General features: G+C 67.0%; 53 protein-coding genes and 1 tRNA gene (1 of these 54 running past the window's edge). 18 read left to right on the top strand and 36 right to left on the bottom strand.

Features of this window, described 5'->3' with window-relative positions; genetic code table 11:
- Positions 1 to 716 carry the 3' portion of an MFS family transporter gene (locus tag RT97_RS09005; protein WP_042578443.1) on the top strand. The gene continues 619 nt to the left of window position 1, outside the view, so 716 of the gene's 1,335 nt are visible here — the last part of the coding sequence; its start codon lies off the left edge, out of view; it ends in the stop codon at positions 714 to 716.
- An 11-nt stretch (positions 717 to 727) separates the two neighbouring features.
- On the opposite strand, the gene RT97_RS09000 is transcribed toward RT97_RS09005, so the two are convergent.
- Positions 728 to 1,354: a TetR family transcriptional regulator gene (locus RT97_RS09000; RefSeq protein WP_042578467.1), complete on the bottom strand. Its 627-nt coding sequence runs from the start codon at positions 1,352 to 1,354 to the stop codon at positions 728 to 730.
- Between the two features lie 81 nt (positions 1,355 to 1,435).
- Here RT97_RS09000 and RT97_RS08995 point away from each other — a divergent pair, with 81 nt between their 5' ends.
- A complete protein-coding gene (locus tag RT97_RS08995) occupies positions 1,436 to 2,095 on the top strand; it encodes an O-methyltransferase (RefSeq protein WP_080898236.1) in 660 nt (219 codons plus the stop codon).
- A gap of 36 nt (positions 2,096 to 2,131) precedes the next feature.
- Positions 2,132 to 3,046 (top strand): SDR family oxidoreductase, encoded by a 915-nt coding sequence (locus RT97_RS08990; RefSeq protein ID WP_042578441.1) that lies wholly within the window; start codon positions 2,132 to 2,134, stop codon positions 3,044 to 3,046.
- A gap of 50 nt (positions 3,047 to 3,096) precedes the next feature.
- Here RT97_RS08990 and RT97_RS08985 read toward each other — a convergent pair whose 3' ends face one another.
- The 3 genes from RT97_RS08985 to RT97_RS08975 are packed head-to-tail and all read right to left on the bottom strand — an operon-like array spanning position 3,097 to position 8,229.
- A complete protein-coding gene (locus RT97_RS08985; protein ID WP_042578440.1) occupies positions 3,097 to 4,080 on the bottom strand; it encodes a tripartite tricarboxylate transporter substrate-binding protein in 984 nt (327 codons plus the stop codon).
- Between the two features lie 31 nt (positions 4,081 to 4,111).
- Positions 4,112 to 5,482, bottom strand: coding sequence for a hypothetical protein (locus RT97_RS08980; protein WP_042578439.1), 1,371 nt, complete (start codon positions 5,480 to 5,482; stop codon positions 4,112 to 4,114).
- On the bottom strand, positions 5,479 to 8,229 hold the full coding sequence (locus RT97_RS08975) for a tannase/feruloyl esterase family alpha/beta hydrolase (protein ID WP_253278192.1): 2,751 nt from the start codon (positions 8,227 to 8,229) through the stop codon (positions 5,479 to 5,481). The genes RT97_RS08980 and RT97_RS08975 overlap by 4 nt, the downstream gene beginning before the upstream one ends.
- Positions 8,230 to 8,393: 164 nt before the next feature.
- Here RT97_RS08975 and RT97_RS08970 point away from each other — a divergent pair, with 164 nt between their 5' ends.
- Together RT97_RS08970 and RT97_RS08965 are read left to right on the top strand one after the other, a co-directional pair.
- The gene (locus tag RT97_RS08970) at positions 8,394 to 9,314 is read left to right on the top strand and encodes a LysR substrate-binding domain-containing protein (RefSeq protein ID WP_042578437.1); all 921 of its coding nucleotides are present in this window, start codon (positions 8,394 to 8,396) and stop codon (positions 9,312 to 9,314) included.
- On the top strand, positions 9,311 to 10,315 hold the full coding sequence (locus RT97_RS08965; RefSeq protein WP_042578436.1) for a Bug family tripartite tricarboxylate transporter substrate binding protein: 1,005 nt from the start codon (positions 9,311 to 9,313) through the stop codon (positions 10,313 to 10,315). Before RT97_RS08970 ends, RT97_RS08965 begins: the two co-directional genes overlap by 4 nt.
- Positions 10,316 to 10,553: 238 nt before the next feature.
- Here RT97_RS08965 and RT97_RS33800 read toward each other — a convergent pair whose 3' ends face one another.
- From RT97_RS33800 to RT97_RS08945, 7 genes are all read right to left on the bottom strand, one after another.
- On the bottom strand, positions 10,554 to 10,703 hold the full coding sequence (locus tag RT97_RS33800) for a hypothetical protein (RefSeq protein ID WP_253278191.1): 150 nt from the start codon (positions 10,701 to 10,703) through the stop codon (positions 10,554 to 10,556).
- Positions 10,687 to 10,938 carry a hypothetical protein gene (locus tag RT97_RS08960; protein ID WP_253278190.1) on the bottom strand — a complete coding sequence of 84 codons (252 nt, stop codon included), beginning with the start codon at positions 10,936 to 10,938 and terminating at the stop codon, positions 10,687 to 10,689. Before RT97_RS08960 ends, RT97_RS33800 begins: the two co-directional genes overlap by 17 nt.
- Before the next feature lie 266 nt (positions 10,939 to 11,204).
- On the bottom strand, positions 11,205 to 11,594 hold the full coding sequence (locus RT97_RS33100; protein WP_155403770.1) for a hypothetical protein: 390 nt from the start codon (positions 11,592 to 11,594) through the stop codon (positions 11,205 to 11,207).
- On the bottom strand, positions 11,591 to 11,746 hold the full coding sequence (locus RT97_RS33095) for a hypothetical protein (RefSeq protein WP_155403769.1): 156 nt from the start codon (positions 11,744 to 11,746) through the stop codon (positions 11,591 to 11,593). Before RT97_RS33095 ends, RT97_RS33100 begins: the two co-directional genes overlap by 4 nt.
- A gap of 35 nt (positions 11,747 to 11,781) precedes the next feature.
- A complete protein-coding gene (locus RT97_RS08955) occupies positions 11,782 to 12,768 on the bottom strand; it encodes a hypothetical protein (RefSeq protein WP_042578435.1) in 987 nt (328 codons plus the stop codon).
- Between the two features lie 73 nt (positions 12,769 to 12,841).
- A complete protein-coding gene (locus RT97_RS08950) occupies positions 12,842 to 15,898 on the bottom strand; it encodes a type VI secretion system Vgr family protein (RefSeq protein WP_253278189.1) in 3,057 nt (1,018 codons plus the stop codon).
- 174 nt (positions 15,899 to 16,072) lie between these two features.
- Positions 16,073 to 16,636, bottom strand: a complete 564-nt coding sequence (locus RT97_RS08945) for a putative glycolipid-binding domain-containing protein (protein ID WP_042578466.1) — start codon at positions 16,634 to 16,636, stop codon at positions 16,073 to 16,075.
- A gap of 61 nt (positions 16,637 to 16,697) precedes the next feature.
- Here RT97_RS08945 and RT97_RS08940 point away from each other — a divergent pair, with 61 nt between their 5' ends.
- Genes RT97_RS08940 through RT97_RS08930 form a run of 3 tightly spaced genes read left to right on the top strand, consistent with a single transcriptional unit; the run spans position 16,698 to position 19,294 of the window.
- Positions 16,698 to 17,315, top strand: a complete 618-nt coding sequence (locus RT97_RS08940) for a YiiX family permuted papain-like enzyme (RefSeq protein ID WP_042578465.1) — start codon at positions 16,698 to 16,700, stop codon at positions 17,313 to 17,315.
- Positions 17,316 to 17,367: 52 nt separating this feature from the next.
- Entirely contained in the window at positions 17,368 to 18,609 is a 1,242-nt protein-coding gene (locus RT97_RS08935) for a Y-family DNA polymerase (RefSeq protein WP_042578433.1), read from the top strand.
- 4 nt (positions 18,610 to 18,613) lie between these two features.
- Complete coding sequence (locus RT97_RS08930; protein WP_042578432.1) at positions 18,614 to 19,294, top strand: TIGR02117 family protein; 681 nt, start codon at positions 18,614 to 18,616, stop codon at positions 19,292 to 19,294.
- A 6-nt stretch (positions 19,295 to 19,300) separates the two neighbouring features.
- On the opposite strand, the gene RT97_RS08925 is transcribed toward RT97_RS08930, so the two are convergent.
- The gene (locus RT97_RS08925; RefSeq protein WP_042578431.1) at positions 19,301 to 20,353 is read right to left on the bottom strand and encodes a purine-nucleoside phosphorylase; all 1,053 of its coding nucleotides are present in this window, start codon (positions 20,351 to 20,353) and stop codon (positions 19,301 to 19,303) included.
- Between the two features lie 111 nt (positions 20,354 to 20,464).
- Between RT97_RS08925 and RT97_RS08920 the strand changes: the two genes are divergently transcribed.
- A complete protein-coding gene (locus RT97_RS08920) occupies positions 20,465 to 21,703 on the top strand; it encodes a DNA topoisomerase IB (protein WP_042578430.1) in 1,239 nt (412 codons plus the stop codon).
- Here RT97_RS08920 and RT97_RS08915 read toward each other — a convergent pair.
- From RT97_RS08915 to RT97_RS08895, 5 genes are all read right to left on the bottom strand, one after another.
- Positions 21,649 to 22,326 (bottom strand): hypothetical protein, encoded by a 678-nt coding sequence (locus RT97_RS08915; RefSeq protein WP_042578429.1) that lies wholly within the window; start codon positions 22,324 to 22,326, stop codon positions 21,649 to 21,651. The genes RT97_RS08920 and RT97_RS08915 overlap by 55 nt on opposite strands.
- A 172-nt stretch (positions 22,327 to 22,498) precedes the next feature.
- Positions 22,499 to 22,678 carry a DUF3606 domain-containing protein gene (locus tag RT97_RS08910; protein WP_042578428.1) on the bottom strand — a complete coding sequence of 60 codons (180 nt, stop codon included), beginning with the start codon at positions 22,676 to 22,678 and terminating at the stop codon, positions 22,499 to 22,501.
- Between the two features lie 131 nt (positions 22,679 to 22,809).
- Positions 22,810 to 24,309, bottom strand: a complete 1,500-nt coding sequence (locus RT97_RS08905; protein WP_042578427.1) for a class I adenylate-forming enzyme family protein — start codon at positions 24,307 to 24,309, stop codon at positions 22,810 to 22,812.
- A gap of 3 nt (positions 24,310 to 24,312) precedes the next feature.
- Positions 24,313 to 25,314 (bottom strand): Bug family tripartite tricarboxylate transporter substrate binding protein, encoded by a 1,002-nt coding sequence (locus RT97_RS08900; protein ID WP_042578426.1) that lies wholly within the window; start codon positions 25,312 to 25,314, stop codon positions 24,313 to 24,315.
- Positions 25,315 to 25,357: 43 nt separating this feature from the next.
- Positions 25,358 to 27,676 carry an acyl-CoA dehydrogenase gene (locus RT97_RS08895; RefSeq protein WP_042578464.1) on the bottom strand — a complete coding sequence of 773 codons (2,319 nt, stop codon included), beginning with the start codon at positions 27,674 to 27,676 and terminating at the stop codon, positions 25,358 to 25,360.
- Between the two features lie 106 nt (positions 27,677 to 27,782).
- Between RT97_RS08895 and RT97_RS08890 the strand changes: the two genes are divergently transcribed.
- The 3 genes from RT97_RS08890 (at position 27,783) to RT97_RS08880 (ending at position 31,220) form a co-directional block, all read left to right on the top strand.
- Positions 27,783 to 28,565 carry a citryl-CoA lyase gene (locus RT97_RS08890; RefSeq protein WP_042578425.1) on the top strand — a complete coding sequence of 261 codons (783 nt, stop codon included), beginning with the start codon at positions 27,783 to 27,785 and terminating at the stop codon, positions 28,563 to 28,565.
- Between the two features lie 14 nt (positions 28,566 to 28,579).
- Positions 28,580 to 29,743, top strand: a complete 1,164-nt coding sequence (locus tag RT97_RS08885; protein WP_042578424.1) for an acyl-CoA dehydrogenase family protein — start codon at positions 28,580 to 28,582, stop codon at positions 29,741 to 29,743.
- Between the two features lie 109 nt (positions 29,744 to 29,852).
- Entirely contained in the window at positions 29,853 to 31,220 is a 1,368-nt protein-coding gene (locus RT97_RS08880) for an MmgE/PrpD family protein (protein ID WP_042578423.1), read from the top strand.
- 6 nt (positions 31,221 to 31,226) lie between these two features.
- Here the strand turns inward: RT97_RS08880 and RT97_RS08875 are convergent, their stop codons facing one another.
- From RT97_RS08875 to yaaA, 10 genes are all read right to left on the bottom strand, one after another.
- Positions 31,227 to 31,928, bottom strand: a complete 702-nt coding sequence (locus tag RT97_RS08875; RefSeq protein WP_042578422.1) for an arylmalonate decarboxylase — start codon at positions 31,926 to 31,928, stop codon at positions 31,227 to 31,229.
- A gap of 1 nt (position 31,929) precedes the next feature.
- Complete coding sequence (locus tag RT97_RS08870) at positions 31,930 to 32,934, bottom strand: Bug family tripartite tricarboxylate transporter substrate binding protein (protein ID WP_042578421.1); 1,005 nt, start codon at positions 32,932 to 32,934, stop codon at positions 31,930 to 31,932.
- Positions 32,935 to 32,969: 35 nt separating this feature from the next.
- Positions 32,970 to 34,124, bottom strand: a complete 1,155-nt coding sequence (locus tag RT97_RS08865) for a mandelate racemase/muconate lactonizing enzyme family protein (protein ID WP_042578420.1) — start codon at positions 34,122 to 34,124, stop codon at positions 32,970 to 32,972.
- A gap of 110 nt (positions 34,125 to 34,234) precedes the next feature.
- Entirely contained in the window at positions 34,235 to 35,122 is an 888-nt protein-coding gene (locus tag RT97_RS08860; protein ID WP_042578419.1) for a LysR family transcriptional regulator, read from the bottom strand.
- 172 nt (positions 35,123 to 35,294) lie between these two features.
- A complete protein-coding gene (locus RT97_RS08855) occupies positions 35,295 to 36,188 on the bottom strand; it encodes a LysR family transcriptional regulator (protein WP_042578463.1) in 894 nt (297 codons plus the stop codon).
- A gap of 194 nt (positions 36,189 to 36,382) precedes the next feature.
- On the bottom strand, positions 36,383 to 37,288 hold the full coding sequence (locus RT97_RS08850; protein WP_042578418.1) for an SDR family NAD(P)-dependent oxidoreductase: 906 nt from the start codon (positions 37,286 to 37,288) through the stop codon (positions 36,383 to 36,385).
- Positions 37,289 to 37,407: 119 nt separating this feature from the next.
- Entirely contained in the window at positions 37,408 to 38,283 is an 876-nt protein-coding gene (queF, locus tag RT97_RS08845) for an NADPH-dependent 7-cyano-7-deazaguanine reductase QueF (RefSeq protein WP_042578417.1), read from the bottom strand.
- Positions 38,280 to 39,182 carry an alpha/beta fold hydrolase gene (locus RT97_RS08840; protein ID WP_042578416.1) on the bottom strand — a complete coding sequence of 301 codons (903 nt, stop codon included), beginning with the start codon at positions 39,180 to 39,182 and terminating at the stop codon, positions 38,280 to 38,282. Before RT97_RS08840 ends, queF begins: the two co-directional genes overlap by 4 nt.
- Before the next feature lie 10 nt (positions 39,183 to 39,192).
- Complete coding sequence (locus tag RT97_RS08835) at positions 39,193 to 40,035, bottom strand: 2OG-Fe(II) oxygenase (RefSeq protein ID WP_042578415.1); 843 nt, start codon at positions 40,033 to 40,035, stop codon at positions 39,193 to 39,195.
- A 155-nt stretch (positions 40,036 to 40,190) separates the two neighbouring features.
- Positions 40,191 to 40,976 (bottom strand): peroxide stress protein YaaA, encoded by a 786-nt coding sequence (gene yaaA, locus RT97_RS08830; protein ID WP_042578414.1) that lies wholly within the window; start codon positions 40,974 to 40,976, stop codon positions 40,191 to 40,193.
- Positions 40,977 to 41,083: 107 nt separating this feature from the next.
- Here yaaA and RT97_RS08825 point away from each other — a divergent pair, with 107 nt between their 5' ends.
- Positions 41,084 to 43,963 carry a valine--tRNA ligase gene (locus RT97_RS08825; RefSeq protein ID WP_042578413.1) on the top strand — a complete coding sequence of 960 codons (2,880 nt, stop codon included), beginning with the start codon at positions 41,084 to 41,086 and terminating at the stop codon, positions 43,961 to 43,963.
- A 100-nt stretch (positions 43,964 to 44,063) separates the two neighbouring features.
- Complete coding sequence (gene galU / locus RT97_RS08820) at positions 44,064 to 44,954, top strand: UTP--glucose-1-phosphate uridylyltransferase GalU (protein ID WP_042578412.1); 891 nt, start codon at positions 44,064 to 44,066, stop codon at positions 44,952 to 44,954.
- A 66-nt stretch (positions 44,955 to 45,020) separates the two neighbouring features.
- Here the strand turns inward: galU and RT97_RS08815 are convergent, their stop codons facing one another.
- From RT97_RS08815 to cysM, 3 genes are all read right to left on the bottom strand, one after another.
- A complete protein-coding gene (locus tag RT97_RS08815; RefSeq protein ID WP_013539858.1) occupies positions 45,021 to 45,248 on the bottom strand; it encodes a sulfurtransferase TusA family protein in 228 nt (75 codons plus the stop codon).
- The gene (locus RT97_RS08810) at positions 45,238 to 45,816 is read right to left on the bottom strand and encodes an NUDIX domain-containing protein (RefSeq protein ID WP_042578411.1); all 579 of its coding nucleotides are present in this window, start codon (positions 45,814 to 45,816) and stop codon (positions 45,238 to 45,240) included. The genes RT97_RS08815 and RT97_RS08810 overlap by 11 nt, the downstream gene beginning before the upstream one ends.
- Positions 45,817 to 45,956: 140 nt before the next feature.
- Entirely contained in the window at positions 45,957 to 46,859 is a 903-nt protein-coding gene (gene cysM / locus RT97_RS08805) for a cysteine synthase CysM (protein ID WP_042578410.1), read from the bottom strand.
- Positions 46,860 to 46,901: 42 nt separating this feature from the next.
- Between cysM and RT97_RS08800 the strand changes: the two genes are divergently transcribed.
- Together RT97_RS08800 and RT97_RS08795 are read left to right on the top strand one after the other, a co-directional pair.
- A tRNA-Leu gene (locus RT97_RS08800) sits at positions 46,902 to 46,986 on the top strand.
- 66 nt (positions 46,987 to 47,052) lie between these two features.
- Positions 47,053 to 47,700, top strand: a complete 648-nt coding sequence (locus RT97_RS08795) for an SGNH/GDSL hydrolase family protein (RefSeq protein WP_042578409.1) — start codon at positions 47,053 to 47,055, stop codon at positions 47,698 to 47,700.
- A 126-nt stretch (positions 47,701 to 47,826) separates the two neighbouring features.
- Here RT97_RS08795 and RT97_RS08790 read toward each other — a convergent pair whose 3' ends face one another.
- Positions 47,827 to 48,759 (bottom strand): SDR family oxidoreductase, encoded by a 933-nt coding sequence (locus RT97_RS08790; RefSeq protein ID WP_042578408.1) that lies wholly within the window; start codon positions 48,757 to 48,759, stop codon positions 47,827 to 47,829.
- 56 nt (positions 48,760 to 48,815) lie between these two features.
- Here RT97_RS08790 and RT97_RS08785 point away from each other — a divergent pair, with 56 nt between their 5' ends.
- Together RT97_RS08785 and RT97_RS08780 are read left to right on the top strand one after the other, a co-directional pair.
- Positions 48,816 to 49,880, top strand: coding sequence for a CDP-6-deoxy-delta-3,4-glucoseen reductase (locus RT97_RS08785; protein ID WP_042578407.1), 1,065 nt, complete (start codon positions 48,816 to 48,818; stop codon positions 49,878 to 49,880).
- Between the two features lie 36 nt (positions 49,881 to 49,916).
- Positions 49,917 to 50,891 (top strand): Bug family tripartite tricarboxylate transporter substrate binding protein, encoded by a 975-nt coding sequence (locus RT97_RS08780; RefSeq protein ID WP_042578406.1) that lies wholly within the window; start codon positions 49,917 to 49,919, stop codon positions 50,889 to 50,891.
- Between the two features lie 100 nt (positions 50,892 to 50,991).
- Here the strand turns inward: RT97_RS08780 and RT97_RS08775 are convergent, their stop codons facing one another.
- The 5 genes from RT97_RS08775 to RT97_RS08755 all read right to left on the bottom strand — a co-directional run.
- The gene (locus RT97_RS08775; protein WP_042578405.1) at positions 50,992 to 51,756 is read right to left on the bottom strand and encodes an ABC transporter ATP-binding protein; all 765 of its coding nucleotides are present in this window, start codon (positions 51,754 to 51,756) and stop codon (positions 50,992 to 50,994) included.
- 16 nt (positions 51,757 to 51,772) lie between these two features.
- Positions 51,773 to 52,552 carry an ABC transporter ATP-binding protein gene (locus RT97_RS08770; RefSeq protein WP_042578404.1) on the bottom strand — a complete coding sequence of 260 codons (780 nt, stop codon included), beginning with the start codon at positions 52,550 to 52,552 and terminating at the stop codon, positions 51,773 to 51,775.
- A gap of 17 nt (positions 52,553 to 52,569) precedes the next feature.
- Complete coding sequence (locus tag RT97_RS08765) at positions 52,570 to 53,778, bottom strand: branched-chain amino acid ABC transporter permease (RefSeq protein WP_042578403.1); 1,209 nt, start codon at positions 53,776 to 53,778, stop codon at positions 52,570 to 52,572.
- A gap of 10 nt (positions 53,779 to 53,788) precedes the next feature.
- On the bottom strand, positions 53,789 to 54,718 hold the full coding sequence (locus RT97_RS08760; protein WP_042578402.1) for a branched-chain amino acid ABC transporter permease: 930 nt from the start codon (positions 54,716 to 54,718) through the stop codon (positions 53,789 to 53,791).
- Between the two features lie 242 nt (positions 54,719 to 54,960).
- Positions 54,961 to 55,850: replication-associated recombination protein A (locus RT97_RS08755; RefSeq protein WP_042578401.1), on the bottom strand; the 890-nt coding region annotated here is incomplete at its 5' end.

Below are 55,850 nucleotides of genomic sequence, written 5' to 3'. Positions count from 1 at the left end.
GCATTCCGTTCGTGATCGGCGCCATCGCCGCGGTCGTCGCGCTGCTGCTGCGCCGCACGCTGCATGAAACGCAGAGCGCCGAAGCCAAGGCCAACAAGGAGGCCGGCAGCATGGCGGGTCTCTTCAAACACCACACGTCGGCGTTCCTCACGGTGCTGGGCTACACGGCCGGCGGCTCGCTGATCTTCTACACCTTCACCACCTACATGCAGAAGTACCTGGTGAACACGGTGCACCTGCCGATCAAGACGGCGAGCTACGTGATGACCGGCGCGCTCTTCGTCTACATGTGCATGCAGCCGGTGTTCGGCGCGCTGTCGGACCGCATCGGGCGGCGCACCAACATGCTGCTGTTCGGCGGCCTCGGTGCGCTGGCCACCGTGCCCATCCTGACGGCGCTGCAGTACACGACGAGCCCCGTGCTGGCCTTCGTGCTGATCATCGTGGCGCTGGCGATCGTGAGCTTCTATACCTCGATCAGCGGCATCGTGAAGGCCGAGATGTTTCCGCCGGAAGTGCGGGCGCTCGGTGTCGGCCTGGCCTACGCCGTGGCCAATGCGATCTTCGGCGGATCGGCCGAATACGTGGCACTGGGACTCAAGTCACTGGGCCACGAATCGGCGTTCTTCTGGTACGTGAGCGGGATGATGGTGATCGCGTTCCTCGTGAGCCTGCGGTTGCCGAAGCAGGCGAGCTACCTGCACCACGATCACTGACGGGCCGTGCGTCACTGCAGGCTCTGCATGTAGACGCAGAACATGTCGGCCATCGAATCCGCCCAGGCCGCGATCTGGGCGTCGGTTCGAGGGCTCTCCGAAAATTCCTTGCCCACCGCGCCGAGCGTTGCAATGATCAGGTCGCCCGCCATGGCGCGCGTGGCGTCTGAAGCCGCCGGCAGTGCCTCTGCCATGAACGCGCGGACGATCTCCTCGCCGGCAGCGCGCACCTCGTGCGCTTCGGGGGCATCCCGATAGAACGGTGCGGCGTCACCGAGCGCCGTTCGCACTTCGGCTTCTTCGCACTCCGAACGGACGAAGGCATGCGTGAGCGTGCGCAGCCGCTCCAGCGCGGGCCGCTGCGCGTCCCCGAGGATGCTGCGCATCATCTCCGTGGTCTGCCGCCATTCGTCGCTCTGCAGGCGAAACAGGATCGACGCCTTGTTCGGAAAGTACTGGTAGACGGATCCGACGCTCACGCCGGCCCGCTCGGCAACGCGCGTCGTCGTGAAGCGGTGCACGCCCTCCTTCGCCAAAACCTGAATAGCTGCCTGAAGAATGGCCCCAAGAAGGTCGGCCGAGCGCGCCTGCTTGGGCTGTCTGCGAGAGGAGATCAGGGTGCCTCGACGGTCGGTCATGGGAGCGGCGCGGAACGCGAATGGAAAACATGAAGGGTTCTTCATATTATTTCGCATCTGCTTTTCAAACGAAAGAACCCTGTGACGACGACCTTGACCACTGCACCCATGGCGCCCCTGCTGGACCGCCTGTTTCAAGAGGCCGGCGCGGCCACCAGCCCCGCCATCGCCGGCATCAGCCCGGCGGAACGCCAACGGCTGATGCACAGCAAGACCGAATATCTCGACTTCTACAGCCGCCTGAAGGACCTGTGGCTGCCGGTGTCGCGCGAGACCGGCGTGCTGCTGTACCAGCTGGCGCGCAGCACGAACGCGCGCCACATCGTGGAGTTCGGCACCTCCTTCGGTCTCTCGACCCTGTATCTGGCCGCGGCGCTGCGCGACAACGGCGGCGGCCGACTGATCACGAGCGAGTTCGAGCCGTCAAAGGTCGCGAAGGCCCGCGAGCACCTGGCTGAAGGGGACGTGAACGACCTGGTCGAGATTCGCGAAGGCGATGCACTCGAGACGCTCGCGCGCGACCTCCCCGAATCCATCGACCTCTTGCTGCTCGACGGCGCGAAGGCGCTCTACAACGACGTGCTGGCGCTGGTCGAGTCCCGCTTGCGGCCGGGCGCGCTCATCGTTGCGGACAACGCCGACTACAGCCCGGACTACCTCGCGCGCGTGCGCTCCGCCGACAGCGGCTACCTGTCCGTGCCATTCGCCGACGACGTGGAGTTGTCGATGCGGTTGGGCTGAGGCCTTTCTCCAAACCTTGATCGAAGAGAGATTGCAATGAATGTTTTTGTCACAGGCGCCACCGGTTGGGTCGGCACTGCCGTGGTCCAGGAATTGATCGACGCGGGCCATGCGGTCACCGGGCTCGCGCGCTCCGAGGACAAGGCTGCGGCGCTCGCTGCAACGGGCGCCAAGGTATTGCGCGCCACCCTGGACGATCTCCAGGCCCTGCGCGACGCAGCCGCTGCAGCGGACGCCGTCATCCACACCGCGTTCAATCACGACTTCTCCCGCTTCATGGAGAACTGCGAAGAAGACCGCCGCGTGATCGACGCGCTCGCAGGCGCCCTGCAAGGCTCAGACCGCCCGCTTCTCGTGACCTCGGGACTGCTCGGCCTGCCGCGTGGCGCAACGGAATCGGACCTGCCCAGTCCGGCATCTCCGCGCAAGTCCGAACCCACGGCGCGCGCGTGGGCCGAGCGCGGCGTGCGTGCGGCGACGGTGCGGTTGGCACCGTCAGTTCACGGTCTGGGCGACCACGGCTTCGCGCCGATCCTGATCCGCGTGGCGAGGGAGAAAGGCGTATCCGCGTTTCTCGGCGATGGCGAGAACTGCTGGGCCGGCGTGTGGCGGCAGGATGCGGCACGGGTCTATCGCCTGGCACTCGAGCAGGGAGTGACGGAGTCGGTCTATCACGCGGTTGCCGATGAGCGCGTGCCGTTCAAGGCGATTGCCGAGGTCATCGGTGGCCGCCTCGGAGTGCCGGCTGAATCGCGTGAACGCGAGCACTTCGGGTGGTTCGCGAACATGGCGGGTGCGGACATGTCGGTGTCGAGTGCGCGCACGCGTGAAGTGCTTGGCTGGAAACCGCAGGGGCCGAGTCTGCTGGTCGATCTCGATCAGGCTGGTTACTACGATCAGATCCATGGCAACCCACTTCTCCCCTCTGGCATCCAAGGCGCAAGCGCCTGAAGCTCGATGCTGCAGGCGGCGCGCGATCCGTCGCTGCCCGCGAACGCCGCTCAGTCTGCGTAGACGCCGGCCGCCTTGATCACAGGCGTCCACTTCGCGATCTCGCCGATCACGAACTTCTTGTGGCCCGCGGGCTCGATGCGGCCGTCGGTCGCGACCACGGCGCCCAGCAGTTCCTCGCGCTTGATGAAGTCCGGGTCTTTCAGCGCCACCTTCAGCGCATCGTTGAGCTTCTTGAGCACCGGTGCCGGCGTGCCCTTGGGCGCATACAGGCCGTGCCAGATCGTGACCTCGAAGTTCTTCAGGCCCGCTTCGTCGAGCGTGGGCAGGTCCTTGAGCAACGGCGTGGTCAGGCGCTTGGGCGTGGTCACCGCATAAGCCTTGACCTTCTTGGCCTCGATCTGCGGCGAGGTGTTGGTGCTCTGGTCGCACAAGAGGTCGATCTGGCCGCCGATCAGGTCGGTGATGGCGGGCGCCGTGCCCTTGTAGGGCACGGGCGTCATCTCGGTCTTGGTGGCGCTCTGGAAGAGCAGCCCGCACAGGTGCGATGCCGAGCCTACCCCCGCGTTGCCGATGTTGATCTTGCCCTTGTTGGCGGCGATCCAGGCCGTCAGTTCCTTGTAGTTGTTGGCAGGCAGGCTGGGCTTGGAGATCAGCGTCATCGGGACGTCGTTGACGATGCCCAGGTACTCGAAATCGCTCTCGACCTTGAACGGTACGTTGCGCACCAGCGTCGGCACGGTCGCCATCGCGATGTGGTTGAGCAGCAGCGTGTAGCCATCGGGCGTGGCGCGCGCCACCTTGGCCGCGCCGATGGAACTGCCCGCGCCGGGCACGTTGTCGATGATCACGCTCGCGCCGCCCAGGGGCTTGCGCAACGCCTCGGCCAGGTCGCGTGCCACGCGGTCGGTCGGGCCGCCCGCGGCGAAGGGCACGACGATGGTCACGGGCTTGCCCGCGGGAAATTCTTGCGCGTGCACACCGACAGCCAGGGTGGCCAGGGCAACCGCCGCGAGGGCGAACATTTTTTTCATGGAAGTCTCCGTCAAGGTCAAAAAAAGAAGATCAGGGTGCGCGCGAAGGCACGCGGCTCTCGAGCGTGGGCGGTTGCCACTCGGGCTTGATGTGGCAGCCGTTCTTGCCGTCGGTGTCGTAGCGCGGCGCGAGCGATGCGCAGCGCTGCGCGAGGCTCTGCGGCGTGGGCTTCTCGCCCTTGTCGATCCAGTCCGTCAGCGCGCCGAAGAGCGCCGGGTATTCCGAATCGCTCAGGTAGCTGTGCTCGCGCTCGGCGCTGAAACTCTGCACCAGGTTGCCGCCGGTGCCGGCCGCGTCGCGGATGCGGCGGTAGGAGTTCTCGAGCTCGACGAATGCGGTCGGATCGTCGATGGCATGCAGCGCCACCGTGGGCAGCGAGGTGCGGCCGGTCGGCTGGCTGTCGGCCGCGAGTGCGCCCTTGGCCTGCGGGTCGGCCGCATAGCGCAGCACGCCGGCGTTGAGCGCCGCGTCGTCGGCCGAGCCGCTGTAGACCACGCCGATGTTGCCGAACGGGTTGCGGCCATTCAGTCGCTTCTGCACCAGGTCCTGGAAGAGCCAGGTCGCCCAGGTCAGGTGGCCGACGAGCGACCGCTCCTGGATCTTCACGACCGAAAGAATCGTCTTCAGCCGCGCCGCCTGCTCGGGCGTGCGCTGCGCGGCGGCCATGCCGACGCCGGTGCATTCCTTCACGCGCTCGGCAAGTTCGGCGCGGGTGAGTTTCGATTCGAGCGGCAGGCCCATCCACAGCGGGTACTGCGGCTCGTCGGGGCGCGGATGGTTGCGGCAGACGTACTGATACACCACGCGCAGGTCGAGCCGGAAGTCGTAGGCGCTGTTGCCGCCGCCGAGCACGCCGCTCGTGAGCAGCAGGCCGTCGTAGGGGCTCTTCGCGTCGCCCACCGGCGCATAGAGCTCGGCCGCCTTCGCCGCCACGCCCGCGCCATAGCTTTGGCCATGCAGCAGCGTGCGCTTGGGCTGGCCGAAATGGCGCACGAAGATCTTGCGCAGGCGCTCTGTGTCTTCGGCCGCCATCGTCACGCCGTAGCCGCCGCGCCGGTAGGTGGAGCCGGCCCAGGCATAGCCGGCCTTCACGGTGATGGCCCAGCGCTTCAAGTCTTCCTCGCTGCGTTCGAGCTTCGGCGGGCCGGTCTCGGGGCCGCCGTGGGCGTGCATCACGAGCACGCGGTTCGCGTCCTTCGTCCAGTCCTTCGGAATGGCGATCCAGTAGAGCGCGCCCGTGCCGTCTTCACCGGTGTAGCAGAGTGCGGCCTCGGGCACGGGGGCCGGGCAGGTCGCGGGCTTGGGTGCCGTTGCAGGTGCCGCGTGCGCGGACAGCAGCGGGGCCGTGCCGAGCAATGCGAAGGCGGCAAGGTGCGTGAAGTGGGTGAGGTGCTTTTTCAATGGCGTACTCCGAGTTCCAGCGCTGCGTTCGTTCCGTCGGTCGTGACGAAGCCGAGGATGCCGCTGTTGAAGATGAAATTGCCCGGCCGGCCCGCGTCGGCCTGCACCACGCCGGGCGCCGGCATGTCGTAGCTCAATGATGCAGCGGCGCCGCCGAGGTTGAAATTGCTGCCCGCGACCGTCGCCTCGCGGCTCTCGCCCTTCGCGTTGGCCATGGCGTAGCTGCCGTCGGCCGAGCCCGCCATCAGGCTCTGCTGCAGGCCGAACATGCGCAGGCCCGCGGTGGCGGCCGTGTCGCGCACCAGGTGCAGCGGCACCGCGGTGCCGTTGACGAGACCGATCACCATCGAGCCGGTGAGCGTGCCGCCGGTGGTGACGGCGCCGCCGGTCGGTGCGGTGGTACGCACGTCGAAGGCGCCGTGCGTGGTGTTGTAGGTGATGTAGCCCTTTTCGGTCTCGGTGCAGTTGGCGTCGTAGATCATGAAGCTGCCGGCGCTGCCCGCTGCACTGCGGCAGTACTGGAAGGTGCCCGCGTTGCGCAGGCGCACCGCGCCGGCGTAGGCGGCCGCGGTGCCGGTGCCTTGCTGCACGCCCACCGTGTTGAAGATGTTCGCCACCGGATTGAAGACCGCGGGCGCCGCCGTGTTCTCGAAGGTGTTCTGGAACGCCACCAGCGCAGAGAAGCCGCTGCCGCTCGGCGGGTTCACGCCACCCAGCAGCACGCCGCCCGGCGCGAAGCTGAAGACCGCACCGCTCTCGCCGCTCGCGTAGCTGCAACTGCCCTGAGCCACCAGCGAGCCGCTGCGCACCGTGCCGGGGGCGCGCTGCAGGCTGGCATCGATGGTCACGGTGTAGGCCATGGTGGCAGGGTCGATCTGCACGCGCAGTTCCTCGCCGAAGCTGTTGCCGCCCTTGTAGGTCGTGGCGGATGCGGGCAGGTTGGGGCAAGCCAGCGGGTCGCCGACCTCGGTCACGCAGCTGTAGTTGACGGCCGCATCCAGGCTGCCGGCGCCGCGGTACTTGGGCCACGAGGGGAACAGGCACAGCGGCCGCGTGCGGCCGTAGCTGCCGGCCACCGCATCGACCGCCACGCCGGTGGCGGGCGCAAGGCCGCCTTCGACCCACCCTTCGAGCGCCGCGAGCGAGTCCCAATTGGGAATGAAGCTGCCGGTGCCGTGGCCCATGCCGGGCACGGTGTAGAAGCGCACGTTCTGGTCGACCGTCGCCTGGCCGACCGTGGCGATGAGTTGCTTGTAGTAGTCGATGGTCGAGTTCGGGCTGATCACCTCGTCGGCCAGGCCGTGCAGCATGATGAGCCGCCCGCCATGCGCGAAGAACGGCGCCAGGTTCGGATTAGTCGCATCGGTGAGATTGGAGACCTCGGTCACCCGCGCGGCATAGCTGCCCGGGTCCAGCGGATCGAAGGTAAGCGAGTCGAAGCCCGCGATGCGCGTGACGAAGAACTTCACCCACTGGTCGCCGGTGACGTACATGTTGGCGTCGGCCGAGGTAGCCGGGTTGGCCGGCACCGGGCGCGTGCCCAGGTCGCGCGTGGTGTACGGGCCGGCGACGAGCGCGCCCTCGAGGATGTTGTAGCCGCCCGCGCGCCTGACGCCGTTGGCCAGCGCGTAGGTCGTGAAGTCGAGCGGCGACTCGATGGTGCGCACGGTGGCCAGCTGCGCGTCCGACAGGCAGGTGTTGCCCGTGTCCGCGCCGCCGGAGCAACGCAGCGAAGCGAGGATCTGCGTGTTCAGCAGCCGGCAGCTTTCCACGTTGCTCACGATGTTGTCGGCCGCGCCGTCCAGCTTGTCGCAGGCCTGCATCGCGGCCTTCTGCACCAGCAGCGTCTTGGCCACGTTCATCCAGCCCGCGCCGTTGTTGTTGTACAGCGCACGCCCCACCGCCACGTTCGACAGCCGCGTGCCCGTGTAGTTGAGCGCAGGCTCGTTGGCGATCACGCCGTCGTAGTCCTCGGGCCAGCGCTGGATGTAGCTGAGCGCGTCGCGCCCGCCGGTCGAGGTGCCGAGGAAGTAGGCGTGCTTGGGTTTCACGGCATAGCGCGCGAACACCAGCGCCTGCGCCACGTCGCGCGTCTTCTTGAGCGACTGGCCGCCGTAGTTGGCCAGTTGCTCGTCGTTGGCCGCGAACTTGCCGTCGGTGATGCTGCTCGATTGGTGGCCCGAGTCGTCACCGTACGTGGCATAGCCGAGCGCGAGCGGCGCGGGCTTGCCGGCGGGGCCGAAGCGGATGACCTCGGTGCCGTCGATCAGCACGCCGTCGAAGCCGCCACCGCCGAAGTGGATCGTCTTCTGGTTCCACTTCTCGGGCAGGTTGACCGCGAAGTTGATGAGTTGCGAGGCCGGGTCCACCGGCTGGATGGTGCCGCGCACGCGGCAGTAGTCGCCCAGCTGGTTGCCCGCGTCGGTCGCGGCCACAGGCGTGGCGCTGGTGACGGTGGCGCCCTGCGTGGGCAGGCTGATCAGCGAGGCGGGCAGGCTCTTGCCGGCGAGGTCGGCGCAGGCCACCACCGGCACTACGGGCGGCGGGTTCCCGGTCGGGTTGCCGGGCGGGTCGGTGTCGGGCTGTCCGCCGCTCGACGGCGGGTTGTTCGGCGCGATCGGGAAGAAGCCGGCACCGCCGCCTCCCCCGCCACCGCCGCCGCCGCATGCGGCCAGGACCAGGGAAACCAGCGAAATGCCGATCGCGGGACCGAACGAACGGCGGGCGCGACGGGCGGCGTCAATCATCGAAAAAGTCGGGCGGGGGCGCTGTGGGCGCATGGTCTTGTCTCCGGCATACGGCCTCGGTGGGTCGCTTTTTTGAATGGACGGCCGGACGATAGGTGTACGAGTGACTTCGGGTCAAATAAAATAAAAGTACACATCCGATACGAAAAAAATATGGAGACCACATGGAGATGAGACCGCTGCGGTACTTCGCGGCCGTTGCCGAGACCGGCCACATGACGCGCGCCGCCGAGCAGTTGGGCATCCAGCAACCGCCGCTGAGCCAGACCATCAAGGCGCTCGAACGCGAGCTGGGCGTGCTGCTGTTCCGCCGGCATCCGCGCGGCGTGGCGCTCACCGATGCGGGGCGCCTTTTCCAGGTCGAGGCGCTGCGCATGCTGCAGGACATGGAGGCCATGAAGCAGCGCATGGCGCGCGTGGCCAATGGCGAAGTCGGCACGCTGGCGGTCGGCTTCACCAGTTCGGCCGCGGCGCACCGCTTCGTGCCCGAGGCGCTGCGCGCCTTTCGCCGCGAACACCCGGGCGTGGAACTTCAATTGCGCGAGAACAACGCGGCCGAACTGACCGAGGCACTGGCCGCCGGCCGCCTGCACTGCGGCTTGCTGCGCGTGCCGGTGGCGCGGCCCGAGGGGCTGCTGTTCGAGACGCTGCTGCGCGAGCCGGTGCTGGTGGCGATGCCCAGCGACCACCGCTTTGCCCTCGCGCGCAGCAAGGCCTCGCGCCCGCTGCCGCTCGCGCGGCTGTGCGAGGAAGGCATCATCCTCGTGCGCCGTCCGGGCGCGCCGGGCCTCTATGCCGAACTGCTGGCGCTGTGCCACGCCAAGGGCCTGCGCCCGCGCGTGGTGGCCGAGGTGGACCGCATGATGACCAACCTGAATCTCGTGGCCGCGGGCGTCGGCCTGTCGGTGGTGCCGGCCTCGATGACCGGCGTGCACGCGCATGCCATCGCCTACGCGCGACTGGCAGACGGTGGCCAGCTCGACGCGCCGCTCACGCTGGTGTCGCGCGTGGAAGAAGACAACCTGCCAGCGCAGCACTTCGCCGCGCTGCTGCGCAGGCATGCGAGTGAGAACCCGGGGTCATGAGCGTCCTGCTGCACCGTCGCCATTTCGTGCGCGGCACCGGCATCGCGCTGGCTGCTGCGTGCGGCATGCCGCGCCTGCTGCACGCCGCGCCGTCTACATCGTCCTGGCCGAACCGTCCGGTGCGCCTGATCGTGGTCTATCCGCCCGGCGGCGTGAGCGACGGTATGGCCCGCGTACTGGCCGACCCGCTCTCGCAGGCGCTGGGCGTGCCGGTGCTCATCGAGAACCGCGCAGGCGCGGGCGGCAGCATCGGCATGGATGCGCTCTCGCGCGCCGCGCCAGACGGCTCCACCCTCGCCTTCTCCGCCATCAGCCCGCTCACGCTGCACCCGCTGGTCGCGCGCGTGCCCTACGACCCGCTGCGCGCCTTCGCGCCCGTAGCGAGCGTGATGCGCACGCCGGTGCTGGTGGTCGGCACGCCGGCCTTCGCGGGCCACGGCTTCGGCGATTTGATCGCGCTCGCGCGCAGCCAGCCCGGCGCGGTGCGCTGGGCCACTTCAGGCGTGGCCACCATCGGGCACCTGGTGCTTGCGCAGGTGCGCATGCAAAGCCGCACCGACATCACGCACATCCCATATGCAGGCGGCGGCCCGCAGCTCAACGATGCGCTCAGCGGGCAGTTCGAAGTGCTGTCGACCAACGTTGCGGCGCAGCAGCTGCAATACATCGAGGGCGGACGGTTCCAGGCGTTGGCGGTGGGGGCGCCCGCGCGCATCGAGGCCCTGCCGGCGGTGCCGACGCTCGCGGAGCTGGGGTACGAGCGAGCGAATCGCGATTCGCTCTTCGGAATCTTCGCGCCGGCGCGCACGCCTGCGGGGGTGGTGCAGCGGTTGAATGCGGAGATCAATCGCGTGCTGCGCAGCGACACGGTGCGGGCGAGGCTGCGCGCTGCGTACAACTTACCGGCCGGCGGCAGCGTCGAGGACTTTGCGCATGAAATTGCCGTGGATCGGCGGCGCAATCGGGCGTTGGTGGCGGGGGATCGGGCGCAGTTTGATTGAATACTTGTGCGGCAGTCTGGCGCTATCCGACGGTTGTCGGATGAGTAGCTGCTTAATTCGGGCGGCTCGAGGTTTTGACTCCACCATTTATTCATTTCGGCGCCAGAGAAAGATTCAACACTACACCGATGATCTTGCAAATCGGCTACACCTCAAGATCTTCTATTTTTCTTGAACGTCGCGCCGAATTAGCATCATCAATCCAAGGCCGCCCGATTTAAGGATCTCGGGAGAAAAGTTAAAAGCGAACATCAATGTTGTGCAAATCGCTAATCAACTGCGCATCAGCGCCGTACTCGTTTTGAGGCGGCTCGTATTCTGCAAGCTTCTGGTAGAGCGTACGCAGGTATTCAGGCTTGTCTTCGACTTCATCAAGTTGGAGGGGCATGCGGCGCCACGGCGCGCCAGCACCACTCCACATCGCTAGACGACAAGATAAAGTCTATAGCTTTCAGAACGCGCTCATTGCTCAGTGGCCCATACATTTCAAATTCGACCTTCATCGCGTCAAAAAGCTTCGCACGGCAACTCTCGTCATTGATATGAACATCATCGAGATCCTCGTCATACATGGAAAATAGGTGGTAGTACATTTTAGAGATGTAACCAAGATAGATTCGCATGGGCCGCTAGGCTTTTAGGGTGGGCGAAATTTTTCGTACGTCTGACCTATTTTTCAGGCAGGCCGTCGAATTGTCAATTTCCGAGGTGCCCTCAAGTAGCCTGCGCACATCGACTCCGCGCCCAATATTTTCGAGGCCTGCTTCTGTTTAAAGTTAGAAAAATTCAGGGGCAAGGCCACGTGTACATCGAAATGTGCCAACTTAACACGCCCTTCGAAAAAATTCGCTGTTGACTGCCGCATTGTCGCGTCAATACGCGGCACGGATCATTTTGAAAAATCCAATCCATGAGACCCGACTTCATCGATAAGATAAAAATCTCGCTCATCGAAAAACATTGGAGCGTTATTTGTTATTGCAAAAATCAATCTTTCTAAGTAGGCCCGCCTATCCGTTACCTCAATAAGAGGAAGGTCATGCGGAACAGCACTTCTCCATAAATTTTCATCAAAAGCACTGCGGAAAATCAAATTTAATCCAATAATAACATTTCTTTTTGAGTTCGGACCAAATCCTTCGAAACTACGAGCCATCTCCTCGAAAAGGATCTTCTGATTCTCATGGAGATTAAGATCAAAATCCTCCAATTCCTCATCATTCTTTTCGAATAAAAAATTGTAAAGTCCACGAATATAATTGAGGTTTACCGAGTTCATAGTTGAGGATAAGCGGTGTAAATACCGTTCGTTTTGTTCATTCGAATGGTGACGCGCGAAGTGATCGCAGGGCATCCACCACCACTGCGATAGCCTTCTCCGATCGGCCTTCCCATGTCGAATGTCACCCAATTCACGCCTGCAGTCTGCATGGCCTCCCTCCCTCGTTGAATAGCATCGAGCTGATCTATGCTATTGAAAAACCTTGTTGAGTCGGGGCCGCATCCTTGAGCCTCAAGAGCAGCCAGGCGATGGACATGTCGACACCCGCATCGCCCAGCCTTTCGATCTTCGTTCTTGCGTCCACGGCCAGGCTGTCGAGCGAATCGGCGTAGGCGTTCATCAGCTGTGCGGCCACCTCGCCAGCCGCGGTGTTCCTCATCACCAGTCCTGCCCCGGCATTGACAGCGATCCCGGCACCGTATGCGGCCTGCTTGCCGACATGGATGGCGCTCTTCCTGACCCCTTCCTCGATGTCGTCGGCAATTCCCTTGATGGCGCCCCAGACACCGCTTTGGTAGGTGGTTGCGGGATCGCGCTTCGGAGGTTCCGCGGGCGCCGAGGCGCTGGTATCGAAGGGAGTCCCCGATGCGAGCTTGCGCAAGACCTTGCTCAATCCGGAGAGAAGGTCGTGCGCCATCGTGGCAGCCTTCTTCAACAGCCCCGCCAGTTGGTCGCTGGCTTCCTGGACGAACTTGTCGAGTTCGCCGGCCAGCGTCGCGTTGAGATGATCGACAAGCATCACGACAAGTGCGTCGCTCAGCCCGTGGCCCGCCGTACCGAGCTTGCTTCGCACCAGATGCAGTGCGGGCCGCAGGCTGGTTCGCGCTGCGGCCATGGTCGGGGGGAGCGGAAGGATCCCGATCAGGTTGATGCCGAAGCTGGCCCAGTCGAGGGCTTTCGCCCCCATGTTGGCCGCCTTGTTCTCGACGAGGACGATGATGTCGCACACCGCATCGATGGCCGCCAGGATGTTGCCGAGGATCGGCACGGCGCTGGCGAATGTCACGGCCCTGTCCAGCGTGACATAGCCGCCGCTGATCTTGATCAACCAGTCGTCGACAGCCTTCCTGGCGACCGGCAGTTCGGCCGGATCGATCTGATCGAGCGGCTTGACGACCGCCTCCCGCTCGTTCGCCTTCTGTTCTCTCTCTGCTTGCGATATCTCGGCCATGCCGGAACTCCCTGAGCCACTGGGGCTTTCGTTGATTTTTTTGTACGGATAACGCGCAACGCGCGTTGAGGCTTCAGGCCGCGGTATGAGGCAGCGACACGCCCGGCGGGAACCGCACCACAGCCTTGCCTGCAATCTCGCCTGCCGCACTGCTTGCGAATTCGGTCGCGCCACCCAGGACGGCCGTCGCTCGACGCATCGCGGCGCTTGCCGGGCTTTCGGCCTCGCCGCCTTCGGGCAGGCGGGCACCGAGGACTCCGACAGTGACGCCGAATCCGTCGCGCACCTGCTTCATGAGGCCGGCAAGCATGTCGTTTGCAGGCGCAGTGAGCGGGTCCGCCGTGCCGTCGGTTTTCTTGGGCGGCCACGTCGGTTTGCCGAAATAGCTGGTGTGATCCCACGGATTGCGCGGGTCTTCTCCCAACTCGACGCGCGCCCCACCCGGCGCCAGCCCCGACACAGCCGCGAAGCCCTTGTCATCGAGCTTGCCGGTCCTGACCTGCCCGGCCGAGTCGGTGACCTTGTAGTCGGCGCCCTTCAAGCCGTGGCCATTGGCATAAAGGTGCGTCAGCTCGAGCTGCCCCTTGCCAGGCTTGCGTCCGTCCGGCAGACCTGGACGACTCCCGCTGCCCGGGCCGACCATGCTGTGCACGCTGGCATGCTGCACTTGCGGGCCGGTGGTGCCGCTCTCGATGCTGCTGCCCTTGTAGCGCGCGTAGCTGCCACCGCCGCTGATCAGCAACTCCGTCCTGGCCTCGATCCTGATCCTGTCGGCCCGGATCGTGATCTCGTCTTTGGCCAGCAGGTTGATGCAGGTCTTCAGCGCCTGGATGTCGATGTCGGCCTGGGCTGCAACGACCTTGATGCCTTTTTGTGCCGCGAAGAGCTTGATGGCTTGCAGCGCGACGCCCAGAAGGCTGTCGCCGCTGGTGATGCTGGTGTGCTTGCCGCTGGTGATGGCCGTGTGCTCGACGCTGGCGATGTGCGTGCTGAACTGGCTGGTGGTCTCGATGCCCGCCGGGCTGGCCAGCACCAGGTGCGGTTGCGCCAGCTCGGGGAAGCGCCCGGCTTCGGCATCGGTTGCGCCCTCGCCCTGGACCGCGTCGTTCTGCGCCTTCAGGGACTTGGCGACCTCGGCCTGGTCGTTGCCTTCCTGCGCCTTGTTCTTCTGCGCCTCCTGCGCCCCTGCGTCATGCAGATCGCGCGCCTCTACCAGGCGCTGGCGGGTCTCGCCGCTGTCGAGCAGATGCGCGCGGGCATTCGGGCGCGCCTCGGTCGTGATGAGCAGGCCTTGTGTTGCCCGGATGGCGCCGTGCGCATCGGTACGCAATTCAAAACCTTCGCCACGTGCATCCTGGCGACCGGCGTTGCCGTCGATGCGCGTGACGTGGCCGAGACTCAATGAGCTGCTCTGGTGATCGCTCTTGAGCTGCGCCTGGATCTTCTGGTCGGTGTCGTCCAGGACCAGATGGTTGGAACGACCGCCCGCGCTGTTGCCGCCTTCCTTGACGAGTTCCCGGCTCCTGAAGCCTGACAGCGCCGCTTGGCCGGGCAACTCCCAGGGCGGCAGATTCATCTGGTTGTGCACCCGGCCGGTGCAGATGGGCAGGTCAGGATCGCCGGCGATGAAGTCGACGATCACCTCTTGGCCGATACGCGGCACATGGACGCCACCCAGCTGGTTGCCGGCCCAAGGCGAACTCACGCGCAGCCAGCAGGTGGAATGCTGGTTCTTCTGGCCCAGGCGGTCCCAGGGGAACTGGACCTTGATGCGGCCCAGCTCGTCGGTCCACAGGTTCTCGCCCTCGGGGCCGACGACCAATGCGACTTGGGGGCCTCGGGTATGCGGCTTGTGCTGCGACAGTTCCGGACGCAGCGGCTCGGTGATGGGATGAGCCGTGAAGTCGACCTCGACGCGCCACTGCTGCTTTCGGTGCGCTGCAGCCTCAGCGCCCTGGCTTTGCTGCGCGACGTTCTCGATGAGGAACTGGCTATCGAGAACGAGGTACTGGATATTGGCCGCTGCGCGAGGATGCTTCTGCAACTCGAAGGTGAGGCCGGGGACCATGCCGCGCAGATTCCCGCTGGCCTTGGCGCGCGTTCCGTGGGTGCGCAGTACCTGCATGCGCAGCAGCGCAAAGCGATCGCCTTCTGCAAGAGGTTCGTTGCTGCCTGCACCCCTGGCGCCGGCACGGGGCTGCACGTAGTGACTGCCGGCCTGGCTGTCGTGCCACCGGTAGACCTCCTGGTCGGCCTGACCGGTGGCGCGCGGGTCGGCGCGCTTGACGCTCAGATCGGCCTTGGGACGGGTGTAGTCGTAGTCGCGGCTGACGTAGCGCCCACTCGTGAGCTGGTGGTGTGGAACGAAGCTGCTGATGTATTCGGCATCGAGCTTCCAGCCGGGTGCGTGGTACTCGACCTGTCGGTACGCAGCGCTGCCCATGGGCGCATGCGCACCCATGTGGTCGGTGAGCACGAGCCGGTGCTTGCCTTGGCTGTGCGCAAAGTAGAAATTCAGACCCCACTCCTGGCACAGGCGCTCGAAGAACGCGAAATCGGTCTCGTTGAATTGCGTCTGAAAATCCCGAAGCGGATAGGTCTCGCTCAAGTGCTTGTCGACGGGGAACGCATAGTCCGCCAGCAGTTCATCCAGGATCTGGACGACCGTCTTGTTCTGGTAGATCTTGCAGTCGCTCGTCAGCGTGCCCAGATGCAGCCAGGGACGAAGGGTGAGCTTGTACTGAACGTGCCGGCCTTCTTCACCCCACAGCTGCGCGTCGGTGATGAGCGCGTTGATCTGCCGCTCGCCCGCGCCGTCGAGTTCGATCAGGCAACTCACCTCCCGGCCGATGAAGCTGTCGAGATCGATGTCCGCCGCAGCCCCAAAGCTGAAATTGAGCGCGTCGGGCGTCTTGAGCACCAGCTCGTACGCGAACAGACTGTTGACACCCTCGCGGCCCGAGAGCCGCACAGGTTCCAGCGAATCGGGAATGGCGGGGCTGGCAACGGCAAGGGTTCGGGACATCTGCGGGACCTCGGAGGAACGACGGTCCGGCAGTCTCTGGCAGCTGGATTTGCACCGTTGCAAACAATGGTCACCCAGCGCCCAAACGCGCGACTGGCACAGCAAGACGTGAAAAATTTACGGCGCTGGGCTACCCCATGCCTTGCTCACGCCTGTCTCTTGTCCGGCTCGAGCGCAATGCGTGTCACGCTGCTGCGTACCCGTCGACACGACGGACGCAGGGCACTTGGCCGGAGGATGGGTGCGCCACAGCGGCTCGAGCCGCTTGCGCCTTGATTCCTAGCTCTCGGCGAGCCAGAGCCGCGGATAGTCGTTCACGAAACTGTCCGCCGTGACCTTCAACACCGCCTCATAGTCGAAGCGCTTGGCCTCATACGCGTACTCGCTTTCGCTGCGCCGCTCGTAGCGCTGCATCAGCTCGCTCAGCACGCCGCCACCATCGAGATCGACCCACGCGGCCGGCGCATCGGCCGCCTCTCCCACCGAGAGATTGAGCCGCCGCAACTGCAGCAGGTTGGTGGCTGGCGTGAAGCCCAGGTCCAGGTCCACGCAGTGCGACAGGTCGGGCACCGCCTCGTCGTTGAGCTTCCAGTGGCCGTGCGCATCGCGCGCAATCGACAATTCGATGGCCGAGTCGCCTAGCCAGCCGCGCACCATGCCCCATTGCGTATGCCAGTGCAGGTCGCAGCGCACGCGGTAGTGCAGCTGGGCGATGCGGCCATCCTCCTGGCGAAACACCGCGGCGCCGTCCAGTTGCCAGGCCGAGGCATTGCGCTCGAGCCGGCACGCGTCGTGGCCGGGTGCATCGAGCCTGCGCCAGAGGATGGAAGCGACGGTCTGCATGGCGCGGATGATGGCACCGGCACGCGGCGGTGCGCAAGCTTCGTCGCGCAAAATGCCCCGCATGATGAAAGCCCTTTCCATAGCGGTGTTGGTCCTTGCGGATCTCCTGGCGGGTGGCGCCGCGCACGCGGCCACCGCGCTCAGGGACGGCGACATCGTCTTCCACACCTCCCGCTCAGCCCAGAGCGTGGCCGTGCAGCGCGCCACGGGCTCGCGCTACAGCCACATGGGCATCGTGCTGATGCGAGACGGCAAGCCGCACGTGTTCGAGGCGGTCTCGACCGTGCGCTACACGCCGCTCGCGCAATGGACGGCGCGCGGCAACGGCGGGCATTACGTGGCCAAGCGCCTGCGCGATGCCGACACGCTGTTGACACCCGGCGCCGTGGCGCGCCTGCATGCCCGCACCTCGGACTTCGCGGGCCGGCCCTACGACCTGACCTTCGAATGGTCGGACGGGCGCATCTATTGCTCCGAACTGGTGTGGAAGCTCTACCAGCGCGCGCTGGGCTTGCGCATCGGCGAGCTGCAAAAGATCCGCGAGTTCAACCTCGGCGATCCGGCCGTGCGCGCCAAGATGCGCGAGCGCTATGGCGACAAGGTGCCGATGGACGAACCCGTGATCTCGCCCGTGGCGATGTTCGATTCGCCGTTGCTCGTGACCGTCGAATCACGCTGAACCGGTGCCCCTCGGCGGGCGAAAGCCGCCCGGCCGCGAGACAATCGTTTCCGTGAGTTCCCCGCCCCCCTCGACAGGCCCCATCCGCCGCATCGCCCACCTCGACATGGACGCCTTCTACGCGTCGGTCGAGCTGTTGCGCTATCCGCAGCTCAAGGGCCTGCCGATGGTGATCGGCGGCGGGCGCCGCACAGTCGACGAGGCAATCCGCAACCTGCCCGAGGGCGGCACCTTGGCCGACATTCCGGTCGAGGCCTTTCCGCGGCTGAAGGACTACGCAGGCCGCGGCGTGATCACCACCGCCACCTACCCCGCGCGGCAGTTCGGCATCGGCTCCGCCATGGGGCTCATGAAGGCCGCCAAGCTGTGCCCGCAGGCGCTGATCCTGCCGGTCGATTTCGACGAATACCGGCGCTTCTCGCGCGCCTTCAAGCAGGTGATCCTGGACATCGCGCCGCTCATGGAAGACCGCGGCGTGGACGAGGTGTACATCGACTTCACCAATGTGCCGGGCGGCCAGCGCGACGGCGGGCGCTCGCTCGCGCGGCTGATCCAGAAATCCATCCTCGACGCCACCGGCCTCACCTGCTCGATCGGCGTGGCGCCCAATAAGCTCATCGCCAAGATGGCGAGCGAGTTCGACAAGCCCAACGGCATTTCCGTCGTCTACGAAGGCGACCTGGAGAGCCGCATCTGGCCCCTGCCCTGCCGCAAGGTGAACGGCATCGGCCCCAAGGCCGACGAGAAGCTGAAGCGCTTCGGCATCGAGACCGTCGGCCAGCTCGCCGCGCGCGACCGCGAATGGCTGATCCAGAACTTCGGCAAGGCCACCGGCGCATGGATGCACGAGGTGTCCTGGGGCCGCGACGACCGGCCGGTGGTGACCGAGAGCGAGCCCGTCTCGATGAGCCGCGAGACCACCTTCGACCGCGACCTGCACGCGGTGCGCGACCGCGCCGAGCTGGGCGCGATCTTCACGCACCTGTGCGAGAAGGTCGCCGAAGACCTGCAGCGCAAGGGCTACGTGGGCAAGACCATCGGCATCAAGCTGCGCTACGACGATTTCAGGATCGCCACGCGCGACCAGACCATCGACCGCTTCACCGCCGACGGCAAGACGATCCGGCAGATCGGCGGGCAGTGCTTGAAGCGCGTGCCGCTGGAGCGGCCGCTGCGCCTGCTGGGCGTGCGCGTGGGCGCGCTGGCGAAGGCCGGCAGCCCGGAGGCGACGGCACCCACAGGCGCAGTCCGCTCGACGACAGAGCCGGCCTCGACCACTGCGTCGCTCTTCTGAAACCATGGTCAAACGCTGGCTCCGGCGCATCGCATTCACGCTGCTGGGGTTCGTGCTTGCGGTAGCGCTGTATGTCGCGGTGGCCTGTGCGCTCGTGCTGTGGCCTGCCAACACGAAGCCGACGGCAGAAGCACCGGCCCTGGAAGCCTGGGTACTGAGCAATGGCGTCCACACCGACCTCGTGTTCCCGGTCCGCTCGGCCGCCATGGATTGGCAGGTGCTCTTTCCGCTCGCCGACTTCAAGGCCGTGCCGCCCGACGCCGAATTCATCGCCATCGGCTGGGGCGACCGCGAGTTCTACCTGCACACGCCCACCTGGGCCGACCTCACGGCCGCGCGAGCTTTCGGCGCGCTCTCGGGCGGCAACCGCGCGCTGATGCATGTGACGTACCTGCAGCGGGCCCAGATGCGGCGCGGCGCCTACAGGTTGCCGCTTTCGCAGGCGCAGTACGCGCAGCTCGTGGCCTACGTGCGTGCCTCGCTGCCGTCAGGCCGCGCAACGCCGATTGCCGGCGCGCACTACGACGACCAGGACGCCTTCTACGAAGCCGAAGGCGGCTACAACCTCTTCGAGACCTGCAACACCTGGACCGGCCGGGGCCTCCGGGGCGCGGGCGTCAGGGTGAGCCGCTGGACGCCGTTCGACTTCAACGTGACCTGGCACCTGCAGCCCGCACAGCCCTGAACCCGCTCAGGGCTTCGGCACGCCGGCCTGCCATTGCGGCCAGTTCTTCACGATGTGGTCGACCACGCGCGTGCCGACCAGCGCGATGTTCTCCACCGTCTCGGCAAAGCCGCCCGCCGTCTCACCCGGCGCCGGGTCCAGGTGCTGCAGCGTGCTTTCCTTCGGGTTGCCCTGGTCGAAGTTGACCGCGCCGCGCAGGCTCATCACGCGGTCGGTGCCGTGGGTGCGCTTGATCACCAGGGTGATGGCCGCCGCCTCCATCTCGGTGATGACGTAGTCGTCGGCGCCGTAGAGCCTGGCGATGTACTGCGCCTGCTTCGACATGCCGGGGCCGTGGAAGAAGGTGTCGCCGGTCATGTGCGTGCCGGTGCCGACGAAGGGCGCGCGGCGCGCCGCGGCGTCGGGGTAGCGCAGGCGGTACTTGCGGGCGGACTCCGAATCCTTCAGCGGCGTGTCGGCCGAGAGCTTCATGGCCCAGCCGACGAGGTCGGGGTTGAGCTTGAAGCGGCGGTAGTCCTCGTAGCCCTTGCGCGGCATGAAGGTCGGCTCGCCGGCCTTGTTCTCCTCGGGTGCCCAGCGGTGGCCGAGGTCGTAGTCCACGAGCCAGGTGGCCCAGCTCACTTCGCCGATGGTGCCGCGCGAGGGCGGCGTGCCGGCCACGCCGGAAATGACGTAGTAGGCCTGCGAGAAATCGAATTGCGGGTTCAGCAGGATGGCCTGCATCGACGACGACGAGTTGACCTTGCCCATGCCGAGCACCGCGCCGCACACGCCATCGGCGTTGCAGTACACGGGTTGCAGCGCGCCGGGCACGGCCATGGGCCTGGCGCCCTTCCAGTAGCGCTCGTACCAGTACTGGAACTCGCCGGCGCGGTCGCCGGTGTTCTGGCCGATCTCGAACATGGCGGCGACGAAGACCTTGATCTTGACGGGTGCAGCCGACGCACCCGGTGCAGCAGGCGCAGGCGCGGGCGAGGTGGAGGCACAGGCCGTGGCGAGCAGAGCCGCGGCGCACAGCGCCGACCATCGGGCGCAAAGAGAAGACCAGCGAGGAAGCATGATTTTTCGGGCGGAGATAAGTAGAAGAGAGGCACCAACAGCTTGCGGCGTCCTACACCGGGCGATTGTCGGTGCTGGCACAAGCGGTTGCATCCTCCAGACGCAAACCCCATGCCGGCCTCCACCTCGCCCATTGCCAGACCGCCCGCCAAGGCGCCCTCTAAGCCCACGCCCATCGCCAACGGCCTGGTCTACGTGAACCCCGACATGCCGGGCATTCAGCGCCTGAAGCACGGCGAGCGCTTCCGCTACCGCGACGCCAAGGGCCGGTGGCTGCGCGACGTGGACGAGATCTCCCGCATCCGCATGCTGGCCATTCCGCCGGCCTACACGCAGGTGTGGATCTGCCCGCTGCCCAACGGCCACCTGCAGGCCACCGGCATCGATGCGCGCGGCCGCAAGCAGTACCGCTACCACGCCGACTGGCGCGTGATGAAGGACGAGACCAAGTTCGACCGGCTCGAGGCCTTCGCGCTCGTGCTGCCGCGCATCCGCGCCCGCGTTGCGCGCGACCTGCAACCGGTGAAGGGTCAGAAGGTGCCCGGGCGCAGCCAGGTGCTGGCCGCGCTGGTGCGCCTGCTCGACACCACGCTGCTGCGCGTGGGCAACGAGGAGTACGCGAGCAGCAACGGCTCCTTCGGCCTCACGACGCTGCGCAACCGGCACGCGGCCGTGCAGGGCACGGCGCTGCGTCTCCATTTCAAGGGCAAGAGCGGCGTGATGCACGAGGCGAAGCTCGAAGACCCGCGCGTGGCGAAGGTGGTGCGGCAATGCCAGCAGTTGCCGGGGCAGGCGCTCTTCCAGTACGCGGACGAAGACGGCGAGTTGCGCGGCGTCTCGTCCACCGACGTCAACGACTACATCGCGCAAGCCGCGGAAGGCGCCGACGGCGAACGCTTCACCGCCAAGGACTTCCGCACCTGGCACGGCACGGTGCAGGCGCTGGAACTCACGCGCCTGGCCTGCGATCCGGGCCGTGTCGCCGCGGACGGAAGCCGCTACAGCGCCAAGGACATCCTCGCGGCGGTTGCCAAGCAGTTAGGCAATACGCCGGCCGTCTGCAAGAAGGCCTATGTCCACCCGGCCGTGCTGGCGCTGGGCAGCGCGCTTGCGAACAACGACGAGGATGCGGCCACAGCGCTGTTCGAGAAGATCGCCGGCCGAGACACGGCCAGTCCATCGCGCGGGCTGTATGCGGCGGAGCGGCGGCTGGTGGCGTTCCTGCGGACGCACCGCCAACAGCAAGCACGCGAGCGGCGCGCCGGCCAGCAGCGCACCGCCGTGCGGCGCACGCCTCAGCCGGTCGCGAGAGAGAAACGCACGCTGTCGCCGTCCACCGCGATGGCGTAACCCATGTCCTCGGCGAGGTTCTGCAGGGCGATCGCGTCGATGGCCAGGGCGCGCGGCGCGCGGTGCGCATCGAGCACGGGGTTCACGGCACCCGGTTCGCGGGGCAATGCGACGAAGCGCAGCGCGTCGGGGCCGTCCGCCTCGACCCGGATCGCGCCGGCCTCCGCTGCGCCGTCGTGCAGATAGCCAAGCGCACCCAGGAAAAGGTAGCGCAAGGCGGCCGCCGCTGGTCGGCGCGGCTCGCCTTCCTGCGCATCGAGCGAGGGGTCGGCATCGAGCATCACGCCGTGCAGGTCGAAAGCCGAACGCATCAGGTTCACGCACTGCGCCACCAGCGCACTGCGGGTGATGCCGTCGTCGGTGGTGGCCAGCTCCCAGTCGCGCAGCGACCGGATGGCTTGCACCAGCTCCGATACCTGGTTGTCGATGAGCGCCACGCGCTCTTCGCATGCGGCAGGATCGATAGGGGTGGCAGCCACCTGGCGCTTGAGCATCAGCAGTGCCATGCGCACGACCGAGACAGGCGCCGCCATGTCGTGGCGGAGGGCCGGCAAGGCGCGTGTGAGCAGTTCGTGGCGAACGCCGGCAGCGATCCAGCTGCGCGCTCCTGGCGACGATTTCATTGCGCTGCTGCCCAGATGGGGGCGCAGCCCGTGCGGTTGGGGCAGGCGGGGAACACGGTCACGGGAAACTTCCTGAATCGGGGGGAGAAGGCAACAAGTATCGTGCCCGCCTCCCCGGCCAGGTGTAGGAGCGTGCCTACGCCCTCGGCGCCCGCGTTCCAGCAACCGGGCCTCAGGGTTTTCCGAGGTAGGTGCGGATGTCCTTCACCTCGACGCCGGCGGCGGCGACGGCCGAGCGCAACTGCGCCTCGGTCACACCCAGCGTCTGCGTCCAGTAGCGGACCTCGTGCGATTCATTGACGTTGATGCGGGCTGCATCCTGCGGTCCGCGCTTGCTCAGGTCATCGGCCATGGTGGGTTTCCTTGTTGAAGACCACCACGATGCAGCGCCTGCATGTGCCCGGCTGGCGGACGGCAGCGCACCTCTATGCAGGATAAGTCCGAGTGGACTCCATGGGAGGTGGGTCGTCCGCTTGCCGCAGATCACCACGCCCGGGCCCGCGCCTGCAGTTCCCGCTTGAGCAGCTTGCCGTTGGCGGTGGTCGGCATCGCGTCGATCACCTCGATGCGGGCCGGCCGCTTGTAGGGCGACAGGTGCTGGGCCAGGTATGCGCGCAGCGCGGCCTCGTCGAGCGAGGCGCCGGGCTTGAGCTCGGCGAAGGCGACGATCTGCTCGTTACCATCGGCCTCCGGCACGCCGACCACCGCGCACAGGTGCACGCCCTCGAAGCGGCCGATCACCGCCTCGATTTCCGCCGGGTACACGTTGAAGCCCGAGCGGATGATCATTTCCTTCAGCCGCCCCACCACGAACAGCGCGCCGTCGTCGCCGAAGCGCCCGAGGTCGCCGGTGGCGTACCAGCCGCCTGGGCGCATCACCTGCGCGGTGGCGGCCGCATCGCGGAAATAGCCGAGCATCAGGCCGGGGCCTCGCAGCCAGATTTCGCCGGTCCCGCCCTCTGCCGCGTCCTTGCCGTCGATGCCCACGATGCGCGCCTCGCCGCCTTCGACCGCATGGCCGGCCGCCGTGTCCGCGCGCGGCGCCTCGGTGCGCGTGAGGAACACCGAGCCCGCGTACTCCGAGAGGCCGTAGCCGTAGTGCAGCGGCTGGCCGAAGAGGCGCTCGACGCGCTGCTTGAGTGCGAGGTCGAGCGGCGCCGAGCCGGTGTACACGTAGCGCAGGCGAGGAAAGCGCGGCGCCGCCCTCTCGGCCTCGATGTGCGCCAGCAGCCGCGCATACATCGTCGGCGGTCCGAGCAGGTTCGACACCTCCTCGTGCGCCAACGCATGCAGCATCTCGGCCGGCGAGAAGCTGCCGCGCAGCACCAGCGACGCGCCGCCAGTGAGCGCGGCCATCAGCACCGTGCCGATGCCGAAGATGTGCGTCATCGGAAGGAACGCGTAGACGCGGTCGCGCGCATCGAGCGCGCGCACGCTGGCCGACACGCGACCGAAATGCAGCAGCCCACCGTGCGACACCATCACGCCCTTGGGCGTGCCCGAAGTGCCGGAGGTGAAGATGATCGCGGCCGTGTCGGCCAGCGCCGCATCGGGCTCGGTCCGCGCCTGGGCGCGCACGGCGGAATACATGACGCCCGGCAGCCTGGCCGTTGTCGCTGCTGCTCGCTCCGCATGCAGCCGCGCGGCCACCGACGCGCCCGTCGTGAAGCAGCACAGGCGCGCATCCGCACGCTCGGCGATGGCTGCGATCTCACCCGGCGACATGCGCGCATTCACGCCGCACGACCACGCCCCGACACGGCTGCATGCCATCAGCAGCGCGATGTGCGCGGCGCAGTTCTCGGCCACCAGCACCACGCGATCGGTCGGTCGTACGCCGGCGTCCAGCAGGTCCTGCGTGGCGGTGTCGGCCATCGCCTGCAGCGCCGCGTAGGTGGTGGTGCCGTCGGGCTCGAAAAGGAAGACGGTGTCCGGCGTACGGAGCGCTCGCCCCTGCAGCAGGTCGTGGATGCGGTGATGCATCGGCTATTCCGCCTCGATGCCCTTGGACGCGGTCGCCCAGAGCTTGCGGTCGGACTGGCCCTTGGTCGCAAGCAGCTCGGCACCGCCCGACCACACGTCGTAGCCCTGCTCGCGCAGACGGCTCGCGATGTCGTCGCGCGCCAGCATCTTGTGCGCGGCAGCGTTGATGCGCGCGACCAGCGCCGGGTCCATGCGCGCCGGGCCGTAGAGGCCGAACCAGCCGCCCACGTCGTAGTCGGCCACGCCCGATTCGATCATCGTCGGCACGTCGGGCAGCATGCGGTTGCGCTGGCGCGAAGTGACGGCCAGCGCGCGCAGGCGCCCCGACTGGATGAAGGGCCGCGAGGTCGCGATGATGTCGAACATCATCGGCACCGTGCCCGCCATCACGTCGGCGAGCGCGGGCGCGCTGCCCTTGTAGGGCACGTGCGTGAGCTGCACGCCGGCCATCTTCTCGAGCAGCGCGCCGCTCAGGTGGTTGGAGGCGCCCACGCCGGCCGAGCCGTAGAAGAGCTTGCCGGGCCGGGCCTTCGCATAGGCCAGCAGCTCGGCGACGTTGCGCACCGGCAGGTCCTTGTTGACCACGAGCACGTTGGTGTAGTCCACCAGCGGCGCGATGGGCGTCAGGTCCTTCATCGGGTCGAACGGCATGCCGCGCTGCACGTTCGGATTGATCGTGATGGTCGGGCTCGCGCCGAAGAACAGCATGGCGCCATCGGGCGGCGCCTTGGCGACCGCGTTGCCGCCGAGCGAGCCGGCGGCGCCGGGGCGGTTGTCCACGATCACCTGCGTGCCGAGCTCCTGGCCCAGCGCGGGCGCGAGCAGGCGCGCGGCGCCGTCGACCGGCCCGCCGGCCGAATAGCCGACCACAAGCTTGATGAGCGATGGCAGCACCTGCTGCTGTTGCGCCTGTTGCGCGAGGACGCGCGCGGGCAGCATGGACAGCAATGCGCTGCCCGCCAGCGCGGCCACGGCATGGCGCCGGGAGTGATCGAAAGATGGCATGGGCGTTGTCTCCTGTTGTTTATTTCTTCGGCGCTCGCATCGCTCAGGCCGGAAGGTCCAGCACCTGCCGCGCGAGGATGTTGCGCTGTATCTCGTTGGTGCCGCCGTAGATCATTGCGGCCGTCGAGCCGATGAGTGGCGAGAGCACGTTGAAGGTCTGCCCGTCGAGCACCTGGTCGCCTGCGACCGCGCCCTGCTCTTCGCCGGCCTCGACCAGCAGGGCGCCGATGCGGTGGTAGGTCTCGCTCGCCCAGATCTTCAGCAACGACACCGACGCGGGCAGCGGCTTGCCGGCACGCACGATGTCGGCGAAGCTGGTGTAGGCCGCCGTGAGGTCGGCCACGTCGAGCCGCAGCGCCGCGAAGCGTTGCGCGAACACCGCGTCCGCAAACAGGCGCCGCGCCTCTGCAAGCCGAGCAAGCTGGCCCAGCGCGTACTGCGACTGCTTGGGACTGCCAAGAAAGATGCGCTCGAAACCCAGTAGCGCCTTCGCGATCGTCCAGCCCCCGTGCAACTTGCCCACGAGATTGCCGGCCGGCACGCGCACGCTGTCGAAGAACACCTCGCAGAACTCGGGCTCGCCCGCCAGCGTGTGGATCGGCCGCACCGTGATGCCCGGCGTGCGCAGGTCGCACAGTAGAAAACTGATGCCCTCTTGCTTGCGCGCTCCCTTGTCGGTGCGCACGAGCATGAAGATGTGGTTTGCGTCCTGCGCGAGCGTGGTCCAGATCTTCTGGCCGTTGACGATGAAGTGATCGCCCTCGGCATCGCGCCCTGCGATGGCCTCGGTGCGAAGGCCCGCGAGATCGGAGCCGGCACCGGGCTCCGAATAGCCCTGGCACCAGACGTGCTCGCCGCTCAGGATGCGCGGCAGAAAGCGCTGCTGCTGTTCGGGCGTGCCGTGCTGGATGAGCAGCGGCCCGATCATCACGATGCCCTGGTCGGGCGCGCGCGCCACGCCGTATTGCTCCAGTTCCTCAATCCATGCGATGAGCTTGTCCGCCGGCAGGCCCATGCCGCCGTGCGCCTCGGGCCACGCCGGGGCGATCCATCCCTGCGCGGACAGCGTGAGGTACCAGTCGCGCATCTCGCTCCAGCGCGCGCGGTGCGAGAGATAGCGCAGCGCCTGCGGGTAGCGCTGCTGCAGGAAGCTGCGCACCATGCGGCGGAACTCGGCCTCGGGCATGCTTGCCCAGTCGGCGGTGCGGGGGAACTCGCCGGTCCATCCGGCGGTACTCGTCGTCGCATCGCCCTCGCCTGCGAGCAAGCCGTGCCGATGCTGGTGCGCGGTGACATTGCCGAGCCACGCCGAGAGGCACAGCACGCGCTTGTAGAAAAGACTGAGGTCGCACTCCTGCGTGTAGCCGATGGCGCCGTGCAACTGCACCGACGTGCGCGAGGCCTGCAGCGCAGCCGCCGTGCAGCGCGCATTGGCGCGGCTCGCCTCGGCTTCGAGCCGCTCCACCGGCAGCCCTGCACCCGTCAGCGCCAGCACGTCGTTCAACGTGGCCTGCGCCACCTCGAGATGGATGAACATGTCGACGCAGCGATGCTGCAGGGCCTGGAAGCTGCCGATGGGCTTGCCGAACTGCGAGCGCGTGCGCAGGTAGGCCAGCGTCTGAGAAAGCATCGCCTGCCCCGCGCCGAGCAGCTCGGCGGCCTGCAGCACCTGGCCGGCCGCAAGCGCGCGGCGCAGTGCCTCCTGCGCGGCGGGTCCCTCGGCCAGCACCGCATCGGACGGCAGCGCGACCTGCTCGAAGCGCAGGCTCGAGGCCTGTCCGCCATCGACCAGCGGCACCACGGTTTCGCTCACGCCTTCGGTGCTGCGCGGCACCCAGAGGATCACCGCATCGTCGTCGCCGCGCGCCGACACCAGCCAACCACTGGCGGCCGAGCCCGGCAGCACCATGAGCTTTTCGCCCTGCAGCAGCACGCTGCCCGCGCGCCTCTCGCAACCGCAGGCGAGCGGCACCGCGCTCAGGTCGCCCGCGCTTTCCTGCCAGGCGAGTGCGGGCAGGCTGTGGCCTGCGATCAGGTCCGACAGCAATGCGCGGGCCGCGGGCGTGTCCAGCCGCGCCAGCAGCAACGCACTGAGGACGGCTACGGCCAGCAGCGGCTCGGGCGCCGCGTGCTCGCCGGCCGCACGCAGGATTTCCGCCGCGCCATCCAGTTCCAGCCCCAGGCCGCCTGCGGATTCGGGCGCGAGCATGCCCGTCCAGCCCAGCTCCGCGAGCGCGTTCCAGCCCTGCGCTTCGCCTGCACCGGGCTGCTCCATCAATGCGCGCCGCCTTTGCGTGGCGCGGCTGCGCACGAAGTAGTCGAGCGCTGCTTCGCGCATTGCCGAGAGTGATTCGAAGTCCATGGCTGCAGCGTGGCAGAAGACCCCGGCCAGCGGCATTTGCATTTGCCGAAGGGAGGGTTTCGCAATCACGGAACCACCTCGCGCGAGACGGGACTAGATTCGGCGCATGACCAAGATCAAGAAATCACTGCACACCGAGTTGGGCCACAGCACCCCCGACAGGATCACCGTGCGCGGACGCGACCTGCCCTCGGAAATTCTCGGCCACCTGAACCTGGGCGACATGGCCTTCCTGGAGCTCACGGGGCGCATCCCGACGCCGCAGGAGTCCGTCACCTTCAACGCGATCGTCGTCACGCTGGTCGAGCATGGCGTGACGCCGAGCGCGCTGGCCGCCCGCCTCACCTATGCGGGCGCCCCCGAAGCGTTGCAGGCCGCCGTGGCCGCGGGCTTGTGCGGCCTGGGCACCGTGTTCGTCGGCAGCACCGAAGGCGCGGCCAGGATGCTGTACGAGGCCATCCCTTTCGGCGAGAAGCCGACCCGACCGCTCGCCGACATGGCCAGGGACATCGTGGCCGGCTTTCGAACGCGCAAGCAGATCGTGCCGGGCCTGGGCCATCCGCTGCACAAGCCCATCGACCCGCGCACGCCGCGCCTGTTCCAGATCGCGGCGGAGAACGGCCTCTCCACCCACTACGTCGCGCTGATGCAGGCGGTGCAGGCGGAGGCCGAGCGCGTCTCGGGCAAGTCGCTGCCGATCAACGCCACGGGTGCCGTCGGCGCGATCGCCGCCGAGTTCGGATTCCCCTGGAAGATCATCCGCGGCCTCGGCGTGATGGCGCGCGCGATCGGCCTGGTGGGCCACATCCTGGAGGAGATCGACGACCCGATGGCCATCGAGATCTGGCAGCGCGTGGAACATGAAGCCGGCGGCCCCCGCCAGGATTGAAAGAGCAACGACCGATGAACAACGCCAACGACAAGAGCTTTCCCGACATCCGCGACGCCGTGCGCGACCTGTGCGCGCAGTTCCCCAACGAATACTTTCGCAAGATCGACGAGGCCCGCGGCTACCCCGCCGAATTCGTCGATGCGCTCACCAAGGCCGGCTGGATGGCCGCGCTGATTCCGCAGGAGTACGGCGGCTCGGGCCTCGGCCTCACCGAAGCCTCGGTGATCATGGAAGAGATCAATCGCTGCGGCGGCAACTCCGGCGCCTGCCACGGCCAGATGTACAACATGGGCACGCTGCTGCGCCACGGCAGCGAAGCGCAGAAGCGCGACTACCTGCCCCGCATCGCAACCGGCGAGCTGCGCCTGCAGTCGATGGGCGTGACCGAGCCCAGCACAGGCACCGACACCACCAAGATCAAGACCACCGCGGTGAGGAAGGGCGACCGCTACCTCATCAACGGACAGAAGGTGTGGATCTCGCGCATCCAGCACTCGGACCTGATGATCCTGCTCGCGCGCACCACGCCGCTCGCGGACGTGAAGAAGAAATCCGAGGGCATGTCGATCTTCATCGTCGACCTGCGCGAAGCCATTGGCAAGGGAATGACGGTGCGGCCGATCCTCAACATGGTCAACCACGAGACCAACGAGCTGTTCTTCGAGAACCTCGAGATCCCTGCGGAGAACCTGATCGGCGTGGAAGGCCAGGGCTTCAGGTACATCCTGGACGGCCTGAACGCCGAGCGCACCCTGATCGCGGCCGAATGCATCGGCGACGGCTACTGGTTCATCGACAAGGTGACGGCGTACACGAAGGAGCGCGTGGTCTTCGGCCGGCCCATCGGCCAGAACCAGGGCGTGCAGTTTCCGATTGCAGAGGCGTTCATCGAGATCGAGGCGGCCAACCTCATGCGCTACGAAGCGTGCCGCCTGTTCGATGCACGCGAGCCCTGCGGCGCGCAGGCCAACATGGCGAAATACCTTGCGGCCAAGGCGAGCTGGGAGGCGGCCAACGCGTGCCTGCAATTCCACGGGGGCTTCGGCTTCGCCTGCGAATACGACATCGAGCGCAAGTTCCGCGAGACGCGGCTCTACCAAGTGGCGCCAATTTCGACCAACCTCATCCTGAGCTATGTCGCCGAACACATGCTCGGCCTGCCCCGCTCTTTTTGACTGACCCCCAGGCTTCGCGCACTTCGCGTCGCTTCTCCTCCCCCCTGCCGGGGGCAACACCAGAGGCCCGGCAAAGCCGGTTCCTCGGTGTTCCACGAAAGGATCCTTCATGACCTCCGCCACCATCGACCATCCCAGCAAGGTGCTCGCCACCTTCGCTTCAGACCTGAAGTTCGCAGACATTCCCGCGCCGGTGCTGCGCCGCACCGAGGACCTGATGCTCGACTGGCTCGGCTCGGTGCTCGCGGCCCGCACCGCGCGGCCGATACGCAGCATCGAGCGCTTCGCTCAGATGATGGGGCCCGCCGATGGGCCGAGCGAAATACTGACGTCGCGCCGCACCAGCTCGCCGCTGTTCGCCGCGCTGGTGAATGCGGCGGCCTCCCACTTCGTGGAGCAGGACGATGTGCACAACGGCTCGGTGTTCCACCCTGCTGCCGTGGTCATCGCGCCGGCGCTCGCGGTGGCGCAGAGCATCGGCGCGAGCGGCGAGCAATTGCTGGTCGCCGTGGTCGCCGGCTACGAGGTCGGCATCCGCGTCGGCGAATTTCTCGGGCGCTCGCACTACAAGACCTTTCACACCACGGCGACGGCCGGGACGATCGCCGCCGCCGCGGCTGTGGGCCGCCTTCTCGACCTCACGCCGCAGCAGATGCTGCATGCCTTCGGCTCGGCCGGCACGCAATCGGCCGGCGTGTGGGAGTTCCTGCGCGATGCGGCCGACTCCAAGCAACTGCACTGCGCACATGCCGCATCGAGCGGGCTGATGTCGGCATACCTTGCGCAGGACGGCTTTACCGGCGCCGCGAAGATCCTCGAAGGCGCACAGGGCCTGGGCGCCGGCATGTCGAGCGACGCCGATCCGGCCAAGCTCACCGATGGCCTCGGCACCCGCTGGACGCTCGCCGAGACCTCGTTCAAGTACCACGCCTCCTGCCGCCACACGCACCCCGCCGCCGACGCGCTGTTGCAGGTGATGACGCAGAACAAGCTCACGCACGGCGACGTGGCGCATGTCACCACGCATGTGCACCAGGGCGCCATCGACGTGCTGGGCCGCGTGACCGTGCCCGCAACGGTGCACCAGGGCAAGTTCTCGATGGGCACGGTGCTCGGCCTGATCGCGGTGCACGGCCGCGCAGGTCTCGGCGAATTCGACCGCGACTTTCTCGCGCCCGAGGTCGCGGGCTTTCGCGACAAGGTGGCGATGCAGCTCGACACCGAAGTCGACACCGCCTACCCCGCCCGCTGGATCGGCAAGGTCAGCGTCGAAACCGCCGACGGCCGCACGCTGCAAGGCCGCGTGGACGAGCCCAAGGGCGATCCGGGCAACAGCCTGAGCCGCGCGGAAATCGAGGACAAGATGCAGCGCCTCGCACACTACGGCGAAGGCGCCACGGCCGACGAGGCCAAGGCGGCGTGCCAGCGCATCTGGCAGCTGGCCGATGCGCCGAAGGTCGGTCGCCTGCTCGGTTGAGTCGCCTCAGTCGAACAGGCGCCCGTGGCCGGGCGAGCGCGCATCGAGCCCGGCCTTGCGCACAAGGTCCCAGAAGCCCGCGGGCGAGCTGGAGACCACGGGCACCTTCAGCAGCGCCTCGACCTCTCGCACTGCGTCGAGCGTGACTAGGCCACCGCAGGAAATGAGGATGCCGTCCGCGCCCGGCTGCGCCTCGAACACCTTCCGGCTCAGGTCCACCAGCACCTGCGTCGGCACCGTGCCGACTTCCTGCACGTCGGAGATGGACAGGCCTTCGAGCGCCAGCGGCTCGAAGTCGTTCTGCTCAAGGTAGTTCCGCAACTGAACATTGACCTCGTCGATGTACGCCGTGGCCACCGCCACGCGCCGCACGTTCAGGCTGCGGAGCCCGGCGACGATGGCATTGCTCATGGTCGTGCAGACAAGCCCCGTGGCGCGCGCCATCTCCGCTTCGAGTTGCCGGTTGAATGCGGCGCCGCGAAAGAAGCTCAGCGAGGTGCCCATGAGCGAGACGGCGCTCACGCCATCGGCCTTGAGTTGCAGCGCCTTGGCGATCACCGAGTCGATGACCTCGGTGTATCCGCGCGTGGAGATTTCGCCGAGGCCGAGGCCGCGCGCGCTGAAGCGGATGCGGTCGCCGTAGAGCAGCGGACCGTCCACCGGCACGGCGCCGGCGGCGGGGGGGACGATCAAGCCGAGATGTGCCACCTCAGCCTCCTTCCGCCACGATGCGTTGCTCGGTGATGATGCGCTTCCACCGCACGGTTTCATCGGCCATGTCCTTGCCCAGCTGGGCCGGCGTCGAATAGGCCCGCAGCGTGCCCTGCGCTGCCGCAGCGGCGCCGGCCTCCGGCGTATCGAGCACCGTCTTCACCGCCGCCGAGAGCTTGTCGACGATGTCGCCCGGGGTGCCTGCCGGTGCGAGCACGAAGATGCGCGGCGCCACGTCGAAGCCCGGCAGCGCATCGGCCAACGGCGCGACGCTTTCCGCGCCCTCGAGCTTCGCGTTGTTCATCAGCGCCACCGCACGCAGCTTGCCCGCTTTGGCCTGCGCCATCGCCGCCGTCGCGCTGACCACGCCGATGGGCACCTGCCCGCCGATCACATCGGGCACGATCTGCGCGGCGCCCCGGTACGGCACATGCACCACGAAGCTGCCGGTGGACTGCTTGAGCATCTCGAAGCCCAGGTGCTGCACCGTGCCCACGCCCGAGGTGGCGAAGGAGAAACGCCCCGGGTTCGCCTTGAGCTGGGCGACCAACTCGGCCGGCGTCTTCGCGGGAAAGTCGTTGCCGGTGACGATCATCAGCGGCGAGATGAAGGCACCCGCCACCGGCTTGAAGCTGGTCAGCGGATCGAGCGCGATCTTCGGCTGCAGCAGCTTGGCGATCAGCAGGGCGCTGTCGCCCATCATCAGCGTGTAGCCGTCGGGCGCTGACTTGGCGACGAGGTCGGCGGCGATGAGGCCGGTCGCGCCGGTGCGGTTCTCCACCAGCACCTGCTGGCCCAGCACCGTCGACAGCCGCGTGCCCAAGAGCCGCGCGACTGCATCGACGCCGCCGCCGGCCGAGTAGCCGACGATGAGGCGGATGGGCTTGTCGGGATACTTCTGGGCCCAGGCCGAGGGCACCGCGAGCGCGCCCGCAAGGCCCAGGGCCATTGCTGCCTGCAGTGCACACCGGCGTGTCGGGCGGATCGCTTGTCTGGTGTTCATCGTGTCTCCGTTGTCTTTTTTGAATGGCCGGTGGCTCAGGCCTTGCCCTTGCCGTGCGAGGTCGGCAGCTTGGCAAGCTCGCGCACGCGTTCCGCATTGGGCGCAAAGCCGAGCCCCGGCGTCTCGGGCAGTGTGAGCCAGCCCTGCTCGGGCACCGGCAGGCCGTCGAAGATCTGCTTGAGCATCTGCACCGCCACGTAGTGGTATTCGACCAGCCCGCCGTTCGACACGCCCGCATGCAGGTGCATGTTGTGGAAGGGCCAGGCGCCGCCGTTGTCGATGGGCACGTTGAAGGCCTGCGCCATGCCCGCGATCTTCAGGCACTGCGAGTAGCCGCCCGAGATGGTCACGTTGGGCTGCAGCACGTCGGCCGCCTGGTTCACCAGCAGGTCGCGAAAGCGGAAGGCCAGGCCCTCGTTCTGGCCGCAGGCGAGCGGGATGCTGGTGCGCGCGCGCAGCTGGGCCATCTGGCGCACGTCGTTCTGCGTGAGCGGCTCCTCGAAGAAACTGATGCCGTAGGGCTCGATGCGGCGCGCCAGCTCGGTGGCGTGGAACAGGTCAAGGCCGCAGTTGGCATCGACGTACAGCTTCACGTCGGGGCCGACGGCCTCGCGCACCGCAGCGACACGGCGCACGTCTTCGGCGATGACTTCGTCGATCGGCCGCGGCTCGTCGCGGCGCGCGAGCGCATGGCCGCCCACGGTCATCTTCAGGCGCTGGAAGCCCTGAGAGACCCAGAGCTTCGCGGCGGCGGCGAGCTGGTCTCTCTCGAAGAAGCCGAAGCCGAAGGTCGCGTACACCGGCACCTTGGAGCGCGCACCACCCAGCAGGCGCCACAGCGGCTGCCCGAGCGCCTTGGCCTTGAGATCCCACAGCGCGATGTCGAGCGCGGCGATGGCGTGGCTCGCATAGCCGGTCTGGCCGCGCGGCGAGAGGAGCCAGTAGAGCTTGTCCCAGAGGCGCTCGGTGGCCATCGGGTCTTCGCCGATCAACGCCGGGCCGGCCACCTCGCGCACGGCGGCGGCGATGATCTCTTCCTCGGTGATGGCGGTCATGCCGTGGCCGACGAGGCCGGTATCGGTCTCGATTTCCGTGAGGCACAGCGAGAGCGAGGTCTGCTTGTTCAGGCCCAGCACGTCGATGGTGACGGGAATGTTCAGCGGCGTGGCGCTGACGCGAACGATCTTCAAGATTGTCTCCTTGGGTGTGCACGCATCTTTGCGCGCGGCCCGCCGGAGAACAATTCGTTTTTGGCGACTTCGAGCCTTCGCGCCGCGCGAAGGCTCGCGGCCCGCAGGATTCAGTCGGGCCGGCCCAGGTGTTCGAGCACCGAGCGCGCAGCCACGGTCAGTTCCTGCTGCCTGCGAACGCACAGCAGGTGGCGCCGCATGGCCCACGGGGCATCGAGCTTCAGGCAGCGCAGCTTCAGTATCTGCAGCTGCGGCAGGATGGCCGCATAGGGCAGCACGCCGATGCCCACGCCCTGCTCCACCATGCGGCAGACCATGTCGAAGCTGCCCACCTGCATGCGCACCTTGAGCGGCACCTGCGCCTCGAGCGCGGCGCTCAGCAGCACGCGGTGCAGGGCCGTGCCTTCGCGCACCACGATATGGTCGTGGCGCAGCACCTCTTCCACGCCGATGCGTTTGCGGCGGCCGAGCGGATGGTCGCGCGCCACCACCACGGCGAGTTCGTCGGTGCGGTACGGCAGGCATTCGAGCGTCTCGGCGGGCGTGTTGCCCTCGATCACGCCAATGTCGGCCAGGCCAGCCTGCACCGCCTTCACCACCTCGGTGCTGGCGCGCTCCTGCAGGTCGATCTTGAGCACCGGGTGCAGCCGCAGGAACGAGCCAATCTGCGCCGGAAGAAATTGCGCGATGGTCGACGCATTGGCCGTGATGCTGACCACGCCCGCCACGCCGTTCTGGAAGTCATCGAGCTCGGCGCCGAGCCGGTCCATGGCCGAGAGCACGGCGCGCGCGTGCAACAAGAGGCCGTGGCCCGCCGAGGTGAGCGTGACGCCGCGCGCATGCCGCACCAGCAGCGGCAGCCGCGCGCGGGCTTCAAGGTCGGAGATGCGTTTGCTCGCCGCCGCAAGCGCGATGTGACAGCGCTTGGCGCCTTCGCTGATGCTGCCGTGGTCGGCGATGGCCACGAAGAGGCGCAGCGATTTCGGGTCGGCGGACATGCAGGTTTGCCTTCTGGCCTTCAACCACGATGACGCGCGATCAGCGACACGTCATTCCACCGCAGCCCAGGCCCGGGAACACCGCGGAACCGGCTTTGCCGGGCCGCTGGTGTTGCCCCCGGCGAGGGGGTTGACGAAGCGACACGAAGTGCGCGAAGACTGGGGGTGAGCTTCATCCGGGCGCCACGAGATGATCGAAGAGTTCGCGCGCCGAGGCCGGCAACTGCTCGCGGTTGCGCGCGATGAGCTTGAGTTCGCGCTCGGCCCACGCATCGCTGAGCGACACGGTCGCGATCTGCATCGCCATCGACAGACGCTGCGCCGACGAGGACGGCAACACGCCGACACCCACGCCCGCTTCGATCATCAGGCAGATCGCCTCGAAGCTGCTGACCTGGATGCGCGGGTTGAAGCCCCGGCCCGCCAGCTCCGCGCGCCGCTGCAGGAAGCGATGGATCGCGCTGCCGTGGTGCAGGCCCACGTGCTGCTCGTCGAGCGTGTCGGCAAAGGCCACCGAAGGCGCGCCGGCCAGGTGGTGCGTTGTGGGCACCACCAGCACGAGCTGGTTGCTGCCAAAGGCGCGCGCGTCGAAATCGCCGGTGTGCACGTCGCCCGCGAGGATGCCGATGTCGGCCTCGCCGTCGGCCACCGCACGCACGATTTCCTCGCTCAGGTATTCGCGCAGGTCCACCTGCACGGCCGGGTGCTGCGTGAGGAAACCCGCGAGCTTCTGCGGCAGGTATTCGGTGATCGAGGTGGTGTTGGCGAACACCCGCACATGGCCCTTGATGCCCTTGCCAAAGTCCTGCATGTCGCAGCGCAGGTGCTCCATCTGCTGCATCACGCGCTTGGCGTGATAGAGCACCGCCTGCCCCGCGGCCGTGAGGCTCACGCCCTGCGCGCTGCGGTGCAGCAGCTTGCCGCCCACGGCCTCCTCCATCTGCTTGATGCGGGTGGAGGCCGCCGCCAGCGAGATGCAGGCCTTCTCGGCGCCGCGCGTGAGGCTGCGCGCATCCGCCACGTAGACGAACAGTTTCAGGTCGAACAGGTCGAAATGCAGGTTCACCGGGTGGGCACGCAGGAAGCGGGAGGAATGCGCATTGTCCAGCGAATGGCGCCGCACGCCTTCCACGGCGCATGAAGCCACCAAGGCCATTTCGCGGGACACCGCGGAACCGGCTTCGCCGGGCCGCCGGTGTTGCCACCGGCGAGGGGGTTGGCGAAGCGACACGAAGTGCGCGAAGCCTGGGGGAGTTCCATTCAGATTGGGTCCCAGCTGAACACGTCGGCCGAGCGGTCCAGCGGATAGAAGCTCGCACGCATCGCGGGCATGGCGTGCTCGGCAATGCTCTGCGGCGTCCAGCCTTCCGAGCGGTGCACCGAGCGCACCGGCCGCGGCTGGCTGATGAGCGAGATCTCGTTGTTGCGCACCGAGAAGATCTGCCCGTTGACCGCACTCGCCGCATCGCTTGCGAGGTACACCGCGAGCGGTGCAACCTTGGCCGGCGTCATCTGCCTGATCTTGTCGACGCGGGCGCGCTGCTCGTCGGTGTCGGTGGGAATTGCGCCGATCATGCGGCTCCACGCGAAGGGCGCGATGCAGTTGGAGCGCACGTTGAACTTCAGCATGTCGAGCGCGATCGACTTCGACAGCGCCACGATGCCCAGCTTGGCCGCCGCGTAGTTGGCCTGCCCGAAGTTGCCGATGAGGCCCGAGGTCGAGGTCATGTGCACCATCGCGCCCGCGTTTTGTTCCTTGAAATGCGTGGCGGCCGCGCGGCTCACGTAGTAGGCGCCGTAGAGGTGCACCTTGAGCACCGCATCCCATTCGTCAACCGACATCTTGTGGAAGAACCGGTCGCGCAGGATGCCGGCGTTGTTGACCACCGCATCGATGCGGCCAAAGCTTTCGATGGCGCATTCGACGATGCGCGCGGCGCTGGCGGCATCGGCCACGCTGTCGGTGTTGGGCACGGCCTCGCCGCCTGCGGCACGGATCTCGTCGACCACCTGCTGCGCCGGGCCGGCGCTGCCGCCTGCGCCATCGAGCGCAGCACCGATGTCGTTGACCACCACTCTTGCGCCGTTCTTGGCCATGGCCAGCGCGATGTCGCGCCCGATGCCACCGCCCGCGCCGGTGACGACGACCACTTTTCCTTCAACCATTTTTGTCTCTGCTCCGGATGTTCGACCGCCCGCGGGTTCGCGGGGTCGATCCAGAATGCCACAGGGGGCGGGGAGCGAGTTTCGGATTTCAGAAGGGGGACTTCAGCCCCCTGCCGCGCTCACTGCCGCGCCGTGCGGATATTCGCCGGCAGCGCCTGCGGCCAGCTCGTGCGGAACGGGTTGATGTCGAGCCCCCCGCGTCGCGTGTAGCGCGCATACACCGCGAGCTTGGTGGGTTTGCAGCGGCTCCAGATGTCCGTGAACATCCGCTCCGCGCACGGCTCGTGGAACTCGTTGTGGTTGCGGAAACTCACGATGTACGCGAGCAGCCCTGCCTGGTCGATCGGCGGGCCGCTGTAGCGGATCTGCACGCTGCCCCAGTCGGGCTGGCCGGTGACGAGGCAGTTGCTCTTGAGCAGGCGGCTGGTGAGGGTTTCGTTCACATGCACCTGCGTGGTGTCGCTCGTGAGCAGCTCCGGGGCCGGCAGGTAGTGCGTGCATTCGATGTCGAGCCGGTCGAGGTCCAGGCCGTCGATCTCGTGCACCGGCTCGCGGTCGAACAGATCGGGCGTGAGCAGCTTCACGCCGATGCCTGCGGACTGGTCGCTGCCGCGCCACGCGGCTTCGGCCAGGTCGGTGCGCAGGTGCTCGCGCACGGCGTCGATGCTTGCGAAGGTGCTGTTGTTGAAGCTGTTGAGGTACAGCTTGAACGACTTGCTCTCGATGATGTTGGGCGTTTCGCAGGGAATGGTGAAGTGCGCGATGGCCAGTTGCGGCTTGCCGCGCGGGTTGAGCCAGCTCACCTCGAAGGCGGTCCAGAGGTCCGCGCCGAAGAAGGGCAGCGCATCGGTCTTGATGCCCATGGCTTCGCGCTGCGTGGCGCGGGCGATGGGAAAGAGCAGCGACGGGTCGTACCTGTCGGCGTAGGCCGAGGCGCGGCCGAGTTGCGATTGCTCGGGGGTGTTGGGATTGTCCGGGTGGTTGTCGAGGCTCATGGCGTCTTGTCCTTGGCGTCCGCGGCATGGGCGAACGGTGCGATGTGGTTGGCGAGGATGGTGCAGACCTCGGGCGGGAGGTCGTGCCCCATGCCGGGAACTGAAATGAAGGTCGAGCCGGGGATGCGCGCCGCCGAATCCTTGCCGCAGGCGATGGGCACGAGCGCATCGGCTTCGCCGTGCAGCACCAGCGTCGGCCGCCGGATGCGCGCGAGCAACTGAGGGCGGTCGTCGTCGGCGCCGATGGCGAGCATCTGCCGCATCAGCCCGGCCGGGTGGTAGGCGCGGCGCATGCTGAAGGTGAGGCGCTCGGCCAGTTCCTGGTCGGTCTGTGGATAGGCCGGGCTCTGGATCAGCCGCAGCAGCCGGATGCTGTGCGCCACGAGCGCGGCCTCTCCCTTGCCCAGGGGCCGGCGCATGAGCATGGCGCCCACTTCGCGGCGCGGGCCGGGCAGGCCGCGCGCGCCGCTCGAACTCATGATGCTCACGAGGCTGGCGGTGCGCTCGGGCGCCGTGGCCGCGAGGCGCTGCGCGATCATGCCGCCCATCGAGGCGCCGACGATGTGCGCCCGGGCGATGCCCAGCGCGTCGAGCACGCCGATGGAATCGAGCGTCATGTCCTGCAGCGTGTACGCCGAGCGCACCTTCAGACCGAGCCGGTGGCGGATGGTTTCCCAGACGATGTTGCGCACGCCCACGTGGTCGAACCCTTGGCTCAGGCCAATGTCGCGGTTGTCGTGGCGCACCACGCGAAACCCCGCGTCGACCAGCTGCTGCACGAAGGCGGTGGGCCATGCAACCAGCTGCATGCCCAGGCCCATGATGAGCAGGATGACGGGGCGCCCTTCGCCCCCGGTGTCGTCGACTTCGATCTGCAGCCCGTTGGCGGTGACTTTCATCGGTTCCTTGTTACTTGAATTCGCGCTCTCGCAGCCACTTGGTGGCGACCCACTTCTCGCCTGCGAGCACCGGCGCGCCGCCGTGCAGCGTGCGGGTGACCGGGTCGGGCCGGTCGTAGCTGAAGAAGACGCCGGTACCGCGCACGGGCGCCACTTCGAGCCCCACGTCGGGGAAGGTGGTGGCGCCGCCCTGTTCGGGCTCCTGCAGGTACATCACCAGCGTGGCCACGCGCTGGCCGCCTCGTTTCAGGATGGTGGGCGTGCCGGGCTCGTTCGGATCGAAGTAGTCGTAATGCGGGCGGTACTGCGCACCGGGCGCATAGCGCAGGATCTGCAGGCCTTCGCCGTATTCGAGCGGCCAGCGCAGCAGCGTGGCCAGGCGTTGTTCGAGCCGCGCGACGATCTCGTTCTCGCCGCGTTCGAAGAACATGCCGTCACTGGTGCGGTCGACGTTGAGCACTTCGCCGCCGGTGCGCGTTTCCACGGTGAGCGAGCGCGCGAGCCGCACGCGCGCCGCGGCGATCAGCCCTTCGCACTCCTCGACAGACAGCAGGTTGCCGAAGACGATGACGCGCGGATGCCGCATCGTCTGCAGCACCTGGATGCGGCGGTCACCAACATCGATGTAGAGCGGCGCGCCATCGAGATCGGGGCCGGGCATCTCGGTGCGTGCCGGCGCCAGCGCCGCCTCGGCAGCGGGAAAGCCGGCCTCCAGCTGGGCCAGCGCCACGTCGGTGGCCGAATCGTGCCAGCCGGCCGCGCGCATCGACGCGCGCAGCGCAGGCACCGAATGACCGGCCGCCAGCTGGGCCACCAGCCATTCGCGCAACTCCGGACTGATCGGTTGGGACATCTCTCAATACTCCTGCACGCTGCGACAAGCCTCGCAGCACATGAAACCACCGTGCCCCCGTCCAGGAACACCGCGGAGCCGGCTTTGCCGGGCCACCGGTGTTGCCCCCTGCAAGGGGGTTGGCGAAGCGACACGAAGTGCGCGAAGACCGGGGGTCATTCCAGTTTCCTCCTGAACACCAGCCTTTCGGCCGTGGACACACTCGCGTCGAAACCATAACCCTCGAGATCGAATTTTTCCAATGCCTTGGGCGTGGCGGCCCTGTGCTGCACGGCCCAGCGCGCGAGCAGGCCGCGGGCGCGCTTGGCGAAGAAGCTCACGATCTTGTACTTGTCGCCCTTCCACTCCTGGAACACGCATTCGACCACGCGGGCCTTGAGCACCGTCTGGTCGACCGACTTGAAGTACTCCTGGGAGGCCACGTTGACGACCACCGGCGTGCGGTCGGCCGCGAGGCGCTCGTTCAGGTGCGCGGCGATGCGCGAGCCCCAGAACGCGTACAGATCCTTGCCGTGGCGATTGGCCAGCTGGGTGCCCATTTCGAGGCGGTAGGGCTGAAGTCGGTCGAGCGGGCGCAGGAGGCCGTAGAGGCCGCTGAGGATGCAGACGTGGTCTTGGGCCCAGGCCAGTTGCGCGGGCGTGAGGCTGCGGGCGTCGAGGCCGCCGTAGACGTCGCCGTCGAATGCGAAGGCGGCCTGGCGGGCGTTCTTGGCGGTGCTCTTGGCCGACCAGGCCTCGTAGCGCGCCGCGTTGAGGGCCGAGAGCTTGTCCGACAAATGCATCAGTTCGGAGATCTCCAGGGGCGACTTCGCGCGCAGCAGCTTGATCAGCTCGGTCGAGGGGCCGCGGGGGGCTTCGAAATGGGGTTGGGTGGCGGGGACTTCAGGGGGAACCGGAGTGTCGTAGTCGAGCGACTTTGCAGGGGAAAGCAGGAAGAGCATCCCGGAATTATGAGTGGCTGCCGTGTCACCGAGTCGCCCCGGTAAAATCGCGGGCTGTCCCACCTGTCCCCACACGGCTCCCCCGAAGGCGCCGTTCTGCATTGCCCATGAGCGAACCCACCACCCCTGCCGCCCAACCCGGACTGGAGAGCCTGTCCAAATCGTTCGAACCCGCCGCCATCGAGGCGCACTGGGGTCCCGAATGGGAAAAGCGCGGCTACGCCAAGGCGGGCTTCCGCGGCACGCAGCAGCCCAAGGAAGGCGCCGATTCGTTCGCGATCCAGCTGCCGCCGCCCAACGTGACGGGCACGCTGCACATGGGCCATGCGTTCAACCAGACGATCATGGACAGCCTCACGCGCCACCACCGCATGAAGGGAGACAACACGCTGTGGCTGCCGGGCACCGACCACGCCGGCATCGCCACGCAGATCGTGGTGGAGCGCCAGCTGCAGGAGCAGAAGGTCAGCCGCCACGACCTGGGCCGCAAGAACTTCGTCGCGCGCGTGTGGGAGTGGAAAGAGAAGTCGGGCAACACCATCACCCAGCAGATGCGCCGCATGGGCGACACGGTGGACTGGAGCCGCGAATACTTCACGATGGACGACGACCTCTCGGCGGTCGTGACGCAGACCTTCGTGAAGCTCTATGAAGAAGGCCTCATCTACCGCGGCAAGCGCCTGGGCAACTGGGACCCGGTCCTGAAGACCTCGGTGAGCGACCTCGAAGTCGAGAGCGAAGAAGAAGACGGCTCGCTCTGGCACATCGCCTACCCCCTCGAAGACGGCAGCGGCACGCTGACGGTGGCCACCACCCGGCCCGAAACCATGCTCGGCGACACCGCCGTGATGGTCCACCCCGAGGACGATCGCTACAAGCACCTGATCGGCCAGCGCGTGAAGCTGCCGCTGGTGGACCGTCTGATCCCGATCATTGCGGACGACTACGTGGACAAGGCGTTCGGCACCGGCGTGGTGAAGGTCACGCCCGCGCACGACTACAACGACTATGCGGTCGGCCAGCGCCACAAGCTCGAGATGATCGGCGTGCTCACGCTCGACGCGACCATCAACGACAACGCGCCCGAGAAGTACCGCGGGATGGACCGTTTCGTGGCGCGCAAGGCCATCGTGGCCGACCTGGACGCGCTCGGCCTGCTCGTCGAGGTGAAGAAGCACAAGCTCATGGTGCCGCGCTGCGCGCGCTCGGGCGCCATCGTGGAGCCGATGCTGACCGACCAGTGGTACGTGGCGATGACGCGCCCGGGTGCCGACGGCCAGTCGATCGCGCAGAAGGCCATCGACGTGGTGAAGTCGGGCGAAGTGCGCTTCGTGCCCGAGAACTGGGTCAACACCTACAACCACTGGATGGAGAACATCCAGGACTGGACCATCTCGCGCCAGCTCTGGTGGGGCCACCAGATTCCGGCCTGGTACGACGAGGAAGGCAACGTGTACGTGGCCGAGAACGAGGCCGACGCACAGGCCAAGGCGCCCGGCAAGACGCTGCGCCGCGACGAGGACGTGCTCGACACCTGGTACTCGGCGGCGCTGGTGCCCTTCTCTTCGCTGGGCTGGCCCGAGAAGACGCAGGACCTGGACCTGTACCTGCCTTCGCAAGTGCTCGTGACGGGCTACGACATCATCTTCTTCTGGGTCGCCCGGATGATCATGATGACCAAGCACTTCACCGGCAAGGTGCCGTTCAAGGACGTGTACATCCACGGCCTCGTGCGCGATGCGCAGGGCAAGAAGATGAGCAAGTCCGAAGGCAACGTGCTCGACCCGGTGGACCTGATCGACGGCATCGAGCTGCCCGAGCTGCTCGACAAGCGCACGCAGGGCCTGCGCAAGCCCGAGACGGCGCCTGCGGTGCGCAAGAACACGCAGAAGGAGTTTCCCGAGGGCATTCCGGCCTTCGGCGCAGACGCCTTGCGTTTCACGTTCGCGTCGCTCGCATCGCTCGGCCGCAGCATCAACTTCGATTCGAAGCGCTGCGAGGGCTATCGCAACTTCTGCAACAAGCTGTGGAACGCCACGCGCTTCGTGCTGATGAACTGCGAGGGCCAGGACTGCGGCCTCCTGGAGCATACGAAGGAAGACTGCAAGGTCGGCGGCCCGGCCCACGGCTACCTGAAGTTCAGCCGCGCCGACTACTGGATCGTCTCGCAGCTGCAGCGTGTGGAAGCCGAGGTGGCCAAGGGCTTCGAGGAGTACCGCCTCGACAACGTGGCCAACGCGATCTACCAGTTCGCGTGGGACGAGTTCTGCGACTGGTACCTTGAAATCGCCAAGGTGCAGATCCAGACCGGCGACGATTCGCAGAAGCGCGCCACGCGCCGCACGCTGATCCGCACGCTCGAGACACTGCTGCGCCTGGCGCATCCGGTGATTCCGTTCATCACGGAGGAGCTGTGGCAGAAGGTCTCGAAGGTGGCGGGCCGCGAAGGCGAGTCGATCATGGTCGCTGCTTATCCGAAGAGCCAGCCCGAGAAGATCGATGAAGCGGCCGAGGCGCATGTCGCGCGCCTGAAGGCGCTGGTGGATGCTTGCCGCACGCTGCGCGGCGAGATGAACGTGTCGCCCGCCACGCGCCTGCCGCTCTACGCGGTGGCCGACGATGCCGAAGGCGCAGCGTTCCTGCGCGAATCGGCACCGGTGCTGCAGGCGCTTGCCAAGCTGAAGGAAGTGAAGGTCTTCGACGACGAGGCCTCGTGGCAAGCCGCGGCCGAAGCGGCGCCTGTCGCGGTGGTGGGTGCGGCGCGGCTGTGCCTGCACATGGAAATCGACAAGGCGGCCGAGAAGCTGCGCATCGGCAAGGAGATCGCGCGCATCGAGGGCGAAATCGCGAAGGTGCACGGCAAGCTCGGCAACGAAGCCTTCGTCGCAAAGGCCCCGCCGGCAGTGATCGAGCAAGAACGTAAACGTCTGGCTGACTTCACCGCCATGCTGGAGCGTTTGCGCGACCAGCTTGTGCGTCTCGGCTGACACACACAGGGCCCGGAAGGCGTTTAGGATGACTGGAGCGGCCTTGCGCCGCTCTGCCGCATCCTGCCCTCTCCCTTTGAAGAAAGACGCTGACTTGCCCATGTCCACTTCCTCGACCCGCATCCGCAAGGCCGTATTCCCCGTTGCAGGCTTTGGTACTCGCTTCCTGCCAGCCACCAAGGCGCAACCGAAGGAAATGCTGCCCGTGGTCGACAAGCCGCTGATCCAGTACGCCGTCGAAGAAGCCTACGCCGCAGGCATTCGCGACATGATTTTTGTGACCGGCCGCAACAAGCGTGCGATCGAAGATCACTACGACACCGCCTACGAACTCGAAAGCCAGCTCGAAGCCAGCGGCAAGGATGCGCTGCTGAAGATCGCGCGTTCGGTGATGCCCGACGACATGACCTGCTCATACGTGCGCCAGCCGCGCATGCTGGGCCTGGGCCACGCCGTGCTGTGCGCCGAGCACCTGGTCGGCAACGAGCCCTTCGCGGTGCTGCTGGCCGACGACTTGATGGTCGGCCCCGATGGCGGCGAACCCGTGCTCGCACAGATGACGGCCGCGTTCGCGCGCCTTGGCGGCTCGCTGCTCGCGGTGCAGGAAGTGCCGCTCGCGCACGTCAAGCGCTACGGCATCGTGGCTGGCGATCAGATCGAAGAAGGCCTCGTGAAGGTCAATCGCATGGTCGAGAAGCCCAAGCCCGAAGACGCGCCCTCGCGACTGGGCGTGGCGGGCCGCTACATCCTCACGCCGGGCGTGTTCGACGAGATTCGCAACCAGCCCAAGGGCGCGGGCGGCGAGATCCAGCTGACCGACGGCATCGCGGCGCTGATGAAGAAGGAATCGGTCTACGCGTATGCCTACAAGGGCATCCGCTACGACTGCGGCAGCAAGGAAGGCTTCCTGCAGGCCACCGTGGAACTGGCGCTCGCACACCCGGAGGTGGGTGACGAATTCCGCGAATACCTCAAGAGCCTGAAGCTCTGAGAGGTGCCGAGAAGCACGAAATAAAAAAGGGGCCACGTTGGGCCCCTTTTCCTTTGGTGCTCGCTGCTAGCGCCGCTTCAGCACGTGAATGAAGTCGGTACCGACCGTCTGCTGCTCCATGAGCTCGTTGCCGGTCTGGCGCGCGAAGGCCTGGAAGTCGCGCACCGAGCCCGGGTCGGTCGACACCACCTTGAGCAATTGCCCGCTCGCCATGTCGTTGAGCGACTTCTTCGCCTTGAGGATGGGCAGCGGGCAGTTCAGTCCGCGCGTGTCGATTTCGCGATCAACTTCCATGCTTGGGCTCCTCGGGCGGCAACTGAAGCCCGCGGCGGCGCTCCTCGTTCTCTGCCGCGGTGAAGAAGACGGGCTCGTGGCCTCGCGTGCGCAGCCAGTCGGCCAGGGCATAGCCGGTGCCCGCGGGCCAGCAGCGAAGGTCCGGCAGGTCGTAGAGGCGGTAGTCCACCAGCTCGGGCGAGAGCTTCACCTCGCCATCGGCCACCACGTGGTAGGCGATGATGATCTGGTTCATGCGCTGGAAGTCGTAGGCGCCCACGAGCTTGGTGGCGCTCACGTCGAGGTTGGTTTCTTCCTTCACCTCGCGCGCGATGCCTTCCTCGGGCGTCTCGCCGGCTTCCATGAAGCCGGTGATCAGCGCGAACATCTTGCCGGGCCAGGCCGCGTTGCGCGCCAGCAGCACCTGGCCGCGGTATTCGACGATGGCCGCGAGCACGGGCGTGGGGTTGTTCCAGTGCGTGTGGCCGCAGTTCGGGCAGCGCAGGCGCTCCTTGGGACCGCCGTCTTCCATCAACGCGATCCATTCCAGCGGGGTGGCACAGACCTGGCAAAACTTGGGATGGGGCATGGGGCTCTCAGCGTTGTTGTTCTTGAATCCGGGGCTCTTCCAGGAACATCGCAGAACCGGCTTTGCCGGGCTGCTGATGTTGCCCCCGGAGGGGGCTGGCGAAGCGACACGAAGTGCGCATAGCCTGGGGCGGCGTTATTTCATGCGGGAAAGACGCCGGTCGACAGATAGCGATCGCCTCGATCGCACACCACGAACACGATGGTGGCGTTCTCGACCTTCTTGGCAACCTCGAGCGCCGCCCACAGCGCGCCGGCCGCGGAGATGCCGCCGAAGATGCCCTCTTCGCGCGCAAGGCGCCGGCACATTTCCTCGGCGTCGTCCTGGCTCACGTTGATTTCTTCATCGACGCGGCTCGGGTCGTAGATCTTCGGCAGGTACTCGGTGGGCCACTTGCGGATGCCCGGGATGCGCGAGCCTTCGGCCGGCTGCGCGCCGATGATGCGCACGCCCGGGTTCTTTTCCTTGAGGAAGCGCGAGACGCCGGTGATGGTGCCGGTGGTGCCCATGGCGCTCACGAAGTGCGTGATCTTGCCCTTGGTGTCGGCCCAGATCTCGGGGCCCGTGGTCTCGTAGTGGATGCGCGGGTTGTCGGGGTTGGCGAACTGGTCGAGCACCCGGCCCTTGCCCTGGGCGACCATCTGCTCGGCGAGGTCGCGGGCGTACTCCATGCCGCCGCTCTTGGGCGTGAGCACCAGCTCGGCGCCGAAGGCCTTCATGGTCTGGGCGCGTTCGACGGAGAGGTCCTCCGGCATGATCAGCACCATGCGGTAGCCCTTGATGGCCGCGGCCATCGCGAGCGCGATGCCGGTGTTGCCCGAGGTGGCTTCGATCAGGGTGTCGCCGGGCTTGATTTCGCCGCGCTCCTCGGCGCGCTTGATCATCGAGAGGGCCGGCCGGTCCTTGACCGAACCGGCGGGATTGTTGCCTTCGAGCTTGCCGAGGATCACGTTGCCGCGCTTGGCATTTTCGGCTGCATCGATGCGTTGCAGGGCGACCAGAGGGGTCTTGCCAATGGCGTCTTCGATCGTCGGATAATTCATGGCAGCCACTGTGCCATAATTTTGGGCTTCGTTCAGAACCCTGCCCGGGTGGTGAAATTGGTAGACGCAGGGGACTCAAAATCCCCCACCGAAAGGTGTGCCGGTTCGATTCCGGCCCCGGGCACCATCGATACCTCGCTGTCGATATGGGAAATGGGCTCCTCTTTCATGGACGAGAGGCAGACTGAACACCATGCCCAATCGCCCGCGCCGCATCGTGCGCCCCCTCCCCCTTTTTCTCTGCCTGGCCTTGGCAACAGGCGCAGGCACTGCCGCGGCAGCACCCGATTGCACCGTCGCCCTGTGGGGCGATTCGATCCTCTACGGCGGCTTCGGCGCATCGACGACGAACCGCATCGACGAACCGCCGGCCGCCGCGCTCAAGCGCATCCGCCCTGCCTGGACGATTGCCGACTACAGCTCGCCGGGAGACAGCGCCCACAAACGCCTCCCGAGCTTCGTGCTGCAACCGATGCCGGCGCGCGTCGTGGTGCTGCAATACGGGATCAACGATGCCGGCAACGGCTACCAGTACGAACCGGCCCTGCGCGGGATGGTCGACTATGTCAAGGCGGCCGGCAAGACACCGATCGTCACCGGCCTCTCGCACGTAAAGGCCGACCGCATGCCGCAGCGGGACGGCTACGACGCCACGGCACGTCGCGTGGCCCAGGAAGAAGGCGTGCTGTTCGCCGACTGGGGCGGCGTCCGCTTCGACCCCGCCGACATGGTGGACGACGTCCATCCACGGCAACCGTACAGCACGCGCCTCGTGGAAAGGCTCGTGATGGCGCTCGACCAGGTCGCACCCGAGTGCGCGCCGCCCGCCAGGCAGGGCTAGCCGCTCGTCTCGGTCGCGGTGACGCCGCACGCCGCATCCGGCGCCGCCGCACAACGAACCAATTCCGCCGACACACAGCCGCGCGGCGCAGAGGCTCGTCGGCGTTGCATCCCCCGCCTTCCGTCGTCAGGCCTCGGTGCGCAGGCCGGTGTGCACGGTGGGGTGTGCGAGCCGCACGCGCAATTCACGCTTGAGCCGCGTGTTGTCGAGCCGGCGCGATTCGCCCATGAAGCTCAGCAACTGCAGCGGCAACTGGCGCTGCGCCTCCTCCCGCGCCACGCGCGGCGGGCGCGGCATGCCGTAGAGATCGGCCGCGAGATCGACGTAGTCGCCCATGCGCAGTTCGGTGTCGTCCGCGGCGTGGACGATGCGTTGCGGCCGGCCGCGGAACAGCGACGCGATGCAGGCGCGCGCCAGGTCGTCGGCGTGGATGTGGCTGGTGTAGACGTCGTCCTCCTGCCGCAACACCGGCGTGCCGCGCTGCAGGCGCCCGCGTGGCGTGCCGTTCTCGCGGTCCGGCGCGTAGATGCCCGGAATGCGCAGGATGCTTGCGCGCACGCCGGCGCTTCGGCCGAGCCAGCGCACGGCGCGCTCGGCGTCCACGCGACGGTGCGAGCGCGGCGTGTCCGGGCGCAAGGTGCGTGTTTCGCTCACGCGGGCGCCGCCGCAATCGCCGTAGACGCCGCTGGTCGAGCCGTAGACGAGCGCCGACGGCACCGAGCGCAGCCTCAATGCGCGCGCCAGCGCCGTGGTGCGCTGGTCGCGCCACCAGGCGGCGGCGCCATCGCGCGCGGGCGGCGCCAGGTGCAGCACCCGCGTCGCGATGCCCGCCAGCCGGCGCAGCGTCGCCGGCTCGTCCAGGTTGCCCACCAGCGGGCGGATGCCGGCCTCGCGCAGCGCGGTGACCCGATCGGCCGAGGACGTGAGCGCCACCAGCTGCATCCGGCCGCGCAGGTCGCGCGCCACCCGCTGGCCGACGTCGCCGCAACCGACGATCAGGAGGCGCTCGCGCCGGAACCGCGCCGGCAGCGCGCCGGAGGGGCTATTGATTGAAGGCAAAATCCTGTTCCCTTTCCGTTTCAGACCCAGGCTGAAAAACAAGCCGAAGAATACAGATGACTGCTGCACCGCCGCACGAAGCCGGCTTTTCCATCACCGTCGAGCCGAGCGGCCGCCATTTCACGGTCCACGGCGACGAAACCATCCTGGCAGCCGGTATCCGTCAAGGCATCGGCCTGCCCTACGGCTGCAAGGACGGCGCCTGCGGCTCCTGCAAGTGCAAGAAGCTCTCGGGCGAGGTCACCCTCGGTCCCCACCAGAGCAAGGCCTTGAGCGCCGAGGAGCAGCTCGCGGGCTACGTGCTGACCTGCTGCGCCCACGCCACGAGCGATGTGGTGCTCGAATCGCGCCAGGTCACCGAGGCCGGGGCGCTACCGATCCGCAAGATGCCTGTGCGGGTGCTGGCGCTCACGCGGCAATCGCACGACGTGATCATGCTGCGCCTTCAGCTGCCGGCCGGCGAGCCGCTGCAGTTCCATGCGGGGCAGTACGTGGAATTCATCCTGCGCGACGGCGCGCGCCGCAGCTACTCGATGGCCAATGCGCCGCACACGCTGGCCCAGGCGGGCACGGGCATCGAGCTGCACCTGCGGCACCTGCCGGGTGGCAAGTTCACCGACCACGTCTTCGGCGTCATGAAGGAAAAGGAAATCCTGCGCATCGAAGGCCCGTTCGGCAGCTTCTTCCTGCGCGAGGACTCCGACAAGCCGATGATCCTGCTGGCCTCGGGCACGGGTTTCGCGCCGATCAAGGCGCTGCTGGAGCACATGAAATTCAAGGGCATCGACCGCCCCGCCACGCTCTACTGGGGCGGCCGTCGCCCCGAGGACCTGTACATGGACGGGTGGGTGCGCGGCCAGTTGGCCCAGATGCCGAACCTGCGCTACGTGCCCGTCATTTCCAACGCCTCGCCCGACGACAACTGGACCGGCCGCACCGGCTTCGTCCACCAGGCGGTGCTGGAGGACTTCGCAGATCTCTCGGGCCACCAGGTCTATGCCTGCGGCGCGCCCATCGTGGTCGATTCGGCCAAGCGCGACTACGTGGCGCTGGCGGGCTTGCCAGAGGAAGAGTTCTTTGCCGACGCATTCACCACCGAGGCCGACAAGGCCCTGCCCTGATTTCCGATTTCCGATTCCCCATCCGCAGACAGAAAAATGAAAACGAGACACTTCCTCCTCACCCTGCTCGCAGGCGCTGCAACCCTCGCCGCCGGCCACGCCACGGCCCAGCAGCAACGCCCGATCCGCCTCGTCGTGCCGTACGCGGCAGGCGGCCCCATCGACGTCACTGCGCGCATGCTGGCCGAGCGCGTCAAGGATGCCCTCGGCCCGGTCATCATCGACAACAAGCCCGGCGCGGGCGGCAACATCGGCGCCGACATCGTGGCCAAGGCGCCGCCGGACGGCCTCACGATCGGCATCGCGGCCACCGCCACCAACGCGGTCAACCCGTGGCTCTACAGCAAGATGCCGTTCAACGCCGCGACCGATTTCGCGCCGATCACGCAGATGGTCCGCGTGCCCAACGTGCTGGTGATGAACGCCGAGACGGCCAAGCGCCTGAACATCGAGACGGTGGCCGACCTCATCCGCTATGCCAAGGCCAACCCCGCCAAGCTCAACTACGGCAGCGGCGGGAACGGCAGCGCCGGGCACCTGGCGGGCGAACTGTTCAAGAAGGAAGCGGGCATCTTCGCGCTGCACATCCCGTACAACGGCGGCAACCCGGCGCAGTTGGCGCTGATCTCGGGACAGGTCGATTTCAACTTCGACAACCTCGCGACCGCGGCGCCGAACATCCGCTCGGGCAAGCTGAAGGCGATTGCGGTGACGACGCTGCAGCGTAGCGCCTCGCTGCCCGAGGTGCCGCCGGTGGCCGACACGCTCAAGGGCTTTTCGATCGACACCTGGTGGGGCCTCGTTGCGCCTGCCGGCACGCCGCACGACGTGGTCGTGAAGCTGAACCAGGCCTTCGTCGCCGCGCTGAATGCACCGGAAACGAAGACCCGCTTCGCGTCGTTGCTGGCCGAGCCAGTGGGCAACTCGCCCGAGCAGTTCAGCGCCTTCATGAAGACCGAACTCGCGAAGTACGAGAAGGTGGTCAAGGCCACCGGCGCGAAAGTAGACTAACCCCCAGGCTGCGCGCACTTCGTGTCGCTTCGCCAACCCCCTTGCAGGGGGCAACACCTGCGGCCCGGCAAAGCCGGTTCCGCGGTGTTTCTGGAAGGAATTACTCCCCGAGGTACGCGGCGCGAACGCGCGGGTCGCGCAGGAGTTCCTTGGCGTCGCCGTCCATCGTGATGAGCCCGGACTCCATCACGTAGCCACGGTCGGCCAGTTGCAGCGCGCGGTTGGCGTTCTGCTCCACCAGCAGGATCGTGACGCCCTGCGCGGCTACGGTCTGCACCACTTCGAAGATCTTGTCGCACATGATCGGCGACAGGCCCATGGTGGGCTCGTCGAGCAGCAGCACCTTGGGGCGCGCCATCAGCGCACGGCCCATGGCGAGCATCTGCTGCTCGCCGCCCGACATCGTGCCGGCCAGCTGGTCCTTGCGCTCGCGCAGGCGCGGGAAGGTGACGAACACGCGCTCCATGTCGCTCGCGATGCCGGCCTTGTCGGTGCGGATGTAGGCGCCGATCTGCAGGTTTTCGGTGATCGTCATGCGCGTGAAGACGCCGCGGCCTTCGGGCACCATCACGAGGCCTTCACCCACGAGGTCCCATGCGCCGCGGCCCTTGATGCTGCGGCCTAGGAATTCGATGCTGCCCGCGCCCGAGGGCAGCGTGCCGGTGATGGCCTTCATGGTGGTGGTCTTGCCGGCGCCGTTGGAGCCGATCAGCGAGACCAGCTCGCCCTCGCGCACCTCGAAATCCACGCCCTTGACGGCCTGGATGCCGCCGTAGCCGACCTTCAGTCCGCTGACCTTGAGCAACGTCTTGCCGGCCGCCTTGGCCTGGACCGCGGTGGCGCGGGTTGCTTCTTCGCTCGTCATCGTTGCTGCGCTCATTTCAATGGCCCCCCGTTCCGAGGTAAGCCTCGATCACTTTTTCGTTCTTCTGCACGTCGTAAGGCGTGCCCTCGGCGATCTGCTTGCCGTAGTCGAGCACGGTCACGCGGTCGCACAGGCCCATGATGAGCTTGACGTCGTGTTCGATGATCAGGATGGTGCGGTCGTCCTTGCGGATGCGGTCGATAAGTTCGCGCAGCAGCACTTTCTCGGTCGAGTTCATGCCGGCGGCGGGCTCGTCGAGCGCGATGAGCTGCGGGTCGGTGGCCAGGGCACGCGCGATTTCGAGGCGGCGCTGGTCGCCGTAGCTCAGCGTGCGCGCCTTGTAGTCGGCGAACTTGCCGATGCCCACATAGTCGAGCAGCTCGTGCGCGCGGTCGGCGATGGCCTTTTCCTCGGCCTTGAAGCTGCCGGTGCGCAGCATCGCGCCGAAGACGCCCGAATGGGTGCGGATGTGGCGCCCGACCATGACGTTTTCCAGCGCCGTCATTTCGGCGAAGAGGCGGATGTTCTGGAAGGTGCGCGCGATGCCGGCCTTGGCCACTTCGTGCACGGCCGTCGGCTGGTAGGGCTTGCCGGCCAGCTCGAAGGTGCCGCTGTCGGGCGTGTAGAGCCCGGTGATCACGTTGAAGAAGGTGGTCTTGCCGGCGCCGTTCGGACCGATCAGGCCGTAGACCTGGCCGCGCTTGATGGTGATGCCGACGTCGGAGAGCGCCTGCAGGCCGCCGAAGCGCTTGGAGATGCCACGAACGTCGAGGATGGTGTCTGTGGTTGTCGTCATGTCAGTTTCTCCTCGGCTCACGGATTGATCGACATGGGACGCTCGGCACCGCCGGGCAATTCGTCGGCGGGCGTATCGATGCCCGGTGCGTGCGTCTGCAGCGAGCCGGGGGCGACGGCCGCATGGGCCGGATCGACCGGCACGCCGCCCTTGCGGGTCAGCGTCTTGCCGTGCTCGGGCGAGGGCCAGAGGCCGCGCGGGCGAACCAGCATGATGACGATCATCGCGAGCGCGATGAAGAGCTGGCGCAGGATGGATGCATCCAGGCGCCCGTCGGTCATGGCCTGCAGCGGGCCGGCCACGTAGCGCAGCACTTCGGGCAATGCAGCCAGCAGCACCGCGCCGAGGATGACGCCGGGCAGGTGCCCGATGCCGCCCAGCACCACCATGGCCACGATCATCACCGACTCCATCAGGCTGAAGGACTCGGGCGAGACGAAGCCCTGGAAGGCAGCGAACATCGCACCCGAGACGCCGCCGAAGCTCGCGCCCATGCCGAAGGCCAGCAGCTTCATGTTGCGGGTGTTGATGCCCATGGCCTTGGCGGCGATTTCGTCTTCGCGGATGGCCATCCAGGCGCGGCCGATGCGCGAGACCTGCAGGCGGTGCGAGATGATGATCGTGGCGATCACGAGCGCCAGGAAGAGGTAGTAGTACAGCGACACCGAGGAGATGGTGAAGCCGTCGAACTTCCAGGCTTTGCCGAGGTCGAGGCCCCAGAACTTGATCGAGTCGATCGCCGTGATGCCCTTGGGACCGTTGGTGATGTTCACCGGCTGGTCCAGGTTGTTCAAGAACACGCGGATGATCTCGCCGAAGCCGAGCGTGACGATCGCCAGGTAGTCGCCGCGCAGCTTGAGGGTGGGCGCGCCGAGCAGCACGCCGAGCACGCCGGCCACCACGAGCGCAAGCGGAATCACGATGAGAAGCGAGGTGTGCAGCCCGTTCGGGAACATGGCCTTGAACCACGGGAAGGTCTCGGTCAGGTGCGACGAACCCATGAGGGCGAAGAGGTACGCGCCCACCGCGAAGAAGGCCACGTAGCCCAGGTCGAGCAGGCCGGCGTAGCCCACCACGATGTTGAGGCCCAGGGCCAGCAGCACGTAGAGCAAGGCGATGTCGGCAATGCGCACCCAGGCGTTGCCCTGCATCTGCAGAAGCAGCGGCAGTGCGAGCACCGCGATGGCGCCGATCACGTAGAGAGCGAGGTTTTTGCTGTTCTTCATGTCTGGCTCCTTACGCACGATCCGCCACGCGCTCGCCGAGCAGGCCCGACGGTCGCAGCGTGAGCATGACGATCAGCACGATGAACGCGAAGATGTCGCTGTAGTTGCTGCCCAGCACGCCACCCGTGAGGGTGCCGATGTAGCCGGAGCCGATGGCCTCGATGAGGCCCAGCAGGATGCCGCCGACCACCGCGCCGGCGAGGTTGCCGATGCCGCCGAAGACAGCTGCGGTGAAGGCCTTCAGGCCGGGCAGGAAGCCCATCGCGTGTTGCGCGATGCCGTAGTTCGACGCATACATCACGCCGGCGATGGCCGCGAGCACGGCACCGATGATGAAGGTGGCCGAGATGACCATGTCGGGGCGGATGCCCATGAGCGCGGCGACGCGCGGGTTCTCCGCGGTGGCGCGCATGGCGCGGCCGAGCTTGGTGTAGTTGACCAGCCACATCAGCACCACGAGCGAGAACGCAGTGACGCTCAGGATCATGACCTGGGTGGGCGAGATGACCGCGCCGCCCAGGTGGATGGGGTCGGTGGGCAAGAGGTTCGGGTAGGCCTTGTTGGTCGGCTTCCAGATGATCATGGCCAGCGTCTGCAGCAGGATCGACATGCCGATGGCCGTGATGAGCGGCGCGAGCTTGGGGCTGTTGCGCAGCGGCCGGTAGGCCACCTTCTCGATCACGAAATTGAGCGTGGCCGCGACGATGCAGGCAATGATCAATGCAATGAGAAGGACGAGCCAGCCCGGTGTGTTGGGCATGCCGTCCTTCATGAGGCCGATGATGGTCCAGCTTGTGAGAGCCCCCACCATCAGCACTTCTCCGTGCGCGAAATTGATGAGGTTGATGATGCCGTACACCATGGTGTAGCCCAAGGCTATCAAGGCATACATGCTGCCGAGGACCAGACCGTTGATGATCTGCTGCAGCAATATTTCCATAACGCGATTCCCTATGTGTTGCACCGTTGCGGGGTGCCATTCACCCACCGTGGCACCGGTTTGGCGCCCTTGGCTGGACAAGCAAAAAACCAGCCAGCATGTGTCGCAGGCGGATTTGGTGGGCGGGATTGTAAGCACGCACCAGCGCTGATTTGGTGCGGAGCGACCGGGGTTTACCCGCTCACGCCATGCTGTATGGGCGTAAGTTCATGCGTGGCGCACGCTGGGCGCGCAAGAGGGTATCAGTCGCCCTTTTCAGCGTTCAGGCGGCGCAGTTCGCGCAGCTTCTCGCCGATGCGTATTTCGAGGCCGCGGTCCACGGGCTCGTAGAAGACCTGGCCTTCCAGCCCCTCGGGAAGATAGTTCTCGCCGGCAGCGAAACCACCCGCCTCGTCATGCGCGTAGCGGTAGCCCTTGCCGTAGTCGAGCTCCTTCATGAGCTTGGTGGGCGCATTGCGCAGGTGCATGGGCACCGGGCGCGTGCTGTCCTTCTTGATGAGGGCGCGCACCGCGTTATAGGCCTTGTAGACGGCATTCGACTTGGGCGCGATCGCCAGGTACACGACGCATTCGGCCAGCGCGAGCTCGCCCTCGGGCGTGCCCAGGCGCTCGTACACCTCGGCCGCATCGAGTGCCAGGCGCAGCGCGCGCGGGTCGGCCAGGCCGATGTCTTCGCTCGCCATGCGCACGAGGCGGCGTGCCATGTAGCGAGGGTCGGCACCGCCGTCGAGCATTCGCACGAACCAGTAGAGCGCGGCATCGGGGTCGCTGCCGCGCACCGACTTGTGCAGCGCGCTGATGGTGTCGTAGAACTGCTCGCCGCCCTTGTCATAGCGCCGCATGCGCTCGCCGAGCACGCGCAGCAGCCATTCGTCGCTGATGTTCGCGAGCTTCTCGGCGCGGGCTGCGACCGCCAGTGTCTCGAGCGTGTTGAGCAGGCGGCGCGCGTCGCCGTCGGCATAGGCCACGAGCCGGTCGATGGCCGCCTCCTCGATGGCCGGGACCGCCTGGATCGACTGCGCCTTGGCGACGATCTCCTTGAGGTCGCCCTCCGTGAGCGGCTGCAGCACGTACACCGCGGCCCGCGACAGCAATGCCGAGTTGACCTCGAACGAAGGGTTCTCGGTGGTCA

This window comes from Variovorax paradoxus, assembly GCF_000834655.1.
Classification (GTDB): Bacteria; Pseudomonadota; Gammaproteobacteria; order Burkholderiales; family Burkholderiaceae_C; genus Variovorax; species Variovorax paradoxus_F.
The sequence above is the reverse complement of the archived record's forward strand: the minus strand, read 5'-3'. Positions and strand labels throughout refer to the sequence as shown.

Excerpts from the sequence above, each read along its gene's own strand:
- RT97_RS08990 (WP_042578441.1), top strand. The coding sequence starts at position 2,132 with ATGAATGTTTTTGTCACAGGCGCCACCGGTTGGGTCGGCACTGCCGTG.
- RT97_RS08960 (WP_253278190.1), bottom strand. The coding sequence starts at position 10,938 with ATGCGAATCTATCTTGGTTACATCTCTAAAATGTACTACCACCTATTT.
- RT97_RS08770 (WP_042578404.1), bottom strand. The coding sequence starts at position 52,552 with ATGACGACAACCACAGACACCATCCTCGACGTTCGTGGCATCTCCAAG.
- RT97_RS08970 (WP_042578437.1), top strand. The coding sequence starts at position 8,394 with ATGGAGATGAGACCGCTGCGGTACTTCGCGGCCGTTGCCGAGACCGGC.
- RT97_RS08930 (WP_042578432.1), top strand. The coding sequence starts at position 18,614 with ATGGTCAAACGCTGGCTCCGGCGCATCGCATTCACGCTGCTGGGGTTC.
- RT97_RS08905 (WP_042578427.1), bottom strand. The coding sequence starts at position 24,309 with ATGCATCACCGCATCCACGACCTGCTGCAGGGGCGAGCGCTCCGTACG.
- yaaA (WP_042578414.1), bottom strand. The coding sequence starts at position 40,976 with ATGCTCTTCCTGCTTTCCCCTGCAAAGTCGCTCGACTACGACACTCCG.
- RT97_RS09000 (WP_042578467.1), bottom strand. The coding sequence starts at position 1,354 with ATGACCGACCGTCGAGGCACCCTGATCTCCTCTCGCAGACAGCCCAAG.
- RT97_RS08910 (WP_042578428.1), bottom strand. The coding sequence starts at position 22,678 with ATGGCCGATGACCTGAGCAAGCGCGGACCGCAGGATGCAGCCCGCATC.
- RT97_RS08945 (WP_042578466.1), bottom strand. The coding sequence starts at position 16,636 with ATGCAGACCGTCGCTTCCATCCTCTGGCGCAGGCTCGATGCACCCGGC.
- RT97_RS08915 (WP_042578429.1), bottom strand. The coding sequence starts at position 22,326 with ATGAAATCGTCGCCAGGAGCGCGCAGCTGGATCGCTGCCGGCGTTCGC.
- RT97_RS08955 (WP_042578435.1), bottom strand. The coding sequence starts at position 12,768 with ATGGCCGAGATATCGCAAGCAGAGAGAGAACAGAAGGCGAACGAGCGG.
- RT97_RS08835 (WP_042578415.1), bottom strand. The coding sequence starts at position 40,035 with ATGTCCCAACCGATCAGTCCGGAGTTGCGCGAATGGCTGGTGGCCCAG.
- RT97_RS08825 (WP_042578413.1), top strand. The coding sequence starts at position 41,084 with ATGAGCGAACCCACCACCCCTGCCGCCCAACCCGGACTGGAGAGCCTG.
- queF (WP_042578417.1), bottom strand. The coding sequence starts at position 38,283 with ATGAGCCTCGACAACCACCCGGACAATCCCAACACCCCCGAGCAATCG.
- RT97_RS08920 (WP_042578430.1), top strand. The coding sequence starts at position 20,465 with ATGCCGGCCTCCACCTCGCCCATTGCCAGACCGCCCGCCAAGGCGCCC.
- RT97_RS33800 (WP_253278191.1), bottom strand. The coding sequence starts at position 10,703 with ATGCCCCTCCAACTTGATGAAGTCGAAGACAAGCCTGAATACCTGCGT.
- RT97_RS08795 (WP_042578409.1), top strand. The coding sequence starts at position 47,053 with ATGCCCAATCGCCCGCGCCGCATCGTGCGCCCCCTCCCCCTTTTTCTC.
- RT97_RS08765 (WP_042578403.1), bottom strand. The coding sequence starts at position 53,778 with ATGAAGAACAGCAAAAACCTCGCTCTCTACGTGATCGGCGCCATCGCG.
- RT97_RS08965 (WP_042578436.1), top strand. The coding sequence starts at position 9,311 with ATGAGCGTCCTGCTGCACCGTCGCCATTTCGTGCGCGGCACCGGCATC.
- galU (WP_042578412.1), top strand. The coding sequence starts at position 44,064 with ATGTCCACTTCCTCGACCCGCATCCGCAAGGCCGTATTCCCCGTTGCA.
- RT97_RS08850 (WP_042578418.1), bottom strand. The coding sequence starts at position 37,288 with ATGGTTGAAGGAAAAGTGGTCGTCGTCACCGGCGCGGGCGGTGGCATC.
- RT97_RS08900 (WP_042578426.1), bottom strand. The coding sequence starts at position 25,314 with ATGCCATCTTTCGATCACTCCCGGCGCCATGCCGTGGCCGCGCTGGCG.
- RT97_RS08880 (WP_042578423.1), top strand. The coding sequence starts at position 29,853 with ATGACCTCCGCCACCATCGACCATCCCAGCAAGGTGCTCGCCACCTTC.
- RT97_RS08760 (WP_042578402.1), bottom strand. The coding sequence starts at position 54,718 with ATGGAAATATTGCTGCAGCAGATCATCAACGGTCTGGTCCTCGGCAGC.
- RT97_RS33095 (WP_155403769.1), bottom strand. The coding sequence starts at position 11,746 with ATGCAGACTGCAGGCGTGAATTGGGTGACATTCGACATGGGAAGGCCG.
- RT97_RS08925 (WP_042578431.1), bottom strand. The coding sequence starts at position 20,353 with ATGCTTCCTCGCTGGTCTTCTCTTTGCGCCCGATGGTCGGCGCTGTGC.
- RT97_RS08985 (WP_042578440.1), bottom strand. The coding sequence starts at position 4,080 with ATGAAAAAAATGTTCGCCCTCGCGGCGGTTGCCCTGGCCACCCTGGCT.
- RT97_RS08890 (WP_042578425.1), top strand. The coding sequence starts at position 27,783 with ATGACCAAGATCAAGAAATCACTGCACACCGAGTTGGGCCACAGCACC.
- RT97_RS08870 (WP_042578421.1), bottom strand. The coding sequence starts at position 32,934 with ATGAACACCAGACAAGCGATCCGCCCGACACGCCGGTGTGCACTGCAG.
- RT97_RS08840 (WP_042578416.1), bottom strand. The coding sequence starts at position 39,182 with ATGAAAGTCACCGCCAACGGGCTGCAGATCGAAGTCGACGACACCGGG.
- RT97_RS33100 (WP_155403770.1), bottom strand. The coding sequence starts at position 11,594 with ATGAACTCGGTAAACCTCAATTATATTCGTGGACTTTACAATTTTTTA.
- RT97_RS08885 (WP_042578424.1), top strand. The coding sequence starts at position 28,580 with ATGAACAACGCCAACGACAAGAGCTTTCCCGACATCCGCGACGCCGTG.
- RT97_RS08775 (WP_042578405.1), bottom strand. The coding sequence starts at position 51,756 with ATGACGAGCGAAGAAGCAACCCGCGCCACCGCGGTCCAGGCCAAGGCG.
- RT97_RS08975 (WP_253278192.1), bottom strand. The coding sequence starts at position 8,229 with ATGATTGACGCCGCCCGTCGCGCCCGCCGTTCGTTCGGTCCCGCGATC.
- RT97_RS08895 (WP_042578464.1), bottom strand. The coding sequence starts at position 27,676 with ATGGACTTCGAATCACTCTCGGCAATGCGCGAAGCAGCGCTCGACTAC.
- RT97_RS08940 (WP_042578465.1), top strand. The coding sequence starts at position 16,698 with ATGATGAAAGCCCTTTCCATAGCGGTGTTGGTCCTTGCGGATCTCCTG.
- RT97_RS08815 (WP_013539858.1), bottom strand. The coding sequence starts at position 45,248 with ATGGAAGTTGATCGCGAAATCGACACGCGCGGACTGAACTGCCCGCTG.
- RT97_RS08810 (WP_042578411.1), bottom strand. The coding sequence starts at position 45,816 with ATGCCCCATCCCAAGTTTTGCCAGGTCTGTGCCACCCCGCTGGAATGG.
- RT97_RS08780 (WP_042578406.1), top strand. The coding sequence starts at position 49,917 with ATGAAAACGAGACACTTCCTCCTCACCCTGCTCGCAGGCGCTGCAACC.
- RT97_RS08860 (WP_042578419.1), bottom strand. The coding sequence starts at position 35,122 with ATGTCCGCCGACCCGAAATCGCTGCGCCTCTTCGTGGCCATCGCCGAC.
- cysM (WP_042578410.1), bottom strand. The coding sequence starts at position 46,859 with ATGAATTATCCGACGATCGAAGACGCCATTGGCAAGACCCCTCTGGTC.
- RT97_RS08785 (WP_042578407.1), top strand. The coding sequence starts at position 48,816 with ATGACTGCTGCACCGCCGCACGAAGCCGGCTTTTCCATCACCGTCGAG.